Annotated in this window: 51 protein-coding genes, 1 other RNA gene and 1 riboswitch (1 of these 53 only partly in view); of the genes, 9 read left to right on the forward strand and 43 right to left on the reverse strand. The window is 37.0% G+C overall.

Annotated features, from left to right (window positions below; genetic code table 11):
* Positions 1-90: 90 nt before the first annotated feature.
* From JNUCC41_RS27005 to JNUCC41_RS00450, 23 genes are all read right to left on the reverse strand, one after another.
* Positions 91-222, reverse strand: coding sequence for a YwzD family small protein (locus tag JNUCC41_RS27005; RefSeq protein WP_260284782.1), 132 nt, complete (start codon positions 220-222; stop codon positions 91-93).
* Between the two features lie 231 nt (positions 223-453).
* Positions 454-591, reverse strand: coding sequence for a hypothetical protein (locus JNUCC41_RS00345; RefSeq protein ID WP_192205834.1), 138 nt, complete (start codon positions 589-591; stop codon positions 454-456).
* Positions 592-1079: 488 nt separating this feature from the next.
* The gene (locus JNUCC41_RS00350; RefSeq protein ID WP_192205836.1) at positions 1080-1184 is read right to left on the reverse strand and encodes an anti-repressor SinI family protein; all 105 of its coding nucleotides are present in this window, start codon (positions 1182-1184) and stop codon (positions 1080-1082) included.
* 18 nt (positions 1185-1202) lie between these two features.
* Positions 1203-1286: riboswitch (cyclic di-GMP riboswitch) on the reverse strand.
* Between the two features lie 412 nt (positions 1287-1698).
* Entirely contained in the window at positions 1699-3498 is a 1800-nt protein-coding gene (locus JNUCC41_RS00355; protein WP_192205838.1) for an ABC transporter ATP-binding protein, read from the reverse strand.
* A 203-nt stretch (positions 3499-3701) separates the two neighbouring features.
* Complete coding sequence (locus JNUCC41_RS00360) at positions 3702-4184, reverse strand: lasso peptide biosynthesis B2 protein (RefSeq protein ID WP_192205840.1); 483 nt, start codon at positions 4182-4184, stop codon at positions 3702-3704.
* Between the two features lie 33 nt (positions 4185-4217).
* Positions 4218-4508, reverse strand: a complete 291-nt coding sequence (locus JNUCC41_RS00365) for a lasso peptide biosynthesis PqqD family chaperone (protein WP_192205842.1) — start codon at positions 4506-4508, stop codon at positions 4218-4220.
* Positions 4498-5439 (reverse strand): HPr kinase/phosphorylase, encoded by a 942-nt coding sequence (locus JNUCC41_RS00370; protein WP_192205850.1) that lies wholly within the window; start codon positions 5437-5439, stop codon positions 4498-4500. The genes JNUCC41_RS00365 and JNUCC41_RS00370 overlap by 11 nt, the downstream gene beginning before the upstream one ends.
* A 141-nt stretch (positions 5440-5580) precedes the next feature.
* Entirely contained in the window at positions 5581-5712 is a 132-nt protein-coding gene (locus JNUCC41_RS00375) for a paeninodin family lasso peptide (RefSeq protein ID WP_134782321.1), read from the reverse strand.
* 15 nt (positions 5713-5727) lie between these two features.
* Positions 5728-7668 carry an asparagine synthase-related protein gene (locus tag JNUCC41_RS00380; protein WP_192205852.1) on the reverse strand — a complete coding sequence of 647 codons (1941 nt, stop codon included), beginning with the start codon at positions 7666-7668 and terminating at the stop codon, positions 5728-5730.
* 1360 nt (positions 7669-9028) lie between these two features.
* A complete protein-coding gene (locus JNUCC41_RS00385; protein WP_192205854.1) occupies positions 9029-10234 on the reverse strand; it encodes a nucleotidyltransferase domain-containing protein in 1206 nt (401 codons plus the stop codon).
* A gap of 216 nt (positions 10235-10450) precedes the next feature.
* Complete coding sequence (locus tag JNUCC41_RS00390; protein WP_192205861.1) at positions 10451-11614, reverse strand: DegT/DnrJ/EryC1/StrS family aminotransferase; 1164 nt, start codon at positions 11612-11614, stop codon at positions 10451-10453.
* Positions 11615-11631: 17 nt separating this feature from the next.
* Entirely contained in the window at positions 11632-12255 is a 624-nt protein-coding gene (locus tag JNUCC41_RS00395) for an acetyltransferase (RefSeq protein WP_192205863.1), read from the reverse strand.
* On the reverse strand, positions 12252-12872 hold the full coding sequence (locus JNUCC41_RS00400; RefSeq protein WP_286182274.1) for a sugar transferase: 621 nt from the start codon (positions 12870-12872) through the stop codon (positions 12252-12254). The genes JNUCC41_RS00395 and JNUCC41_RS00400 overlap by 4 nt, the downstream gene beginning before the upstream one ends.
* The gene (locus JNUCC41_RS00405; protein WP_192205865.1) at positions 12856-14049 is read right to left on the reverse strand and encodes a glycosyltransferase family 4 protein; all 1194 of its coding nucleotides are present in this window, start codon (positions 14047-14049) and stop codon (positions 12856-12858) included. Before JNUCC41_RS00405 ends, JNUCC41_RS00400 begins: the two co-directional genes overlap by 17 nt.
* Before the next feature lies 1 nt (position 14050).
* On the reverse strand, positions 14051-15331 hold the full coding sequence (locus JNUCC41_RS00410) for a nucleotide sugar dehydrogenase (RefSeq protein ID WP_192207985.1): 1281 nt from the start codon (positions 15329-15331) through the stop codon (positions 14051-14053).
* A 7-nt stretch (positions 15332-15338) separates the two neighbouring features.
* Positions 15339-16343 (reverse strand): NAD-dependent epimerase, encoded by a 1005-nt coding sequence (locus JNUCC41_RS00415; RefSeq protein WP_192205867.1) that lies wholly within the window; start codon positions 16341-16343, stop codon positions 15339-15341.
* Positions 16344-16360: 17 nt separating this feature from the next.
* Positions 16361-17479 (reverse strand): glycosyltransferase, encoded by a 1119-nt coding sequence (locus tag JNUCC41_RS00420; RefSeq protein WP_192205869.1) that lies wholly within the window; start codon positions 17477-17479, stop codon positions 16361-16363.
* 128 nt (positions 17480-17607) lie between these two features.
* Positions 17608-18573: an ATP-grasp fold amidoligase family protein gene (locus tag JNUCC41_RS00425; RefSeq protein WP_192205871.1), complete on the reverse strand. Its 966-nt coding sequence runs from the start codon at positions 18571-18573 to the stop codon at positions 17608-17610.
* 345 nt (positions 18574-18918) lie between these two features.
* The gene (locus JNUCC41_RS00430; RefSeq protein ID WP_192205879.1) at positions 18919-20163 is read right to left on the reverse strand and encodes a lipopolysaccharide biosynthesis protein; all 1245 of its coding nucleotides are present in this window, start codon (positions 20161-20163) and stop codon (positions 18919-18921) included.
* A 139-nt stretch (positions 20164-20302) separates the two neighbouring features.
* Positions 20303-22132, reverse strand: a complete 1830-nt coding sequence (locus JNUCC41_RS00435) for a polysaccharide biosynthesis protein (RefSeq protein ID WP_192205881.1) — start codon at positions 22130-22132, stop codon at positions 20303-20305.
* 262 nt (positions 22133-22394) lie between these two features.
* Entirely contained in the window at positions 22395-23159 is a 765-nt protein-coding gene (locus tag JNUCC41_RS00440; protein WP_192205883.1) for a tyrosine-protein phosphatase, read from the reverse strand.
* 137 nt (positions 23160-23296) lie between these two features.
* Positions 23297-23974 carry a CpsD/CapB family tyrosine-protein kinase gene (locus JNUCC41_RS00445; protein WP_192205885.1) on the reverse strand — a complete coding sequence of 226 codons (678 nt, stop codon included), beginning with the start codon at positions 23972-23974 and terminating at the stop codon, positions 23297-23299.
* Between the two features lie 35 nt (positions 23975-24009).
* Entirely contained in the window at positions 24010-24699 is a 690-nt protein-coding gene (locus JNUCC41_RS00450) for a YveK family protein (protein ID WP_192205887.1), read from the reverse strand.
* A 472-nt stretch (positions 24700-25171) separates the two neighbouring features.
* Between JNUCC41_RS00450 and JNUCC41_RS00455 the strand changes: the two genes are divergently transcribed.
* On the forward strand, positions 25172-25489 hold the full coding sequence (locus tag JNUCC41_RS00455) for a helix-turn-helix domain-containing protein (protein ID WP_192205889.1): 318 nt from the start codon (positions 25172-25174) through the stop codon (positions 25487-25489).
* A 949-nt stretch (positions 25490-26438) separates the two neighbouring features.
* Here JNUCC41_RS00455 and JNUCC41_RS00460 read toward each other — a convergent pair.
* Complete coding sequence (locus JNUCC41_RS00460; RefSeq protein ID WP_192205891.1) at positions 26439-27692, reverse strand: O-antigen ligase family protein; 1254 nt, start codon at positions 27690-27692, stop codon at positions 26439-26441.
* Positions 27693-27828: 136 nt separating this feature from the next.
* On the opposite strand from JNUCC41_RS00460, the gene JNUCC41_RS00465 reads away from it, so the two are divergent.
* From JNUCC41_RS00465 to JNUCC41_RS00480, 4 genes are all read left to right on the forward strand, one after another.
* Positions 27829-28782 carry a right-handed parallel beta-helix repeat-containing protein gene (locus JNUCC41_RS00465; protein ID WP_192205893.1) on the forward strand — a complete coding sequence of 318 codons (954 nt, stop codon included), beginning with the start codon at positions 27829-27831 and terminating at the stop codon, positions 28780-28782.
* 872 nt (positions 28783-29654) lie between these two features.
* Complete coding sequence (locus JNUCC41_RS00470; protein WP_192205895.1) at positions 29655-31679, forward strand: hypothetical protein; 2025 nt, start codon at positions 29655-29657, stop codon at positions 31677-31679.
* Positions 31680-32689: 1010 nt separating this feature from the next.
* The gene (locus JNUCC41_RS00475; RefSeq protein ID WP_192205897.1) at positions 32690-33868 is read left to right on the forward strand and encodes an MFS transporter; all 1179 of its coding nucleotides are present in this window, start codon (positions 32690-32692) and stop codon (positions 33866-33868) included.
* A gap of 419 nt (positions 33869-34287) precedes the next feature.
* Positions 34288-34479: a hypothetical protein gene (locus JNUCC41_RS00480; protein ID WP_192205899.1), complete on the forward strand. Its 192-nt coding sequence runs from the start codon at positions 34288-34290 to the stop codon at positions 34477-34479.
* A gap of 202 nt (positions 34480-34681) precedes the next feature.
* Here the strand turns inward: JNUCC41_RS00480 and JNUCC41_RS00485 are convergent, their stop codons facing one another.
* Positions 34682-36577, reverse strand: coding sequence for a CDP-glycerol glycerophosphotransferase family protein (locus JNUCC41_RS00485; protein WP_192205900.1), 1896 nt, complete (start codon positions 36575-36577; stop codon positions 34682-34684).
* A gap of 502 nt (positions 36578-37079) precedes the next feature.
* On the opposite strand from JNUCC41_RS00485, the gene JNUCC41_RS00490 reads away from it, so the two are divergent.
* On the forward strand, positions 37080-37802 hold the full coding sequence (locus JNUCC41_RS00490; RefSeq protein WP_192205902.1) for a phosphodiester glycosidase family protein: 723 nt from the start codon (positions 37080-37082) through the stop codon (positions 37800-37802).
* Positions 37803-38332: 530 nt separating this feature from the next.
* A complete protein-coding gene (locus JNUCC41_RS00495) occupies positions 38333-38806 on the forward strand; it encodes a VOC family protein (RefSeq protein ID WP_192205904.1) in 474 nt (157 codons plus the stop codon).
* A gap of 49 nt (positions 38807-38855) precedes the next feature.
* Here the strand turns inward: JNUCC41_RS00495 and JNUCC41_RS00500 are convergent, their stop codons facing one another.
* The 7 genes from JNUCC41_RS00500 to JNUCC41_RS00530 form a co-directional block, all read right to left on the reverse strand.
* Positions 38856-40739, reverse strand: coding sequence for a S8 family serine peptidase (locus JNUCC41_RS00500; protein ID WP_192205906.1), 1884 nt, complete (start codon positions 40737-40739; stop codon positions 38856-38858).
* 988 nt (positions 40740-41727) lie between these two features.
* Positions 41728-42195, reverse strand: a complete 468-nt coding sequence (locus JNUCC41_RS00505; protein ID WP_192205908.1) for a hypothetical protein — start codon at positions 42193-42195, stop codon at positions 41728-41730.
* A gap of 651 nt (positions 42196-42846) precedes the next feature.
* On the reverse strand, positions 42847-43554 hold the full coding sequence (locus tag JNUCC41_RS00510; protein ID WP_192205910.1) for an ABC transporter ATP-binding protein: 708 nt from the start codon (positions 43552-43554) through the stop codon (positions 42847-42849).
* The gene (locus tag JNUCC41_RS00515; protein ID WP_034308746.1) at positions 43554-44336 is read right to left on the reverse strand and encodes an ABC transporter ATP-binding protein; all 783 of its coding nucleotides are present in this window, start codon (positions 44334-44336) and stop codon (positions 43554-43556) included. The genes JNUCC41_RS00510 and JNUCC41_RS00515 overlap by 1 nt, the downstream gene beginning before the upstream one ends.
* Complete coding sequence (locus JNUCC41_RS00520; protein ID WP_192205912.1) at positions 44308-45273, reverse strand: branched-chain amino acid ABC transporter permease; 966 nt, start codon at positions 45271-45273, stop codon at positions 44308-44310. Before JNUCC41_RS00520 ends, JNUCC41_RS00515 begins: the two co-directional genes overlap by 29 nt.
* A gap of 13 nt (positions 45274-45286) precedes the next feature.
* A complete protein-coding gene (locus JNUCC41_RS00525) occupies positions 45287-46165 on the reverse strand; it encodes a branched-chain amino acid ABC transporter permease (RefSeq protein ID WP_192205914.1) in 879 nt (292 codons plus the stop codon).
* 162 nt (positions 46166-46327) lie between these two features.
* On the reverse strand, positions 46328-47506 hold the full coding sequence (locus tag JNUCC41_RS00530) for an ABC transporter substrate-binding protein (RefSeq protein ID WP_192205916.1): 1179 nt from the start codon (positions 47504-47506) through the stop codon (positions 46328-46330).
* 762 nt (positions 47507-48268) lie between these two features.
* On the opposite strand from JNUCC41_RS00530, the gene JNUCC41_RS00535 reads away from it, so the two are divergent.
* The gene (locus JNUCC41_RS00535; RefSeq protein WP_192205918.1) at positions 48269-48760 is read left to right on the forward strand and encodes a DinB family protein; all 492 of its coding nucleotides are present in this window, start codon (positions 48269-48271) and stop codon (positions 48758-48760) included.
* Between the two features lie 160 nt (positions 48761-48920).
* On the opposite strand, the gene JNUCC41_RS00540 is transcribed toward JNUCC41_RS00535, so the two are convergent.
* The 9 genes from JNUCC41_RS00540 to JNUCC41_RS00580 form a co-directional block, all read right to left on the reverse strand.
* Positions 48921-49628 carry an ABC transporter ATP-binding protein gene (locus JNUCC41_RS00540; RefSeq protein WP_192205919.1) on the reverse strand — a complete coding sequence of 236 codons (708 nt, stop codon included), beginning with the start codon at positions 49626-49628 and terminating at the stop codon, positions 48921-48923.
* The gene (locus JNUCC41_RS00545) at positions 49628-50407 is read right to left on the reverse strand and encodes an ABC transporter ATP-binding protein (protein WP_192205920.1); all 780 of its coding nucleotides are present in this window, start codon (positions 50405-50407) and stop codon (positions 49628-49630) included. The genes JNUCC41_RS00540 and JNUCC41_RS00545 overlap by 1 nt, the downstream gene beginning before the upstream one ends.
* Positions 50382-51353 carry a branched-chain amino acid ABC transporter permease gene (locus JNUCC41_RS00550; RefSeq protein ID WP_192205921.1) on the reverse strand — a complete coding sequence of 324 codons (972 nt, stop codon included), beginning with the start codon at positions 51351-51353 and terminating at the stop codon, positions 50382-50384. The genes JNUCC41_RS00545 and JNUCC41_RS00550 overlap by 26 nt, the downstream gene beginning before the upstream one ends.
* A 13-nt stretch (positions 51354-51366) precedes the next feature.
* Entirely contained in the window at positions 51367-52245 is an 879-nt protein-coding gene (locus JNUCC41_RS00555) for a branched-chain amino acid ABC transporter permease (protein ID WP_098369668.1), read from the reverse strand.
* Between the two features lie 76 nt (positions 52246-52321).
* Entirely contained in the window at positions 52322-53509 is a 1188-nt protein-coding gene (locus JNUCC41_RS00560; RefSeq protein WP_192205922.1) for an ABC transporter substrate-binding protein, read from the reverse strand.
* A 183-nt stretch (positions 53510-53692) separates the two neighbouring features.
* Positions 53693-54454: a tRNA threonylcarbamoyladenosine dehydratase gene (locus JNUCC41_RS00565; RefSeq protein WP_192205923.1), complete on the reverse strand. Its 762-nt coding sequence runs from the start codon at positions 54452-54454 to the stop codon at positions 53693-53695.
* A gap of 111 nt (positions 54455-54565) precedes the next feature.
* On the reverse strand, positions 54566-55714 hold the full coding sequence (locus JNUCC41_RS00570; protein ID WP_353618312.1) for a M20 family metallopeptidase: 1149 nt from the start codon (positions 55712-55714) through the stop codon (positions 54566-54568).
* 118 nt (positions 55715-55832) lie between these two features.
* On the reverse strand, positions 55833-56030 hold the full coding sequence (locus tag JNUCC41_RS27205) for an alanine-zipper protein (protein ID WP_192207987.1): 198 nt from the start codon (positions 56028-56030) through the stop codon (positions 55833-55835).
* Complete coding sequence (locus JNUCC41_RS00580; protein ID WP_192205924.1) at positions 56015-56986, reverse strand: NERD domain-containing protein; 972 nt, start codon at positions 56984-56986, stop codon at positions 56015-56017. The genes JNUCC41_RS27205 and JNUCC41_RS00580 overlap by 16 nt, the downstream gene beginning before the upstream one ends.
* Before the next feature lie 80 nt (positions 56987-57066).
* On the opposite strand from JNUCC41_RS00580, the gene JNUCC41_RS00585 reads away from it, so the two are divergent.
* Positions 57067-57336, forward strand: coding sequence for a hypothetical protein (locus JNUCC41_RS00585; RefSeq protein ID WP_192205925.1), 270 nt, complete (start codon positions 57067-57069; stop codon positions 57334-57336).
* 22 nt (positions 57337-57358) lie between these two features.
* On the opposite strand, the gene ssrS is transcribed toward JNUCC41_RS00585, so the two are convergent.
* Both ssrS and aspS read right to left on the reverse strand, forming a co-directional pair.
* Positions 57359-57544, reverse strand: a non-coding RNA gene (ssrS, locus tag JNUCC41_RS00590) — 6S RNA.
* An 86-nt stretch (positions 57545-57630) separates the two neighbouring features.
* Positions 57631-57671, reverse strand: partial view of an aspartate--tRNA ligase gene (gene aspS / locus JNUCC41_RS00595; RefSeq protein WP_192205926.1) — the final stretch only. The gene runs 1729 nt beyond the window's last position; 41 of the gene's 1770 nt are visible here — the last part of the coding sequence; the start codon falls outside the window, past its right edge; the stop codon is at positions 57631-57633.

Consider the following 57671-nt stretch of genomic DNA (forward strand, 5'->3'; position numbering starts at 1 on the left):
AAATTTATTGGTGCCATCTTACATCAATACAAGAAAAAACATGACCATCCCCCATGAAACGAGCAGAATAAGGATAAAGTATCTTATGGATCATATTCTTTCAGGTTCCTCAATGATCCCACTTAATTTCTCCTTGATCTCCTCCACCATTTCATTCACAGTAACATCTTGTCCAGACTCACCTTTTGCAAAAGTGTCTTTTAAAATATCAAAAAAATCCATTTCAAATTTCCACTCCACCATTTCATAAGTTGTCCCTAATCTTTTTTCAAAGAGAAGGAATATAACTCTTTTATTATAGTAGAGACTGGCAAGCTGAATCTACTATAATACAGAAAAATCACAGAAAATTAACATTTTCTAAATATTCAGTAGGGATGAATACCACTAGCCAATATGTGTAGATAAAAAAACAAAAAAGGACCGATTCCTCAGCCCCTTCGATACCACAAATTATGCTTGCCCCATAAAATAGGTCATTAATGAAATCAAAACTAAAATAATAGTAATATAAGTCCCAATAAAAATTTTCTTGCTTCTCTGTTTCTTTTCATATACTTCCTCGAACGTAATGAATTTGTTTTTTGTCATCAAATAATCTCCTTCTAGTTTGATGGCAGCTATCTGACATCGCCTTTTGCGAAGTCCCTTTGCTTGATCTCTATAGTGTAGTATCGGCACATCATCAAATACATTTAAGCATTATTAACTATTTTTTATAGGCTATATTTCTTAAATTTGCAGAAGGTTGCGACTAACGCATTATGTACAATAACTAAATTCCATGATTTTCATGTGAAATCCTGCCTGGGCATCATTTTAATTAAGCACTTACATAATAAAATTCATGATTATTTTTATCCAACCTAAGAATGATAACCATAACGGTACACTGAATAAAGTTCCCCATATTAATCCCTTCATAAAAGCATTAAGTCCATCCATAATAAAAATCCCTCTCAATTAGGTTTTATTTTTATTATTGTCCCCATACTCTTTATTCTAGATACCTTTACGGTAATTTCGTGTAATGAAAACAAAAAAGAAGACTGTATAACAGCCTTCCCTAAGATAATTTTTCATTTTCCTTTTATGAACTCCCGCACCTCTTCAATAGATAAACCTAAACTTTTAGCCTCTAACATTAGATAAACCCATTCTTCCCGTTCATTGTTAGCTTCCATGTCGAATCCCACCCTACTTGTGGTAACACAGCCGTCTTAGCATTTAGCCTTAGACCTGTAATTTTGCCTCCCTACTTTTCAATAGGTTTGCCTTTCTCAAGAATATTTCACCTTAATTACTCCCAAGATTGATAAATCTCTTGAATCCCTGTTTCCATGGTGCTAAATAAACTATCATTCACTAAAAAATTCCCTTTAATTAAAACTATATTAATGTTAATTATACTTAAAATCGTATTAATAGCTCTTAATACTATTCGTTTTTTTCTGCCATTTTTCAACACTATTCATCAAAAAGTGACATTACAATGTTAACACATTGGTATTATGTGCTTTCTTTACAACTCATTTATTAAAAATACATTTATAATAGCTATTAATACGCTCGAACTTGCTATTTTACAAAAATAGTATTTCGAAATATAAATTCAGTTTTAATTTTTTTCCCCTAAGAAAAAAAGCCAGCATTACAAACCATACTATGGCTGTAACCTGACTGTTCGTGAACAAATATTTACACACTTGATTCCATTTGGATACCTAATAAATTGCTAAACATCCCTCTTTTTTCATTAGCTAACTGGTTATATTCACCAACCTGAATAATTTCTCCCTGATCCATGACCAACACTTGATCGGCATTGCGAATCGTCGATAAACGGTGAGCTATGACGATGATGGTCATTTTCCCTTTTAATCTTTCAATAGCTGATTGAATCTTCGCTTCGTTCTCGGTATCCAATGCGCTTGTCGCTTCATCCAATACCAGTATGGCAGGTTTGCGTAAAATCGCTCTGGCTAACACTAGACGCTGCCTTTCCCCTCCTGACAGTCGGACACCTCGATCACCGATTAGTGTATCCAGACCTTGAGGAAGCTTACTGACAAAATCAGCAGCTGCAGCGAATTCCAAAGACTCCCATATGGATTTCTCACTTGCATCAGGGTCAATGATCAGCAGGTTTTCCCTTATTGTTGCATTAAAGAGAAACGGATCTTGCGGGATATAACTTATGGACCTCCGCAGCGATAATAAGCGGTCATTAGTAAGGGGAATATCATCTATTCTGACTTCCCCCCTATCAGGTTGATTTAATCCCATTAATATATCAATTAAGGTGCTTTTTCCGGCACCTGATCGTCCTACTATAGCGGTCATACGGTTAGATGGTATGTGTATGTTTATATTTTTCAGGGCATAAGTGCTTTCATTTTGATCATAACTAAAATAAACATTACGGCAATCCAACCCTTGTTCAATATCAATAGGCTTGATATTTTTATAATCAGATTCATATAACTCTCTTGCGGCTCTACATTCATTTTGTAAATCCGATAGTGCTTTAAAAGACGGAAGCGTAGATCCTATTTGCTCTAAATTCGATTGAATGCTAGTAAACCTTGGCCATAACCTTGAAAAAATAACCGTAATCAGCATTAATTGTGCTGGCTGGGCCATGAACATCTTTATCGAAAAAAATACAAAAATGGCAATTAAGACTGAAGATACAATTTTGAAGATCATTTGGGAAGTAGTATTTAAAGTCGTTAACTTGATTCTGTTTTTTTCCATTCTCTTACTTAAAGACAGAAACCAGTTCAGATGAGATTCCTCTAGGGAATTACTTTTGATATCTTTCATTCCGTTAAGGTGATCTGTCATGCCCGCTAAATAGGTTTGTGTGAGCTGATAGGTTTCCTTCCCAATGGACTGAGACTTTTTCACAAATTTCCGGGACGAAAAAATAAGAATGAACCCAAAGGCTATTATAAAACTCGTCATTGGAACAGATAAATAAAAAGCTATACCGATTTGAATGAAAGTAAATATAAGTGAGGATATAAACTGTAAAAATAAATTTATCCCTGCACTTACATTGAAGGTTTCATTAGTCATGATGTTGATAATATCGGATTTCCTCTTTTTTAAATAAAATCCCCAATTGACTTGCAGAAGACTTCCATACGCCTCATCCCTTAACTTTCTAACAAAACCTTGTTGGATTTTCACTCCCAAGATTGTTTGATTCCGCTTAAATACACTTTGTCCCACCATTAATATCACATAAACTCCAAGTATTAATAAAAGGCTTAGCGTTTCCGGAATTCCCAAGAATAACTCATTAATCCAGCTTATGAAAGGTACTTCATCCGTTTTTATATCCATTACACCGGTCAATCCAATCAATGGGATCAATAAGAAAATTCCTGCACTTTCTAAAAAACCTATTAAAATCATACAAACAAGATTGATATAGAGAATTTTTCCCGAATAATCATGTATTTGTTTCGTAAAAAGTAACAGATGCTTCATCACCATATCCTCCATTCGCAGCCATTATTTGATCGTTTTCCTCCATGTTACCGGTGGTAAAGCGCGAAAATGGAAGGAAAGGTATCGGGTATCCACTTTTTTAAGATTATTTATCACAATGAAGATAGTAAGGTAGGGTGTTGACGCGTGGACTCCTGGACCTTGGAGGGTTTATTTGGTTAAAATGGAATGTTTTAAGGTTGTTAACTAGATTCCTGTTCTTTCAGACCTCTACTTCTGTTCTTTTTAGAGAACTTAGAAACAACAGTGAACCTATCCATCACTTCAGCTCCGGTTATATAAAAAGGTCCACTGCGCAGCCAAGCATGTGCAATGAGCCCTCCATTCTCATCTTTGGCTGTACCTAAATAAAGAGTGCTATCAATCTTTCGTTTTTCCAACATCTTCATAGCCGCTATGGCCTTTACAAGACACTGGCTTTCCCATATGGTGTAGCGGCTCATAATATTTATAGCCCGCGATACATTTGCTAAAGTCTCTTTATCCACTGCATTCAATTCATATGATGACTCTTTCATCAGTTCACCAAGTGTTGGGGCAACTTTTGAAAAGGAAATGCTTTTAAGATAGCGGGCCCGGCCTAAATGTAAAAAGGCTTCGATATACAGCAGCTTTGTCTTGAAATCTAATCGAAGAAAAGTCTGAGCTTTCTTTACGATATTCATTGTTTTAGCCTCCTAGACTAAAGATTCATTATACTAGGAATGTATGCTAACTAAACCTTGTTCCAGCAATTGACTTAAAAAGTCCGTGACATGCTCTTTACAATCGGTCGGATCGACATTGTATTGTGACTGTAATGTTGTAACTAACTCTTGAATTGTAATGGGTTCCTTCATTAACTCCCAAATTTGCCCGCCTAGTTCACCTAAATTATAATATTTTCCGTTAGAAACGCTTAACATGACTTTTTCCCCATCCATGTCACTTACTATGTTTCCTGGATTTTGGCTATATAGACTTTTTGTTTCAAGTTGATTAATATTCATGAACACTTTCCTCCCTTTTTAATGCATGTAAAATTGTTTCGGATAAGTTCGGAGCCGTGAAACGGTCCGTTGGTCTACGTAGTTGGAAAAACTCGATTTTCTTAATCATTTTGGCTGAAGTGTTGAAATGCCAGTCCATCAATCCAGATCTTTGGATAAAAAAATTGCGATATGTATGATGATATAATTTATAAAATCTTTGAAGAGATGGTATTGGCTTGATATCTATCTCGGTATCTTCACTCTTGATCAATTCAAAAACACCAGCAAGCGGGAGTTGTTCGGTAATAAACTGATCTTGAACAGGAACAGCGAATTTATCTTCTCTAACAATGAGTGGCTGATAGTTATTTGAATCCATTTCAAAATGATTTAAGCTCTCCAGCCATAATTTTTGTTGTGGATATGAAGGGGTTACAATGGGTATATTTTCATTATTTAGAGTTACTGGTATGACATCATCACTCATGAGCTTATAGCCCCTTTTTAAAAAAGCTGAAGCAAGAGTGGATTTCCCAGCACCAGAATCACCAACAATCGCATATGCCTTTCCATCTATGGCCACCGCACTTCCATGTATAGGAAGGATTTTTCTTTGCATCAAAATGGCACCCATGCATGTTCCGAGGATATAAAGCCGTATCTCATCTTCTTGCGCCTCATCAATTGGACAAAATTCTATTCTATTACCACTTTGGATCAAGAAAATGGCAGTATTGGAAACATGGAACATAATCCAGTCTTTCTTAATTACAAAATCATCTTCTGGAACTGAATGCTCAGACCATAATGCATGGAGATCCGCTTTTTCGATAACAATATCCGTTTTATCATCCACTATATTAATAGGAAGCAATTCAGGCAATGCTATATCACTTGAAACGGTTAAACCATACGCTTCATAAACTGTTCTTATTTTGATACCGATCATATAAATACCCCCGTACATAAATAACGTCTCTTAATTAGACAGTTCGAATGTTTAATACTTTGTTATTCTTGAAGTCATACCCCTATTAACTGGATAAATAGGGGCTTAGGGGAACCTAACAGACTTTGTAGCGTAAAAAGTTTAACTAAAAGTTATATCTCCTTTTGGAGTGTTTGATGGGAAAGCTGCATCTGTATATTCCCCTTCAGTTCCAAGCATTGTTTGATTAACATCAAGAACTTCTAATTCTGGTTTTTTCCATTCCTTTTTCATAGTATTCACCTCCTTTTAATTGAATCGTTTTAAAAATCGATACACAATTAAACTCCTCATTAGGAATTTATGGTCAGGATTCGTAGCAAGTTCGGGTTCAGTTCCTTTTATAACCGTTACTAAGGCATTCTTTATAGCTTGTCCATCCAGGAATTCCAGGGCTTTATCATCTGTGCTCAGCTGCTCAATCTCCTCTATGAATTCACCCCATTTAGGAAGCATACGGTGAATCCAATCAGCACCTTGCACACCTCTGTACCGTTGGTTTAGCCTTACTTTATCGGGTAAGACATTCACTGTAGCATTTCGAATCAGGGCACGATCCATCCCATTCTGTACATATTGACTTTCCGGTAGTGATAAACAAAAGCGAATAACACGGATATCATTAGTCGGGTCTCGCTTCCACAACTTATATCGTAAGGAGAGTTTTGTGGAAAGCGTATTTCCTGCATTCCATTGAAAGATATCTTCAAAATGCTTTTTTCTTTCATTAAAAATATCAGAATTCGAATACCAGCCTGTTTCATCTATGCCAAATTCTTTAAACCTGTCATATACCCCTGTTCCTTCTGCAAATCTTGGATTGATTAATGAAGGAATTTTATATGGCACACCTTCCGGAAAGATTCGATCAATGATTGGAAAGCCGATTCTTGCAATGGTTTTCACCTTTCGCAATCTAGATCCGCCAACATTATTCCTATATTGTTCCAACTCTTGATATAGTCGAACCCACTTTAGCCTTTTTAATAGAAGGGAGTAATACTCCAAGGGGAATCCCCAGGAAATTGAAAAGTTCCCTCTATCTCCATTAAGCAAAACACCCATCCCATCCTCATTCGCTTTTTCAAACATCCCTTTCAACCAGAAAGAATTTTCAAAAAACTTATATGGCATCTCCATGATGTCAAGAAAGTCTTCCATTTCGGAATAGGAGTCTTTCCCCTTAAAGTCACAATAATGATCAATAATGCCGCCAACGTGATCTACCGTCGATTTGATGAAAGGCCGCTCATCAGCCAAAAAGTATTTAGGAGTAAAATCTTTAAAATCTTCGGGAGGAATATAACTATATGTATGTAGTGCAGTGCTTTCGCGCTGCAATTTATTCACAGCAAAGCCGACAACCGCCCCGGAATCCAATCCACCACTCAACTGGGCGCCAACTTTCCGATGTGTCCTTAATCTTGATGTAACAGCTTCCTGGAAGACACTTTGAAATGCTTCTATGTAATCTTCATTAGATTTAAGTTTTAACTTATCCCCTTGAGTTAAATAGGAATATCGTTTTAAAGTTACTCTATTATTCTCAATTGTTAAGCTATGAGATGGTGGTATCTGTCTTATGGTTATATACGGCGTTAATGAAGAATCTACTGCATCAATCATTCCCGATACGGCCAAATACTCAGCAAGCCACTGCTCATTCAACTTTTTTTCAATGAAAGGTAATGACAAAAGCGGTTCCATAGTCGTGCAAAAGGCAAATTTCTGATAGTTTTGGTGATAATAAAGGGTTCTGCTTCCCGAAAAATCCCTTGCTCCAAACAGCTTCTGTTTCTTTTCGTCCCAAATGATAAAAGCAAAATCTCCTATTAAGAACTTGGGGGCCTCTTCCCCCCACTTATAATAGGATAGTAGAATCAGTTCACTATCCGTCATGCCCTTTTGATCGGATGGCTTAACCTGTAACCTCTGGAATAACTCATCACGATTATCAATAATCGCATCAGCAGTAATCGTACAGCGCCTTTCAAAATCATATAACGGGAGCTGCTCACCAACAGATTCCGGAGTAATCCATTGAGCATGACAGCCGAGAAAAACCTTTTCTGAATTCCACATTTGGACTGAATCAGCAGGGTACTTTTGTAAAGCCGTCATCAAATTATGGCAATGTTGAAGATTCATAGGCTCTTCATTAAAATGATAAATACCGGCTATAGCACTCATGTTTTCCTCCTGATTTGTTTGATTGTTGATTTATCCACTTATATCCATAATTTAAATTCGTTTAAGTTAGCATCTAGTATGCTTATTTTAACTTCCTTCTACGTTGGTTCATTACCTTGATGAAAATACTTCTATCATCTGACTTAAAAAATTTCACCCCAACTAATTTTAAGGGTGTCCATATTTCTTTCATTTGTAATAGAGGCATTTATATTCATCCTTTCCTCCATATATGAATATATTTCTCTTTCGTACTCCACTAAGAATTTTTCGTTCTTTATAACGAATTAATTAAGTTAAAAATAACATTTATTTTTCTCTGTGTCAATTTAAAATACTATCTCTTCACAATGATTGTGATTTAGAGAATAAACTGCATAAAATAGCTATTTTAGCTACACGCATTACACTTTCTTTAGTATATAGAAATGCCAGTTAGTGGGAAAGAAGCTATCAAGATGATGAAGAAGGAAATTCTCTCAATCTAACATTTGAAAGCATTATTTCCAACAATGATTTAACACCTTTGTGAATAAATAAACGAATTAACTTTTGCTAATTATATTTTTGTTTTAGGGGGGTAAAAACGTAAAGAAATAATTTATACAATACGAAGATACATTAACTGGAAGGAAAAATGTTTTTTATTCCAGAGACTGCAAATAATTAAAAAATATCACAACTATTATAAAAAAATAATTTGGAGATGACGTTGAAGAGGCCAAAGAGACGGCCTATTTTTTGCTCTAATATCTCTTTTCACAAAAGATATATTGCCTAATGATGAAGTAAAATTAAGTGTAGAAAGGAAGAGGTGTTCCGTTCAAAATTACCTGATTGACTGATATGAAAGGAAATTTTTATTCCGGGAAAATAGGAAAAGGAAAAACCTGTTTTACAGTAAGCTAAATATCTTTTCAATTATTTAATCATAAAAAACAATCAAAATTTTTTTACTCCCAACACATTCATGAAAATTAAGGATTTGCTTACCATTTATAAAAGATTAAGAAATACCAAGGGCTGGATTACTTTTTTGATGGGATAGAATTCCATTTGAATTTAAGGAGGCAGAGATAAGTGGTTATAACTACTGTATTTCTAAGGTGTGTAAAATGTACAAAGTTAATGAACAAACAGTGTTTAAAATGGTCAGAAAGTTATTTTTTTTACTTCAGTTTAGGTTTGATTTTCGTATATAAAGTTAAGGAATAGGGTGTTTTCCCCTACTCCACATATTAATTGTCACACCCAAAGAATATATAAATGTTGGAAATAAAAATAGATATCTATGCAACAGAAAGATAACACAAAATACTATACTATTTAAATTAGCTCCCTTTTGTTTTAGATATTTTTTCTATTTAAAAACTTTGTACCTTGTCTTTCTCCAGAACCACAAAAAAGGACGTAATGGAAAATATAAAAAATGAAGGAGTTTAGGCAACTTCAAAGTATTTACATCCATAGAACTTGGGAAAAATAATTTAATAATAAATATAAACTTATGCACATTCGACTTTTGTGAAAATAAATAACGATTAAGGAAGAAATATTTCTTCATATTTGTCAATAACGTATGATGCTTTTGATAATTAGCCAAGTTATCTTTATGCTGTAGTTCATTTAAATTACCCATTTCTATTATGAAAAAGTACGCCATTTGTGCTTGCTTTCTTGAAAGTTTCTCAGTTGATAATAAATGCATCTCTTGATTGATTGGACTGTTTAGTAGCTGAGAAGCTAAAATAATTGCTTGTCCTCCTGAATGATTGTTTTGTAATATATTATTGTTAGTTATTCTTTTTCTTAGAATTTGATCAATATCTACCAACCAACGTAGACGAAACCAAGCATGTCTAGCACCATGTTCAACTAGGAATAAAAACAAATCATCTACTCCGAGATAGTAGACAGGATAGCTTGTAATTTCACTAATCCTTTTACGTTCCCATAATTCATTAAAATTCGGCACCTTCGTAGGATAAGGGTGGATTCTCCAATGGACTTCAATCTCGATCCTCTTTTGAGGGTGAAAATAGCTTACGTGATGATTCATCCATTTCCACTTGGCAAAGGGGATTTCCTCTCTTTCATAACCCAAATTCAATAAAAACTCGTCTGCTCTTTTTAAATCGGCTATTTGAATTAGAATATCTAAATCCTTGGAAGTTCTCAAGGAAATATCTCCATATAAGTCAGCTGCAATTACAGGACCTTTCAAGAAAAGAAGTCGAACCTGATTTTCTGTAAACACTTTGCTTACTTGTTCCATCTCTCCGCTTAAGTGTAGCATTTGAAACGTATTTTTTTTATAATCATTGTACAAGGTTTGAATAACATGTGAAGGAACAATTTTTTCATCAATTTTAATTAACTTTGAATAAATTAATGGATAAACCCGATGATGTCTTGTTAAACTTAGGAATTTCTCCCAATCAATATCTTTAGGTAATTCAATACTTAATTTCTTTATATTATTTTCATCTTCTATTTTCAGGATTTCAAGTAACAAACTTAATTCCTTAGATAATAAATCAAAATCGAGATTGAAATTGTTATCCATTGACTCCTCCTTAGGCATTTTAACTAATTTTGATATTTCCCCTCATCTGAACTCTGCTTGATATTAGTACCTCTACTCCAGGATAAACTTTTGGCTAAAAATCGCCATTCAAAAAAGGCTGTAATCATAACGAGATACTAATAGTATCAGTTATTTCAAAACAGCCATATGATTTTTAACTTGTTACTCGTTTATAATAATGATATTAAAAAGATTTTATTTTTTAGAAAGTGTAACTAAAATAGTGTTAATTACTCTTTCCTGTTCTTCAATCGTCATATTTGAACCTGATGGCAAGCAGATACCGTTTCCAAAGAGATGATCTGAGATACTTAACTGTTCATCATGGGGAAAGTATTTGCACCCTTCAAAAATTGGCTGGAGATGAAGTGGTTTCCATACAGGCCTTGCTTCAATATTTACATCCGCTAGTGAATTAATTATATCCACTGAAGAAAATCCGAGTTTTTCATTATTTACTGTTAATGTAGTTAACCAACGATTAGAAAACGTATCCTCTAGTTCAGGCATAAATTGTAAGCCCTCAATTTGTTCTAGAGCTTGTTCATAACGTTGAAAAACTAACCGTCTAGCATTTATACGGTCTTCCAATACCTCTAACTGTGCCCGTCCTATACCTGCAAGAATATTACTCATACGATAATTAAAACCTATCTGACTATGCTGGTAATGCATAGCAGAATCACGTGCTTGCGTGGCTAAAAATCTAGCTTTCCGTAACGATTCTTCATCATCTGACACGAGCATCCCACCACCAGATGTAGTAATAATTTTATTTCCATTAAATGAATAAACCCCAAATTTACCGAAAGTTCCGCTTTTCTTTCCTTTATATGTTGAACCAATCGATTCAGCTGCATCTTCAATAATAGGCACTCTATATTGATTACAAAGTGATACAATTTCATCCATCTTAGCACTCTGGCCATATAAATTCACCACAATAACTGCTTTAGGAAGATTGCCTTGTTGCTTTGCTCCAACAAGGGCCCTTTCTAATGCTTTTGGGGACATATTCCAAGTGTCTGGCTCAGAATCAATAAAGACTGGTTCTGCCTTCTGATAAACAATCGGGTTAGCGCTAGCAATAAATGTAAGGGATGAACAGAACACTTTATCGTTCTGTTTTACATCTAACAATTGTAACGCTAAATGGATTGCTGCTGTACCGGAGCTGAGTGCCGCTGCACCTTTTGTGCCTGCATACTCAGCCAATTCTTTTTCAAAGGCGTCAACATTAGGACCAAGCGGCGCAATCCAGTTGGATTCAAACGCTTCATTAATATATTTTTGTTCGTTTCCACTCATATGTGGTGATGACAAAAATATTCTTTTCTGCTGTATAGTTGATTGTGTCATAATATCACGACCTTTTATTATTCTATTGATTTAGCAGGTGTCCCTGCTACTTTTTTGAATTCTCCTACATCTCGTATAACAGTTGCTCCTGCACCAACAATACACCAATTACCTATACTTATATTTGGAATAATTGTTACACCTGCGCCGATATGACTTCCTTCATCTACTTGAACATTTCCAGTTAATGTAGCATTTGGAGAGAGATGAACAAAGTTCCCAATTCTGTTCTCATGTTCTACAATCACACCTGTGTTTATTATAGCATGCTGCCCAACCTGAGTATCTGCATTAATAATGGCACCTGGCATTACAACCGTTCCTAATCCTATTGAAGCAGTTGGACTTATAATTGCACTACGATGTATAAGAAGTGCGTACCGGTCGTACGGAATTTTTAATGTTTCTACAATTTTCTTACGAATTTCATTATTACCTATTGCAACAATAAAACTAAAATGGGAGTTACTTATCAATTGATTAACTAAGGAAATAGGACCGTATAAAGTCCCATTCTGATGTTTAGTATCTATAAATCTATCATCTAAATATGCCCCTATTTCGTATTCCTTTAAAGAAAGTAAGATATCCTCAATTACTTTACTATGGCCACCCTGCCCAATAATACAGATTTTTTTCATAAATGCTTCTCTTGCATTGATTCTTTTTGATATGTACCCCTAAATTTTTCAATGGTAACATGGCCATTCTGACTAATACCTTCAGACTTAAACACCTTTTGCACTGTCATAAATAGGATTTTCATATCCAACCAAAAAGAGCGATTATCAACATACCAAACATCCAATTTGAATTTTTCCTCCCATAAAATAGCATTTCGACCATTTACCTGTGCCCAGCCAGTAATACCAGGACGAACTTCATGCCGTCTAGCTTGCTCAGGTGTATATAACTCCAAATACTCTATTAATAACGGACGAGGACCGACTAGACTAATATCACCTTTTAATACATTATACAGTTGGGGCAATTCATCCAAACTAAGCTTTCGGAGTAACTGTCCAAACTTTGTTAAACGCACATGGTCAGGCAGCAATTCACCTTTTTCATCCCGCTCGTCTGTCATAGAGCGAAATTTGTAAACATTAAACGACTTTCCATACATTCCAGGACGTTGTTGTTTAAATATTATAGGTGATCCTAATTTACACTTTATAAGCAAACCAGTTATCAAAAAAACGGGTGACAAAAAGATAAGCCCTAAAAAAGAGAAAATAAGATCAAATAGTCTTTTCAATATAATCACTCTTTTTCTTTTTAGAAATTAAATAGTTAAATAAATTTATTTGTTTATTTATCACTTTTTCTTCATCAAATAGTTCTTCTACAATTTTCCGGCTCTCGTTTCCAAATTTCACTCTTTTATCTTTATTTAAGAAAAGCTGAATCATCTTTTCAGACAATTCTTTTGATGATCCTTTATTTACCAAATACCCGTTTCTTTCGTTAAACACTTCTTCCCGACATCCCCTAATATTTGTTGCAATAACCGGTAACTTCATTGACATTGCTTCAATAATAGATCTTGGTAAGCCTTCACGATAAGATGGAAGAACAAATACATCAGTTATAGCCATTAGATCTGGAATATCTTTTCTAAATCCTAATTGGATAATCCCTGGGTTATTTAATAACTCTTTCATCTTATGATAACTACTTTGGTCACGTTCACTTTCCAGCAGACTTCCTATTAAAACCAGTTTAATATTATTATGCATTTTAGAAATACCATTAAAAGCTTCTAATAGTTCAAAAATTCCTTTTTCTTTTACTAACCGTCCTACAAACATAAACACAACATCCTCCTGATCAACATCAAGATTAGATCTAAGTTCACCTACCTTAGATACTGACTTCAGGTTAGGATTAAATTTATTATGGATATCAACACCGTTACTCAAATGGAGTATGCGATTTTCTTTATGACAGAATTTATCTTTTAAAGCAAGCTCATAATCTTCACTGCTTTGTAAGAGGAGCCAATCTGTCAAAAAGCGGGCAGCATATTTCTCGATATAATAGAAAAGTTTATATTCTCTAGGTGACATATCTTCATGAAAATAAAAACCGTGAGCTGTATAAATGATATTTTCTATACCCGCCAATTTGGCTGCAACCCTACCTATTAAGGCGGCAATTGGTGTATGTACATGGACAATATCATATTTTTCTCTTTTCATTAACTTGAACAGTTCAAAAACTGATTTGAGATTAGAAACAGGGTTAATTTGGCGATCGATTTTTATATCCACCATCGTCAACCCTTCTGTTCTTAACCTTTCAAATCGTCCGGTGTCTGTACATGCGTTATGTACCTCATACCCTTCCTCCATTGACTTGAGTATCAATGGCTTTAGTAGAGCGTCAACACTCAAATCAATTGCACAAATTTGTAGTATTTTTTTATTTTGCATCCTATAATCTCCAAAGAGTAATATTATCAGGGCAGGTTTCTCTTTCTAACACACTCTTAATATCAACAACTATTCCTTTACCATGCTTAAGTAATTGACTAAATTGTTCCCATCCTTTTTGAATATAATCATCGTGGGCTACAGCAAAAACAACTACATCTGCTGGCTTAAGTTGATTATGAGGAATTAATTCAACCCCGTATTCTTTTACTGCTTCACCAAAGTCAGCCATTGCATCTGTGACTTGGACCTCAATTCCAAACTCCTCTAGTTCTCGAATAACATCTATTACTTTAGAATTACGAAGATCTGGTACATTTTCCTTAAAGGTAAGACCCAGTACAGTTACTCTCGCCCCTTGTATAGGCATATTTTTATGAATCATTTGTTTAACCAAAGAAGTTGCAATGAATTTACCCATTCCATCATTAATACGGCGGCCCGCTAAAATAACTTCGGGGTGATAACCTACGCTTTCTGCTTTATGAGTTAAATAATATGGGTCAACACCAATACAATGTCCTCCAACTAAACCAGGGGAAAATTTCAGGAAGTTCCATTTCGTTCCGGCAGCCTTTAATACTTCATTCGTATCAATATTTAGACGGTCAAATATAATGGATAACTCGTTCATTAGTGAAATGTTAAGATCACGTTGGGTATTTTCAATAACTTTTGCAGCTTCTGCTACCTTAATAGAACTAGCACGGTAAACACCTGCTTCTACTACAGATCCATACACACTAGCTACAGTTTCTAATACATCTTCATTTTGTCCTGATACAACCTTGGTGATAGTTGTGAATTTATGCTCCTTGTCTCCTGGATTAATACGTTCAGGTGAATAACCTACAAAGAAATCCTTCCCTGCTTTTAGGCCCGATGCTTTCTCCAGTACTGGAACACATTCCTCCTCTGTTGCCCCAGGGTAAACAGTTGACTCATATACAACAATTGTACCTTTTGATAGATTTGCACCTACTGTTTCTGAAGCCTTTAGTAATGGCGTTAAATCTGGTTGCTTATTTTCATTAATTGGGGTTGGAACAGCGACAATAATAAAATCACTATCATGCAATCTAGAACCATCATTGGTAAACTCAATTTCAGCTGCTAAGAGATCATTAGTCTCTACTTCATTTGTATAATCTATTCCATCTATTAAGGTATTAATACGGTGTTCATTAATATCAAAACCAACAATTCGATGTGTTTTACCAAAAGCTACTGCTACCGGTAATCCTACGTATCCAAGTCCAACTACTGCTATTTTTCTATTCATTTCTATATCACACTCCATAATATTCTCTGTACCAATCAATAAAGTTACTAATTCCATCTTTAATATCCGTTTGAGGTTTAAAATTAATATCACGATATAAATCTTCAACATCCGCATATGTTTCCGGAACATCACCGGCTTGAAGTGGTAAAAACTCTTTCTTAGCTTCAATTCCTAATTTTTCTTCGATAGCATTGATAAACTCCATCAATGTTACTGGATTGTTATTTCCGATATTATAAACTTTGTATGGAGCGTAACTTGTTCCTGGATCAGGCTTCTTTCCACTCCATTCTAAATTTGGTTCTGGCTTTCGTTGAATCAAACGAAAAATACTTTCAACAATATCATCAACATACGTAAAGTCGCGCATCATATTTCCGTTATTAAATACCTTTATAGGTTCACCGTTGATAATTGCCTTTGTAAACAAGAACAATGCCATATCTGGTCTACCCCATGGACCATAAACAGTAAAGAACCGAAGTCCAGTAGTAGGCAAGCCGTATAAGTGACTATATGTATGTGCCATTAATTCATTTGCTTTCTTCGTTGCAGCATACAAACTAATTGGATGATCCACATTATCATGAACTGAAAATGGAAGGTTCGTATTTGCACCATACACTGAACTTGAGGAGGCATAAATTAGCTGTCCAACTTTGTTGTGGCGACATGCTTCTAAAATGTTAGTAAAACCAACTATGTTTGATTCAATGTATGCATGTGGATTCTCTAAGCTATAGCGTACGCCTGCTTGAGCAGCTAAATTCACAACTGCGTCTGGCATATGTTTTTCAAAAATAGCAGTAATATTCTCGCGATCTTCGAGATTCGTTTTCTCAAAATAAAAATTTTTATTCTCTATCAACGAAAGTCTTGATTTTTTTAAATTCACATCATAGTAGTCATTTAAATTATCAATTCCAATAACCGTAATACCGTTTGTTAATAACTTTTTTGATAAATGCGAGCCTATGAAACCAGCTGCACCCGTAACTAATACTTTCATTATAATTACCCCTTTATTTAAATTTTATATTGACCTTGGAATTTACTTACGATTTTCTTCACTTCGAATTCCTCAATAACCCTTTTTCTTGCTTGCTTACCTAATAATTTTTTTTCTTCTTCGGTTTTATTTAAAAATTCATTTGTTGCATGCGCAAGTATTTCAGCATTACGAGGAGGAACCACTACGCCATAAGGACCGACAATAAATGCCGAATCGCCAACGTCGGTTACAATACACGGAGTTTCACAAGACATAGCTTCACCAATAACATTTGAAAAACCTTCTCCAGAGGACGATGAAATCAATATATCAGCAGCAGATAGAATTTTCGGTATATCTTCTCTTCTACCAAGTAAAAACACATTTTCTTCAACCTTATTTTGCTTTAATAATCCTATTAGTTCCTTATTATTTTCATCAATATTTACTCCACATAATAAGAAATTAACATCTGACCTCTTTAACTGAATTAAATGAATTGCCTTTATTAAATTCGGGTAATCCTTTTGGACATTCCATCTTCCTACATGTACTATAAGCGGTTTATTTTTAGGTAATTTTATTTCTTCCTCAATTAAACTCTTTGCATTAGGTAGTTTATAAAATGTATCTAATTCAAAACCATTTGGTATTGTTATCATATTAAAAGTACTGTAACCAAATTTGGCATGAATTTCTGCTGCATTTATTGAGCAACTGATTACAGAATCTACCTTTTTGGAAAGTAATGCATTTAATTTAGCAATCTTTAATACCAAACTTTTATTCATATTTTTCTCAAGATTCGAGTGCCTTATACCCCATATAAGTTTTTGTTTAGTGGAACGATTTTTAATTAAAAAACCAAATAAATCTGCATGATACATCCATGTTTGAATAATCTGTGCATCTTTCACAAGAGACCTAGCCCTTTTTATAAAAAAAGGATTAATTATACCTCTTTTCATCCCTAGAGTATGTACTGGTATTCCCATCTCTCTTATTTTAGGACCGAAAACCCCTTCATCCATCATAGAGATAACTTCGAAATCATACTTAGTATGGTCAGCATTTTTTAATAGCTTGAAAAGCATAGTTTCTGCGCCACCAACATTTAATCCAACTATAATGTGGATAATTTTCAGCTTAGACATATATTTATCACATCACCTAATGTATTTCTAATTTTAATAAAACATTTCATTTTTACCCTTTAGTTTAAAAGTAATGAATTTAGCTAACTATTAATTAATAAGCAAAAACATAAACTATATTTCTAATATTATTTTTTCACTACTGTTTCACTTTCTATATCTATCCAGCTACCCATTTTCTTGTCCCACTCTAGCGGAGTTATATTTTGTGAACCACCACCGTGATAAAAAGTTATTTCTCCAAAATAAATTTCCCCTTTAATATTGTACAAATCTACCCTACAGTGAGGAAACGGTTTAGATAGTATCTCTGCATATTCAATCATTTTATCTAAGTTTTGAGGTTTGGATATCAAGGATTGATCAAAGTGTTCCCTTCCTACTTTCACATCTAAATAATTAAAGTTTGTATCATATACATTTCTTCGAGCATCTGCACTATGAGACCCATCAGGATTAGTTGTATCTATATCTACAAATATTAACTTTACTTTTCCTTCAAAGCATAAAAATCGATAATCTATTAGTGAACTATTATCTTCACTTTCTAATACTTCTTCAACCATTAATTTAGGTATAATATTTTTATAATTCCACTCTCTTGACTGTAAATAATAGTTCTGTTTCAAAGCATAATTAAAATTCCTTTTAAATTTCTCTTCATCAAAAAAGGTATTCCTATCATATATTATATTTGTACCTGAACCATGATTGCATTTGATGAAAACTTTATCAGGCAGGTCTTCAAATTTAATTTCATCAGCATTATTGTATACCCCATAAATATTGGTCAATATTTGACCTAATCCACACTTTTTTATATACTCTCTAACTCTATATTTATCGGAACAAATAGTTAATAATGGATCTCTATTATTAATTTTCAACCACCATAATTTTTCATTAAATAATACAGGATTTTCTAAATTCAATTTTTTACCTGTATTTTCTTTATATTTCATCTTAGCAAATTTTTCATCACTAATTTTAGATACTGCCCTAACTTTAATTTTATTAGCTGATAAGTATAGTTTTTTTATTGATTTATTTCTATTAGAAATTCTTCTTAACGTATTTTTGATTTGAAAAATCATTTTATAAGACCTCCCTTAAGATAGAAATATCACATGCAACGTCACTTAGCTACTCGGGATAACTTCTCTCGGATAATGGCTCAGGCACATTTTCTAATAATGAGACCATATCCATGACAGGCTTTATAGAGTGTCAACTAAAGAATATCGCAATCGGAGACATAACTCTTTGCTTGTTCATCATTAATTCTGCTTAATCTAACATGATTAAATACGATTGTATTGCCCACTACCCTAGTAAATAAACTCACATCAGTTTTGTGCACTCATATCATTTATCACCGAAAATTTCAAGGTAAAATATTGGTATTTATCACAAAAAAATTATTATCACATTTGCGATAATCATTTAACGTGATATAATTTATTTTTTTTATATATAATATAAAACAATAAACTGCCACTAAGTAAAGCTTGAAACATACGAGAGATTAATAGGGTATATGATGCTCCATTAATACCATCTGTACTAATGAAATAGTAACTACTAATTATGGTAACAATAGTTACTATTAAATTCATTATGGGTTGTATTTGAATAGCTCTTGCAGCAACAATGGACACTGTAAAAAAGGTTGTAAGAAAACCAAATATCAAGGAAGATGAAATTATTATAAAAGAATCATTATAGGGAGTATACTTACTACCATATAAAATATTCAGTATTAATTCTCCTTGTAGAACAATTAAAGTGATTATTAACAAAGAAACAGTTATTGAGACTATAGATAATTGCAAGTTAACCTTCAAAAACTTTTTGATTTTATTTTGTTGGTATGCATTAGCAATTCCTGGGGCAACCAGTAACGATATTGGTGTAATGAGCATATTGCTAGCAATCAATATATAATATAATGCTGAAAATATTCCTACCTCTTCTGTCCCTGAAAAATATTCAAGAAAGTATTTTGGGATATTAGTGTTCAAGGAACTAATCAACGAAACTACCCCTAATGGAAATGCCATCTTCATTAATTGTATCGAGCTGCGATCAAATACAGGAGTAAATCCTCCCAAAGGTTTTAAATGTTTCAAATCATAATTCACTAATCTTACTATCATTACAATTAGCAACCCCAAAAGAGAGAAAATAAGGCTTCGAGTATAAAAATAAAGGATACCTACTGCAACTATACTAGAAATCCCTCTATACATTTGGGATTTTCCTATTATATCAATCTTATTTTTCTTTTGATAAAGCCCCATACAAATATCACTTAAACCTTCAAAATACTTTATAATCCCCAATAATATGATTACTAAAATAGTTTCAATATTGTTACTATAAAAAAATGCTATAGGAATTATCAATATGAAAGAAATAGTTAAGTGTATAATTCTCCCACCAAAATATTGAGCGAAATTATATTCATTATTACTGTCAGTCGCTAAAAAGGTTCTTAATTGAAAGCTAAAAAAAAGTACAATGGGAGCAGTAATAGCTAATCCAAGAGAGTAGACTCCAAGGTCAGCAGTAGAGCCAAATCTGGCAATTATAGTAATAATAATCCATTGGGACAATGCATAAATTATATTCCCAAACAATGACCATGATAATTTAGAAAATATATTGTTTAATTTTTTCCACATTTTCGTTTTCCTTATATAATAATCCTGTAAATTTTATTTTTAATGACTTATTTAAACAATTTATTTCATCTTTTTTTTATTAATTAAAAAAGAGGAAAATCAAACCCGTCCTTTACAAGCAATTTTTTTCATTCTCCTCTTAATAGATTGCTTCTTTCATAGCTTGTTGTATTCCTTCTTTAGCATTGGCAATCTCGATTAACTGTTCTTTTAATAGAGCTGTTTGTTTCTCTGGGAGACTATTAATAAACTGCCAAAGAACGTCTCCTTCAACAATAGCTGCTTTTCCAATATGAATCTTCGGAAAAACTTGCTTTGCATGGACTTCATTTTCATTTAGTAGTTCTTCATACATTTTTTCTCCAGGTCGTATCCCAGAATATTCAATTCCGATTTCCTCAATTGAGTAACCCGATAATTGAATAAGATTAGTAGCTAAATCTACAATTTTCACAGGTTCCCCCATATCCAAAACAAAGATTTCTCCTCCTCTTGCAAGAGAACCAGCTTGAATAACTAAACGGGATGCTTCAGGGATTGTCATAAAATAACGTGTCATTTCAGGGTGCGTAACAGTAACAGGACCTCCAGCTAGAATTTGCTTTTTGAATAGAGGGATTACACTTCCTCTGCTTCCAAGAACATTTCCAAATCGGACGGCAACAAATTTTGTTGTACTATGTTTATCTAACTGTTGTATGACCATTTCTGCAATCCGCTTTGTTGACCCCATTACATTCGTTGGGTTAACAGCTTTATCGGATGAGATCATAACAAAAGTGGATACCCCATAAATATCTGCTGCTTCTGCTACGTTTTTAGTTCCCAAAACATTATTTTTTACGGCTTCATGAGGATTATACTCCATAAGTGGCACATGTTTATGGGCTGCCGCATGATAGATAACATCGGGTCTTTGGATGTCCATTACTTCAAATATTCTTTCTTGGTCCTGTATATCTGCAATAACCGGTATGATTTCTATTTGTTCAGAATACAATCTTTTCAATTCCATATCAATTTGATAAATACTATTTTCACCATGACCGAGCAATACAATTTTTTTTGGAGAAAATCTGCATATTTGACGACAAATTTCCGAACCAATAGAGCCGCCCGCACCCGTTACTAGAATTGTCATACCAGTAACGTATCCCGAGATACTATTCATATCTAATTCAACGGGTTCTCTTCCTAATAAATCTTCCACTTCTACTTCTTTAAATTGATTAACCGCTACTTTGCCCAACATAATATCTTCAAGCATCGGCATGATTTGCGTTTTTGCATTCGTTTTCACACATTCATCAAAAATGACCTTCAATTCCTTTTTACTTAATGAAGGTATCGCAATGACGATATTATCTATATGATATTTCCCCACCATTTCGGGGATATGTTTTGAGTTACCCACAACGGGAATTCCTAATATGTCTAGCTTATCTTTTTTCGGATCATCATCAATGAATGCTACTGGTTTAAGTTCCGTATCATGATTGTTAAGAAGTTGACGAACAACCATGGTTCCAGCGGATCCAGCTCCGATGACCAATGTATTCCTCGTTTCCTTTCGATTATTTATCAAACGGTCACGCAGCATTCTCCAAGAAAATCGCGACCCGCCAATAAGGAGGACATGCATCATCCAGGTCAGTGCCATGACCCTTACATAAACATCTTGAAAAACCATTAACTGAATGGCGATAACAGTGATAACCGATAAGCTTACGGCTTTAACAATGGACAGTAACTCTCTTATACTTGCATACTCCCAGGCCTTCTTATACAGTTTATAAATAGAAGCAAAAAAATGATGGCTGATTAATAGGGAGACTGATGTGACTAACAGTGTTGGTAATTTAAATATTTCCAAATAGGGATACAAGAATAAATAACTTACATAAATGGCCGATAATACTATTAATGAGTCTAATAGGGCCAGAAGTGTTAATCGTTTTCGGTAGGCCAACCACATTTCCCCCTTTAATATTGTTTGATTTACTCTCTATTAAAAACAGTTCATTTATGAATGTATTCTATTTCACATGCTTTTCATTGTTTATTTAAGAATGAATGATACTGTTTATGTTTCTGTATCTTTTGACTATTTTAAAAATACCTTTATGATTTAAGGCGTTAAATTATTGGTCGTTCAGAAACAATAAACCCTAAAACTTTATAAGAAGGCAAAATTTTTTTAATATTAAATCGCTTCCTAATTATCGATCATTTTAAAAGATTCCAAAAATTTTTCTTTTAAATGGCACTGGTTTTTCAACTGCAGGACTTTGGTTCTTTAATAGCTGTTCGGCATTTTCTTTAAAATAAAATGTACGTTGTATTCCATATGACTTAGTGATTGTTTCATAGGCATGTTGTAACGTGAACCCTCTAGAGCCAATATTATGGGCATCTGTTGCAATAAAATGGGCTAAATTATGTTCGATTATCTTTTTTGAAAATGATTGGATACTTTTACCGAAGTTCCCGATTATACTGCCAGAGGTAAGTTGAGTTAGCGCGCCCTCCTGAACCAATTCAAATAATAGTTTATGATTTTCTATCAATTCCTTATTTCTCTCCGGATGTACGATAATCGGTGTTATTCCTTTAAGCAGCAGTTCGTAAATCACTTCTTGTGTATATATAGGAACCCTTCCCGACGGGAGCTCTAACAGTAAATATGTACCGTTATCATCTAAGGTTAGGATTTCTTTTTTTTCAAGTGAATTAAATATGTCCCGATGAATTCTTACTTCTTGTCCGAGATGAATGGTAAGAGAAATATTGTTTCGTTGTAAACTCTCATTAAACCGCACTGCACGGTCAATGATGCTACTCTTAACATTTACATATTTCTCATTTAAGTGATGTGGCGTGGCGTATATATGAGTGATTCCTGCTTCTACCGCTTTTCTTACCATATTCATACTTTCATTCATGTCCACGGAACCATCATCAACTCCTGGGAGAATGTGACAATGTATGTCGATCAAATTCCATACACTTCCTTTTAAAATAAATAGGTAAAAAAGTCCCGATGTATAAAATAGGAATTATTACCCTGATTAATAGTAGCATATAAAACTGCCATCAAACAGGGTGTTATTTTGTCGAAAATTGTTTTATTTCGTTAAGATTGATAATAATAATAATTGCTGTTATCCGTTTCAACGCCATTCAAAACGACTCCAAGCAAGGATGTATTAGCTTTCACTAAAAGCTCCTTTGCTTTTACGGCACTTTGTTTGTTTGTCTTGCCGCTCGCCACTACCATGATCACGCCATCACATTTATTGGCTACAATTTGGGAATCCGGTACTACTAGAACGGGCGGTGTATCAAAAATGATATAATCATACATTTCTTTTAATTCATCAATCGCTATTTCTATCGCTTTGGAATTTAATAATTCCGAAGGGTTAGGCGGTATTGGTCCACTCGTCAGAATTTCAAGATGAGGCACATTCGTCTTCATGAGTGCTTTTTCTATGCTCATTTTCTTCGTTAGCACACTCGTAAGCCCCTCTATATTACTAAGACTAAAGGCATAATGAACCGATGGTTTCCTTAAGTCTGCATCCACAAGCAAAACCTTTTTCTCCTCCTGTGCCAAAACAATCGCGAGGTTAGCAGCTGTCGTCGATTTCCCATCATTTGGCTCCGATGAGGTTACCACAATGGTTTGTATGTCTTTATCCACTGAGGAAAATTGAATATTCGTTCTAATTAATCGATATTGTTCAGTGATAGGTGATTTGGGGTTAGTCTGTGCAATCAAATTCACCTGTTTTTTATCTTTACTCCTCAAAAATCCCGCTTCCTTTCATACTGCTTTTATACGGATTATCCTTTATTATGTACTTGTGTAATCTTTTGAATCGATCCAAGGATGGGTAATTCTAGGAGTCTCTCAATATCATCCTCGTCCTTAATCGTATTGTCCATATACTCCAGTAGGAATGCCAAGCCTATTCCAGCCATCAATCCAACTACGACCGCAATTGCAATATTCAAGACAGGATTAGGTTTTACAGGTGTAGGATTCTCCTTAATTTCTGCCTTAGCCAGTACGCTAACATTGTCGACGTTCATGATATCCTTGATTTCCTTTTGGAACGTTTCAGAAATCGTGTTTGCAATTTCTACAGCCTGTGACGGATTACTGTCTTGAACCGTTAATGAGAAGACTTGTGAATTTTCTTGGCTGTTAATCGTGATTTTTTCACTTATTTGTTCAACGCTTTGGTCTAATTCAAGCTTATCAATGACCTTCTCCAAAATGGCAGGGCTTTTTATGATAACGCTGTATGTATTGATCATGTCGATATTAGATCGTATTTGAGTCGAGTCCAATTGGTTCTCCGATTGCTTCTGGTTAACCAGGATCTGTGTCGAAGATTGATAAACGGGTGTTAATAAGAAATAAGAAATCGTTCCACTAATCAAAGCGGCAATTAATGTCAGCAGCATGATTAGCTTCCAACGTTTCTTTAATGTTTTAAAAATATCTGTAATACTAATAGTTTCTTCCATTTCATCCTCCTGATATGTTAAAAATGACCTATTGCATTATACCATAATATTACCTATATATATGTATTTCCAAGGAAATTTACTTGAATTTTACAACGAAAGAATTATTTTCTAATGCAAGAGTAATTTTACAAAAAATAGAATGGCAATACAAAGGAAATAATTACTAAATTTGAAATATAGCATTAAACATATATATTTAACCCTTTTTCCAGAATATTCGGGACTTAAATTTCAATAAACTTAATTATACACCAAATCCCAATCTTTCTTATAAGAATTATCTATTTTAAATTTTTTTCTTAAAAATAGCCTAACTAAATGCCTACCCATATAGGAAAATTCGTTTATATATATAATTGTGTCAAGTATTTTAGTGCCTAGTTATCATTAAAAATGAAAGGAAAATGTGTAAACTGAAAGTGATAGTTTAAATCAGTATTTTTCATATTAATGGTTAGGTGTGGTCAAAATGATAGGTAACCGAGTTAAGTCGCTTAGGGAAGAAAGGAAAATGTCAATTAGTGAACTCTCCGCAAAATCCGGTGTTGCCAAATCCTATATAAGCTCACTGGAAAGAAACCTTCAAACAAACCCTACCATTTTAGTTTTGGAAAAGATCGCTAGAATCCTTTGTATTAAAGTGGATGCTCTGTTGAATGATCAAGCAGACAAGAGCATGGATGAAGAGTGGATGGAAATTATGCAGGATGTTATGGGGTCTGGCATATCGAAAGAGGAAATGCGCGAATTTATCGAGGTTAGGAAATGTAATGTTCGTGAAATATAAATGTTTATGAATCGCTCTCTTTTTGGTTCTATAACATCGAAAATCATACTTAACATTCACTATTTAAACTATTTCAAGAGAGGGAATATTAGGTATAACCAATTTTTCCCTCAGTACATCTTTTTTTGACTTTTAATAATATCATATACCTCATTCGCATAGGCTATTTGATGATAAGACCTTGATTTCGATGTTATCATCTATTAAAATACCAAGCAATCTCATAGCCTCTTCATTTAGTCAGTCTCTTCGACACTTTTAAACAAAAGTGAATTTATTCCTTTTAATAAAATTCTCAGAAGCCTTTTATATTATCCAAATAATTTAAATATAAATTATTCTCCGTTTTACCATTAGCCACCGGATTTGGAGGAGTGATTCTTACAGTCAACATTAGAATAGGGTAACGAAAACTTAACCTTTTTATTTTTCACTATTTCTATTTGTTTTTCTCCTTTTTAATCACCCTTTCATGCAGCAATAAAGTTGATTATTTCAATTTACCACACGTCATTAACTTCCTAATATTTTCGAAAAAATTCCAGCATTTCTGCTGGATACTTAAAAGGTGTTGAATTATTGTTAAAAGTACCGTCTATCTCATGAATATGTTAGGTTAAACAAAAAAACTATCAAGTATATAGAAATCCTTAAATTAAATCATCAAGCTGAATTTAGTTTAACACCTCTCGGTTTAGTTCTATTGTTGGAGAATCGTTTTTTTCTTTTCTAATCATTTCCACTCCATTACGATCATTGGGTAATAACAAAAATTGTTTTGTTTTTATAAGGATTAACAGGTTAGTATGTTCGGAGGTTTGACTTCAAGTCCTCTCCCCGAACCCTCTCGAATAAGTTACCTTCTACTTTGTACTCAGTTCTTTCAGCCATTATCCTGTCCCGCTGGAGAGCAAATAAAATACGAAGCGAATTATTTAATATTACTTCCTTAAATATTAAAATTCTTTTTCTGGATATGTTTTGAGTAACATAAAAGGAGAATCACTAACAACCAAGTGCTTCGGGAATATGTATGCGGTGTAGTTATAACCGAAACTAATAAGCCGAATAGTGAACTGTTCATACCAATAAGAATGTATTTGGTTGTGTTACCTACATGTTTGATAAGTCTAAGGCTAATACTAAATGTATATATCAATAACCCGATTAAACCAACAAAGCCGAACACCCCGGATTCTGCAAAAACAAGAAGATATAAGTTGTGTACATTTGTATGATATTGGCTTTCAAATGGATAGCTACCAAGTCCCATACCTATAATACCGTACTTAGTAACTATAAGTTCTAATGCTTCTTTCATTAGTGATACTTTAAGACTAAAACTACCTGCCCCCTCTAAATCATCTGTAGCTAAAACTCTTTTTGAAAAAATTTCAGGTGGATTGACAAAAATGTATATAACTATAGCAACAGAAAAAAACATAATAAAAATATTTCTTATACTTAATATTTTTTTCACAATAAATATTTCCCCATTTTTAAATCGTATAGGTTTAGTAATGAATAATGATTTTATCATAAAATAATATATAAAAGTTGCTAATGCGTATGCCATACCTCCAAATGAAGCTGTTAAAAATAAATTAATAATAAGCATAGCTAATAAAAAAAAGGACAAAAAAGTTTTTCTTTTTATGTCAATATAAAAAAGCAAGATTGGTAGACAGCACACGAGGTATTTTGCTAATGAGTTTGCATTACCTTGGACTGAAATAAGTCTTCCATTGCCTGCGAAAAACTCAGAGCTATTCGGTAAAAGACCTAATTGGGCAAGAACTCCAATGCTCAAAATAGCCATCAATGCATAAATGAAAATGTCTAAAATTTGAAACAAATTTTTATCTGTATTTTTTGAATATATAAGAATGTGTGAGATTACTATTATTTGAATTATAATTGCAAACAAATACTGAATCATTATTAATGTACTACCAAAGAATGATGTTGCATTAAAGGCAGATATTGAACCACCTAAAACAAATAAAATTAGTAGAAAGTATTCTTTCGAACTTAAAATTTTATTGTAACCCTCAAATTGAATTGCTGTAGCAACGATTATAAGTCCAAAACAACTAATTAATATTATGTCATACATTGAAACGTTAATTCCAAGAGGCAAAAAAGTTGTAAATGGGGAAAAAAACACCCCTAATAGAAATATTAAATAAATTAGCTTATTCATGAAGCACCACCTTTTAGTAATCAGCTATTATTCTATATGAACACTATTGGAAGTACAATCTAAATTCCAAAAATATATACTTAAAAGAGAGGGACTACATGGTATTATCAAAAGAGATATACATAATAGTAGGAGGATGATCATTATAATAAAAAACCGTAAATTAATTAATATTTTCATTACCCTAGTTTTAATAGGAGGCGTGTTAGTAGTATTAACAAATCACCAATCCAAACAAGTTCAGACGGGTCGAGACAACAATATAACTGTGAATGTTAAATCCTTTAATGCAACTGCTGATGATAGAATTGATGATACCCATCAAATACAAAAGGCTATTGATCATGTAGACACAAAAGGTGGGGGGACTGTTTCATTTTCTCAAGGAGTTTATTTAATTGATTCATTAAAGTCTATAAATTTACGAGATAAAATTACATTGAAATTTGAAGAAGGAACTACATTAAAGACTCTTCCAAACAATGCTGAAAGTTATGAAATATTAAGGATTCATAATGTGAAAAATGTGTCTATTTTAGGGGACGTGACCCTTTTAGGAGAAAGGGAGGAACACAAAGGAAAAACTGGAGAATGGGGAATTGGGATAAGTATCAGGGGATCGGAGAATGTTTATATTAAAAATAATACAATTCAAAATTTTTGGGGAGATGGTATATATATTGGAAGTACAGAACAACAAAATTACAGCAAAAATATTACCATAGAGAAACCTATCATAAAAAATAACAGAAGACAGGGTATTTCAGTTATTTCGGCGATAAATTTAAAAATAATTGATCCTGTAATAACGAATACGAATGGAACTCCGCCAGCAAGTGGGATTGATTTTGAACCCAACCATCCTTCAGAGTTTCTGCAAGGTATAAAAATTATTAATCCTACTACCGAAAAAAACGAAGGTTATGGAATATTATTTGCTCTAAGTGGTTTTGCAGGTAGTAACCATCCTGTAAGCATAGAGATTCACAAAACAAAACAAATAAGAGATAATATCGGTACTTTCATACCTGGACACTTAAAAGGACATATAAAAATGAATGAAGAATATGTTCTAAAAAACCCAAAGTAGTAAGAAACTGTAATGTAAAATGAATACGATGAAAAGCCTTGTCCAAGCAGTTAATATTACAATATCCACTTATAAAACTTTAAGGGGAGCCCCATTAAGTAACGAAAATATGTTAACTAGTCAATAAGTTAATTGCTTAAATTAGTAAACACTGAACAGTGCAATATAAAACTGACAATCTGAAAAACAAACCTTTATAGTTTAAGTAATTAATGAATTGACTTCGGCATTGTGCTGGAGTCATTTTATTTATGCTCACTCAAGATGCGTATTATGAACACCTTGATCTACTTCCCTTTCCCCGTCATTCTGTGTAGAAAACCTTCCCCTAATGATCAAACAAATTCCCCTAACATTTTTAAGCTACCTTTCGATTTTCCTGTCAATCATTCTTCAAAAAATTCATGTTTTATAAAGATTTGTTTAAGGTTCTTGTCCTGCTTTCAGCATGAAGTCTGGAGGATAAGAAACCAATAATGGAAACATGTTGTCATGTGAATTATTCTCTTTTAATTTTTAAAATTCATTTAAAAATATTCACTGTGGCTTTTCATCCGTTCATATATTGAAATTTGATAAACGAAGTTCCTTTTAGAATATCCCGAATAAGCGACTCTTTTTACAGTGTCATTATAATTTAATTCTTTTTAAAAATAGGAGCTATTATTAAATAATAGAGATTGTTATTGGCTTAAATAGAAGGCATACAATTGCTAGTAAATCACGGAGAAAGTTTGATGAAAATCGGTATTGAAATATTGAGCATTTAATTAACAATAACTGTGTTACTTGTTGAGACAAGATAAGAACAACAACATATATTGTTATATAAGGAGTTGTATATATGAATAAAAAAAAGGTTGAAAAGAAAAATGAATAACATCGACTGGGTAAGCATTAAAGATTTTCCGATAATTTCCCCTGAAATAGACGATAGCTCAAGGATACAACGAGCTACCGATACAGGGTATACAGTATTTTTTCCAGATGGTGAATATATTTGTAGAAACGTAATTCCTAGAAATAATATGCATTGGTTCGGTTTAGGAAACGCTGTTTTAAAATTACCAAGAGGAACAACAGAAGGAAGCATTTTGTATTATGGAAATTTAAATCATCAAACAATAGACATTGATGATTCTCTCCCTGCTTTAAAAGGTATTAGAATCGAAGGCATACAATTTGATGCTAATAGAAATGATAGTGCTTCAACTCGACTGATTACATTAGTCAACGTATATGATGTAAATATTAAGTACTGTAAATTTTATATAGCTAATACTGGTATTCTATTATCATCTACAACTAGTCATGCTTCCTATGAGAGAAACCACAATATAAATATTGATACTTGTGAGTTTACACAAAGTGATATTACTGTTCCGTTAGGCTTTGCAATTAATATGCAAGCTGCTATTCATGGGGGAAATATACACATGTGTAAATTTATAAATTTAAAGGTTCGTAGTGCGATTAGGATGTATGAAAGCACTATTGTAAATGACCATATATATAGTTCTTCTAGTTGGAACTTTGATAAAAATAGATTTATTAATATAATAGATCCCATACCAGGAAAGACAGGGACTAGCAATGACGCCAATGGAATGTATTTACGCGGTATTTTCTTGAACGTTACAAATAATGAGTTTTGGGGTGTTGAAGGAAATAATATTGAAATGCAAAATACACAACTTTCAACATTTACACGTAATCCTTTTAACGATGAGAGGTTTAATACTGTCTCAGGAAATAAATTCGTCATCCTTGATGAACATTTATTCCAAGGTGAAGCCGTTGTGCATTTTAGAAATTCTCATACAATTGCAAGTAATAATCAATTCTTTATCGATTGTACAAGTGGTCAAAAAGGGTATTTTCCATGTATAACTGCTAAATGGGGTCAGCGTGTTCAAATAATGGGAAATAACTTTAAAACCATAAACACACGCGAGGTTGTCGAAATCTATGGAGCAGTAGGAACCTATGGTCTTGATTATGAAGACGTTATTATTTCTAACAATATATTTGATCCGAACATTGTTAAATCGTATGGTTCTGTAAAAATAACATCAGTCGGATCATCAGTTATAAAAAGTGTTTTAATAGAAGGAAATTCATTTAAAGGGTTTAATGCGGTTGAATTCTGTAATGCATTTTTGAATTCAAGTTATGGTCAAATCGAAAAAATAGTTTTTAAAGGAAACTCTGTAGAAGGAAAACCATTCACGTTCAAAAATGGATCACCTAAAAAAATTGAATCAGATATGTTTGGAACATATACTTTTTATGTCAATGCATCCACTGGAGATGACAATAATGCCCGACTAACCGAAATCGGATATCCCGCAAAAACGCTATCTCGTGTATTGACAATGCTGCCTAAAAACTGTGAAAGTGCATCTATAATAATCAAGATTGCCGATGGGATATATAATAACGTTACTTCCGTCGGTTTGTCAGAGTTTCAAATGAATGGAACGTTGACGATAACAGGGAATGTAACCACTCCAAATAATGTTATCATTCCCCGTATATACTTTTGGAATTCGTTTATCCAACAATTAATAATAGAAGGCGTAAAAACAAACCATGGAACAACGGATGGTTTATCTTTCAAATATTTTACCGGATTTGCCAATGTTCGCGACTCCTTACTACATGCTAAAGATGCATTGACAGCTTTAGCATCTGATAGAATCATTGTTGAAAATTGCGATCTTAACAATATAAGGTACGGAATATCAGCTCAAAGATTAACTACAATCTATAGTTCTTCAAACACTGGGTTAAGTAGAATAAATAATTTAAGAGCTCAATCAGGAGGTACAATAATTATGAACGGTACACAACCGTCAGGAACAGAATTAATGGATACTGGTGGACAGATACGCTAAATAACATATGAGAAACCCAAAAATTTATTTAAGTAACACAATTCAGAATTGCCATTAAGAAACTGTTCACAACTCTCCCCTTTACTTACATCAAATTTCACTACACAAGAATCAATCTCAGTAGAATTTTTTTTACCCCATGTAAAGTATGTAATGTTTTTATTTGTTTTAAATAATTTTATTGTATTCCCGTTTCCTTCTCTCTTTTTCATTGTATGATAAAAAACAAGGAGTTTTAGGAATGATTATTCTGCAGTATATTGGAAAAGTTTTATCAATCATACAAAAGGATATGCAGGAAACTCATATTAAAATACCATGTTTGTGCAGGTTCAGGTGCTTACTATATTTAGACAGATAGTCTTACCGTAAAGCAAAGAGATTAATAAGTAAAGTTGTGTATAATAGGAGGCTTGAAGAGAATGAAATTTAAAGTATTTCGTGTAGGACGATATATGTAATCAAAGAAGCAGTATTGGCTATTGCTTCTTTTTTTTGTTCTAAAACGGTGCCGTTTGCCCCTCACCTTAATTTGATAGTTTATTATCAAGGGGGATAAACTAATATTTGCCCACATTGGATTAGCTGTACCTGATTATGATGCAGCAATATTTCATGAGCAAACCGACCGATTCAACTTGTCTGCTTAATCTATGGATTAAATTGTAAAGTAATTGTTTCAATTGACTCATACACGAAGAAAGTGCTTTTATTTATAATGATCAAAAAAAACAAGCCGAGAGGTGTGTTCAATATGGTAGGTGAAAATGAAGGGAATTTGTTTAAAGGACTTTTGTTTGGTACACCTTTGAGCATACCCGTTATGGATTTCTTTTTGGGGATGGGTAAAATTGATCATTAATAGTTTATTTTGGAGCCCTAGGGCTCTTTTATTTTGTTGTAGTCAATATTACTTAGATTTAAGTGATCACTTAATTTTTATAGATTGTTCTTTATAACTTTAGTAAAATGAGAATGATAATTACTATCAATTAAGGAGAATAACTATTATGGGTGTACCTTTGTTAAAAGAAGAGCTTCCGGTTGTTAATAAAATCTGGTCGCGTGATTTTATTATGATTTTCTTGGCTAACTTTTTTGTTTTTTTATCCTTTCAGATGACTTCCCCGACCCTTCCGCTTTTTGTAAAAGAGCTTGGCAGAAATGAACGGTATATTGGGTTAGTTGCTGGCATGTTTTTATTTTCTGCCCTGATTGTCCGCCCTTTTGCTGGACAGGCCTTGGAAACAAAAGGAAGACGTTTTGTTTTCTTGTTCGGTCTAGCCCTTTTGGCTGTAGCGATTGGTTCATTTGGGTTTATGGTGAGTATTTTCCTTGTATGCGCCATAAGGATTGTACAAGGGATTGGCTGGGGATATGCGACCACCGCATCAGGTACGATTGCCTCCGATCTCATCCCAGCAAGGCGTCGGGGTGAGGGTATGGGATACTTCACTTTATCGGGGAATTTGGCGATGGCTTTTGGTCCTTCATTCGGCCTTTTCTTAGCGGATGTTTTAACCTTTCAACATTTGTTTTTATTTTGCGGGGTATTAAGCCTGGCAGCTTGGATCATGGCTTCAACAATTACGTATAAAAAAGTAGATCATGCTACTGCTCCAGCTAAAACTAATAGGTTTGACATTTATGAAAAAAGCGCTGTTGCTCCGTCCGTTCTTGTTTTTTTCATTACGGTGACTTTTGGCGGGACTGCTACCTTCTTACCGCTTTATACAATCGAAAAAGATCTGACAGGTATTCAAGGATACTTTTTTCTTTACGCTTTAGCTCTTATTTTCACACGTATGTTTGCTGGAAAGATCTATGATCAAAAAGGACATCAAGCTGTCTTCATTCCGTCCACTCTTTTTATCGTAGTGGCGATGCTATTGCTAGCCTGGATGCCAAGTAACATGATTCTGTACATGGCAGCTATTTTTTATGGCATTGGATTCGGTGCTGTCCAACCGGCTCTTCAAGCGTGGTCTCTTGAACACGCTGCACTAAATAGAAAAGGCATGGCCAATGCCACTTTCTATTCCTTTTTTGATCTTGGAATCGGTTTCGGTGCCATCCTCTTCGGACAAATTGGCTATCTTTTCGGATACATAAGCATTTACATAATGGCAGCAGTCTCTGTGGGGATTTCAATATTGGCTTACTTATGGATTTTTAGAAAAATGAAGTAATTATAAATTAAAGAACATCGTTGTGGATGTTCTTTTTTTTGAAAGGCTCTTTTATATTAAAACGAAACGATTTAAGGTTGATTGGAGCGGAAGTGCGGGACTCCTGCGGGAGCAGTGGGACAGGTGAGACCCAACAGGCGTTTACGCCATGGAGGCTCACCGCCCGCCCCGCGGAAAGCGAGCATCTGGAGGGGAAATCAACCACACCACATTACTTGGTAAATGGCAACAAAGCATTCGAAAAAAGCCTATTGAAAACAGAAGTGATTTTGTATAACAGTTTATCGCATTTGCATCAGCACATTTTTTAACCCCATGTAAAGTATGTAATGGTTTTATTAGTTTTAAGTAATGTTATTGTATTCCCTGTTTCCTTCTCTCTTTTTCGTTGTATGATAGAAAAAAAAGGAGTTTTGGGAATGATTATTCTGCAGTATTTTGGAAAAGTTTTTTCATTCATGCATAAGGATATACCGGAAACTCATGTTAAGTGCCATGTTTGTGCAGGTACAGGTGCTTACGATATTTATACAGATTGTCTTACCTGTAATGCAAAGGGATTGATTAGTAAAGTTGAGTATAATAGGAGGCTTGAAGAGGGTGAGATTTAAAGAATTTCATGAGGTCGATATATGTAAACCAGAAGCAATATTGGCTATTGCTTCTTTTTTTTGTCCAAAAACGTGGTTTGCCCCTAACAAAGGAATTTTTCTCTAATTAGAATGCATGATTTAAATCATCACACATTCAAAAGACCACCAATTGGTGGCCTTATACCCTTTTTGTCTCAGGTTGACGTTCCATTCAGAACAATCAAGAAGCAGAAGATTGCTTTTCAGAAATAGTAAATTCACTCTCTTCCTCTAAAGGGTTATGTTCATTTTGGAAAATTATGTTTTGAATGTAGTCATAGGTATTTTTAGTATTGTGACCACTTGTGCACTCCATTAGTTTTGAAAACTTTGCAGTATAGAAAGGAGATTGTGGGTTATTGTAACTGTAAACAATTTCGGAGTGCAAATCCTTGAATTTCTCCACTATGCCGCCAAAAGCAATCTCTTTCTGGAGAATGTTAGGCGCGCCATATTCCACTTCTGCTAAAGCCTTGTCTTCCCAATAGAAGATTATATTACTTCCACCTGCAAACGCATAAAAAGTAATGGAAGAATAATCGGATATGACAACCTTACTGCTCAATAGAGCATCCTTTATGTCCCCTATATAAAACGATTCTTCGTATTTTTCATATATATCCGGGAACTGTTCTTGAAGTATGATTCTTGATTTAGGATGGAGAATGACATTAATTTTTTTATCCTTGTAGAACTTCTCTTTGCGAATCAATTCCAAGAATGAGAAATACCGGTCTAAATAGCTTCCAACTTCAATGCTTCCTGTGAGATCCCATGGTCGCCATGTAAGCATAAATGTAATTTGATTTTTTTCACTTTGTTGTTCCTTAACATATAAATCAATATTAGGAAGTCCTGTTACCATCAGTTCTTTTTCCGTATAACCTGTATTTTTAAGGAACAAGTTTTTCTCAAAATTTGAATTTACGAGCATGTAATCTGGTGCAATCGGCACTTTACGGTTAAAGTAACCACGTTCGAAAATATTGGTCGCCATACATGGTCCATGCTGCAACATTATTTTTTTATCAGTTGAAAGAACCTTTTTCTTAATTAAGTAATCGTTATCGTACAATCGGCGTTGTATATGTCCCACAAGATCGGAAGATTGAAAACTTCTAGCTAAAAAGATGTGATAGAAAGCAAGAAAGCTATTTTTCTCAACAAGGGCTCTGCCGTATTGTTGCTTAAGATTTTGGTATTCGGGATGGCCTTTTTCCAATATATAAACGCAGGAATCCCCCATCTTGAATGCATATTTAAACAGTTCAAAGGCAGATTCCGAAGCCCCTGCACTGAACTTTTCAAAATAGATATCGTATTTTTTTTTGTTTAGTGAAAAAAGGCTAATCAAATAAGCAAATCTTTCTTTTATTATAATGTTTTTGGCCATTATACTTGTCAATACAATAACGTATTGACCCGTTATAGACTTTCGGATAAAAAGTTCACTATTCATCTGCCCCAAACGATAGGAACGGGTGTTATACAGATAATGATTTTTATCGTATATGTGCTTAGAGTCTGATTTAAAATTATACCAATAATTATGATCAGCGTGACTGAGTTTGATAAAAATAGGCGTATTAATCTCGCTAGTGTTTACATAATGTTGATAAATTTCCTTCATTGGCACGAAAGACCAGTAAGTATGAATGAGTATGGATATCTTCCCTGTCTTCATTGCAAATTTCTCTCTTATTTTAACTGGAAAGAGAAAATGCACTTTAAAATTTATGCTTTTATCGTAACCGAACGATAAATAGGCTTCTTTGAACGAATAATTTCTGAAACGCATGACCCCAACAAATAGGAAGCGAAAGAATAAAAGGAATACTAAACCTTTGAAAAACGGGGCTTTCTCTATTTTATCCAGCGTTTTGTCTATCTGCAGATTTTTTTGACGTGTTTTCACGAAGGAAAGTTTGCAGTTTGTGTCTACGAAGAAAATGATTCTTTCATCCTCTAATTTCCCCTCTTTATTAACAGATCCTTTCGTTAAAGTGATTGTTTGTAAGACTGTCATTGGTTCATATTCTGAGAGAGTAACCGTATTGTTCGTTTCTTGACTATACACGAAATACTTCATATTGTATTTCCTTTTTTTACTAATACTCTTTGTGCCATTGAAAAGGCAATAGCCATTCGATAAAATAGGATTTCCATTTTCAAGATGACCATAAATTGTTTCTTGTTTCAATTCTTTCCCCCCATGTTTTCCGGACCTTGTAATCCTGCAACATTTTTAACAGTACCTTAGTCACACCCTATATTTTAAAAAAAAGACAATATACCTATGATATTATAAATAGTTAAACACTTCAATGTAATTATTATTTTAAAAAACTTTTACCCTTGAGAAAAAGTGCTAGTTCGTCTAAAGTATCCGTAGGGTAACTTTCCCTTATTTAGCCGAATTGTTCGGCACACTAAAGAAACAAAGCAGCGAGGGGATTATGGCGACTATGAGGAAGATTATTGTAATCTTATTTTTTTCATTTTTATTATATGGATGTGAAACAACGGACAAGGACATTCAGCCTGATACTGAAAGAAACGTCAAACAGGAAAACTCTGATTTGGCCAATGAGTTACATTTAAATTCGAATGGATTTTATGAATATCATTCAAATACTTTAAACATACAAATCCAACCTGTTATTAAATCAGAACTGAAATATTGGGTTTCAACCATAAAAGTAAAGAATGTATCACAAGTTAAATCTGAATTTGCAGGCGGTAGTTTTAGTAGTAAAAAAGAGGAAACATCCGAAATAGCAAAAAAAAGCAAAGCTGTGTTTGCAGTTAATGGCGGAGGTATTCAGTTTAAATCCAGGAGCGCTGTCATTCGAGATGGAAAAGTATTCAGAACGGGTTTTGCACCACTAGAAATCAGAAAAAATGGCACACTCTTTATTGGTGATGGAAGAAGAACGACAGAAGACATGCTTGAACAAGGAGCATTACATATCTTTGATTTTGGGCCGGAGTTATTGATTAATGGAAAGGTTCCTTCTTTTAAGAACCAAGATTGGTTTACAACAGTCCGTGCGCCAAGAACTGCGATAGGACAAAGGAAACCATATGAATATATCATTATAACGGTGGATGGTCGTTCGCCTGAATCCAATGGCATGACGTTTGCAGAGCTTGTAAAGGTATTTCAATCCAAAGGGGTAACGTGGGCTTACAATCTAGATGGAGGTGGCAGCACTACCTTATATTACTTGGATAACATTTTAAATCACCCTTCAGATGGAGAAGAAAGACAAATTTCAGACATATTATATTTTACTGAGTAGCATTTGCTACAAAAGAATTTTTAATTTATACAATCAATAATAAAGCCCCTCTCCATTTAGAGAAGGGCTTTTGCTATGGATGAGATATCACAACTATATTAACTGTAAAGAATTTGGCAAATTATTTAAATGTTCGTGAAAAAACTGCTGAAGAAGAATACATGGGACGTCCCAATTTTCCTTTAATTCGTTTAAAACGGGCCAAGAGGGTTTTGAAGGCTGACTTTTTAGACTGGTTACAATCAATAATACAAGCATAAGTCGTTTGGAAATTGTATGCTAATAAAAAGTTTAAAAAAAGCTGGGGTGATACGTAATCACAGCACCTTATTTGTATTTTTTTGTTAAATCTGTTGGTCTGCAAAGCCAAACTTCCCGATCTATGACTATTACCATCCGCTTGTTCCTGCAACATCACCCTCATTAAAATCATTTATTTATACCATTGGCTATTGCTTCTTTTTTTTGTCAAAAAACATGCTGTTTGCCCCACAACTTAAAATGGTATTTTATTATCAGGGGGGATACATATGACGGCAATTACTCATATTGGACTGGCTGTACCTGATTTGGATGCTGCGATTAAGTGGTATGAGCAGGTGTTGGGTTTTAGATTATTGGCTGGTCCCTATTCGTTTGATGCAAGTGCGGAGGACGAACATAATATGACGAATGACCTTCTTGGTGATGATGTTAAAAAGATGCGTAATGCACATTTGATGGCGGATAATGGAGTGGGGATTGAGCTTTTTGAGTTTGAGGAGCCGAGGATGCCTAAAGGTGAGAGTCGCGGTCATGAGGGCTTTTTTCATATTTGCTTGATAGCGGATGATATTGAAAGGCTGGCTGATGTTATTGCTGCTTCTGGCGGAAGAAGGCGAAGCGATATATGGAATACTTGGGAGAATAAGCCCTATTATTTAATATATTGTGAAGATCTTTTCGGCAATATCATTGAACTTTACAGCCGAAGCACGGAATTGATGTACGGAAATAGAGATTGAAATAAGAGCAGCCCCCAATTTGAGTATTGGGGGCTTTTCCTGTTTTTTATCACTTTTTAACGGTTACTTTTCTTGATTCGCTTACGTTTTTCGCTTTGTCTTTGGCATAGGTATAAAGGTTCTGCCCGGCTTTTTGTTTGGGGATTTTAACCGAGAATGTGCCTTTGGAAGTTGCTGTGGCAGAGCCAATCACTTTTCTTGATGCTTTGATGGATACCGTGGAGTTGGCTTCTGCTTTACCTGTTACTTTTGTCGTTTTTGTCGTTACTGTGTTGACCGTCGGTTTACTTGGTGCTGTTTTGTCTGCGACGGTCACGGTTTTGATCGAGCTAACATTTCCTGCTTTATCGGTTGCTGTTACGGATAGGACTTTTCCGGCTTTTTGTTTTTTTGACATCGTAACGGTGAAATTCCCTGCGCTGTTGGAATTTGCTTTGCCTAGAACCGTTTTGCCGGTTTTGACGGTGACGGAAGAGCCCGCCTCCGCTTTACCGGTTACTTTGACGGTATTGTCACCTACCGTATTTACGGACGGTCTTGCAGGAGCCGTTTTATCTGTCACTTTAAATGAAACGGGTATACTTTTATTTCCCGATTGATCGATTAGCCTCGTAGAGATGGTCGTGCCGGCTGTTTGTTTTGCAATAGTCGCCGTAAAGGTTTTTTCGCCATTGATTTTCACTGTGGCGAGTTGTTTGTTAGCGGTATAAATGGAGACGGTCCCCGTTTTAAAATCAGTCGGGATTTTCCCGTTGATCTTCGTGTCCTTATCGGATATCGCGGTCACGGCCGGTTTGGTCAGCGTCTTCATCTCGAGTGCTTTTTTGGCATTGACCCGCCCGTTTCCATAGTATATGTCTTTCCCTTTTGCACCTAGGTCAACAGCTGAATCATAGAGGCGGTATTCGACCTCCGTTTTGTTAAGTTTAGGATCATTGGACCAAATCAGTGCCGCTACACCTGCCACCATCGGCGTGGCCATCGATGTTCCGCTCATCCAGCCGTATCTACCATAAGGCAAGGTTGAAAGGATATCATCTCCAGGGGCCGCGATATCGACTGTTGAATGGTAGTTGGAATAACTGGGACGCCTGTCCCTTGAGTCAGTGGCAGCGACGGAAATGACGTGGCTGAATGCGGCTGGGTACACACGCTGCACATTTTTCCCCATATCCCCTTCATTCCCGGCAGCCGCGACGATCAGTACGCCTTTTTTATAGGCTTCCTGGACGGCCTTATTAAAGGCCTCCGAATAACTGGTGTCTCCTAAACTCATATTGATGATGTTAGCCTTTTGCTGAACGGCATAATGTATCGCCTCAATGATATCAGCTGTATTGGCATACTCTCCATCAAAAACGTTGATCGGCATTAGTTTAACATTCGGAGCAACACCCGTTCCGCCTATGCCGTTGTACGCAGAACCGGCAATGATACCTGCGATATGCGTTCCATGCGCCCCTTTTGGTACGATATGCTTCCGATTTTTTATCGTATCATAGGCATTGACGATCTTCCCTTTTAAATCTTCGTGATTGCGATCCATGCCGTCGTCAATGATGGCCACGATCAATTCCTTCGACCCCATGGTTTTGGTCCACGCTGCACTCGTACCAAGCTTTTTATGATGCCATTGGTCTATGTAAGCTGGATCGTTCGGACTTTCCATTTTCTTGAAAATGTAGTTTGGTTCTGCATATTCCACATTCTTCTGTTCTTCAAGTTCCTCGATCACGTTGTCTGTCGTTTCCCCTTTAGGAACCTCCACCTTTTCGATCAACTCGTTGATCGGCTCATCGTTCGTCTCTTTATATTTGACGATGACACCATCAGATTGCGGGATCTCTTCTGCAGAAGCAGAATCTGGCTGGTAGATTGGCAGAATCATAAACAGTAATAATGCCGACAGTAAAACCTGAATAAGTTTGCGCATACAATCACTCCAAAAATATGATTAAGAATAGCTATCGATGAGGTTATATCATGAACCAATTCTACTATTTATTCCTAACTAGATTGTATACCGTCTGATTTGGATTTACTAACCTTTTTATCTAGTTAAAATAGCTTATTTAAAAAACAAAAAACCGCTATAAAGCGGTTTCAGTTTGTCGACAAAATGGGGTTCTATCTAATTTTAAAACAAAGGGGTTGACTGTAGACAAACTTGATAATAATTGATTACTTTAAAATTTGCACTTTGATTTCCACTCCAGGCACTCACTTTCCGCGGGCGTCCGGGAGCCCCTCGGCGCTTCCTGTGGGGTTCCCCTGGAATCACTTTTCCCGCAGGAGTCTCGTCCCTTCCGTTCCCAACAACTTCGTTTGAAAAATTCAGATAAAAAAATAAAGGTAGTTCGGAATATTCTAATTCTAAACCATGATTTTCAAACAAGACTACATTATTCTTCATGTTTTTTTCCGTATTCCTTATTGGATGGAAGAAATTTGCGACACTCCTGCCGAATTACTGGCTAGCCGAGACCCCGGAGGCGCTTGCGCCGAGGAGGCTTGGCAGACAGTCGGCGGAAAGGGAGCGGATTTCTGAAATCTACTGGAACCTTTTTTTTAAAAAAACTGCAAGCAAACTCGTTTTTCCTCGAATATATCTCCAGTAAGTCTGGGAGTTTAGAATAGTCCAATCCTAAACAATGATTTTAAACAAGACTAGATTATTCTTCATGTTTTCTTACTGTAATCCTTGTTGGATGAAAGAAATTTGCGACACTCCTGCCGAATTACTGGCTAGCCGAAACCTCGGAGGCGCTTGCGCCGAGGAGGCTTGGCAGGAGGTAGGCGGAAAGGGAGCGATTTCTGAAATCTACTGGAACCTTTTTTTAAAGGCTTTGTAAAAGAATGGTGTTGATTTTTGAACAAATAAAAAAGACCACCCAAAAGTGGCCTTCTAAAGTTCAACTAAATTACTTATCCTTATTGTGCAGTTCAAATGACTCTTCAGAATCATCCCATTTTACATTTACCTTTATAACTTCGCCTTCACCTATTATTGTTCCACCTTCTGAACCTCCACCCGTTCTAAATACCTTTTCGCGAGGTGGTTCAGGGAATTGTTCTTTTGTACTTGCGCTTTGACTGGTTGTTTCAAAACTGTATTCGAGGTTTTTCATGGAAGATAACTCTTCTAAAGATCCTTTGTATTTTAATACAAGTTCATAGCTATCTTTACTAGAATGACCTGTTTGTTTGCGTTCATTTTCCCTCCATATTTCGGTTGCTTCATAAGAATATTCAGCTTCCCAATGTTCGCTATTTCCTATAAATTGATAATTATGTTCGGTCCTCGTTTCTGATTGTGTTTCCTTACTGTTGGTAAATGAACAAGCTGTTAAAACCATCATTATAAATAATACAGTGAAAACTTTCTTCAACCTAACTCCTCCTCAATGGATAAATGAATTTCAATTTTACCATTTATAGGTTTATTTTTGGTGTAATTTGGAAAAGTTTTTTTAAGTAACTTGCCCTTTAGTTCGAAAATCAACAAGATCCTTTAACAGAGCGTTTTAAAAAAAACTTGCAAGCAAACTCGTTTTTCCTCGAATATATCTCCAGTCTGTCTAGGAGTTCCGATGATTAGTCTAATCCTAAACCATGATTTTGAAACTAGACTAAATTATTCTTCATGTTTTTTTACTGTAATCCTTATTGGATGGAAGAAATTTGCGACACTCCTGCCGAATTACTGGCTAGCCGAGACCCCGGAGGCGCTTGCGCCAGGAGGCATGGCAGACAGTCGGGTGAAACGGAGATTTCTAGAAATAGCTGGAACATTTTCCGTAAAAATAGGTTCTATCTATTCTTAAACAAAGTTGATTGGAACGGAAGGCACGAGACTCCTGCGGGAAATGCGAGTCCAGGGGAGACCCCGCAGGCGCGAAGCGTTGAGGAGGCTCCCGGACCGCCCGCGGAAAGCGAGTGCCTGGAGTGGAAATCAACGGTCGCTTTCTCCAAACAAAAAACTGCAGGCAAACTCGCTTTTCATCGAGTTTGTCTGCAGTTCGGAACCGCTATAACACGGTTTAATGTCCGCCTAAATAGGCATTCTTGATTTCTTCGCTTGCGGTCAGTTCCTCTGATTTGCCTGATAGGACGATTCGGCCGGTTTCTACTACATAGGCTCTGTCCGCGATGGATAGTGCTAAGTTGGCATTTTGTTCGACCAGCAGGATCGTTGTACCTGTTTTGTTGATTTCTTCGATGATGTTAAAGATTTGCTTCACCAATAATGGTGCAAGTCCCATCGATGGCTCGTCCAATAACAGGAGCCGGGGCTTGGCCATGAGGGCCCTGCCCATTGCGAGCATTTGCTGTTCCCCGCCGGAAAGGGTTCCGGATTGCTGTTTCAGGCGCTCTAGCAAACGCGGGAATAATTCATAGACTTTCTCCATATCCTGCTTGATGCCTGCCTTATCTTTACGTAAATACGCACCAAGCTGAAGGTTTTCTTCAACCGACATGTTAGCGAAGACTCGCCTGCCTTCAGGGACATGGGAGATGCCCATTTTCACGATGGATTGTGCTGCCTTTCCGCCGATGGATTGCCCTTCGTAAATGATCTTCCCTTGTTTTGGTTTTAATAGGCCGGAAATGCTTTTCAGCATCGTGCTTTTCCCGGCTCCGTTCGCCCCGATAAGAGTCACGATTTCACCTTCGTTAATAGAAAGCGAGACTCCTTTCAAGGCTTGAATGTTTCCGTAATAGACGTTGATGTCCTCGATTTTTAACATTATGAAACCTCCTCGCCCAGATAGGCCTCGATGACTTTTGGATTGTTACGGATTTCCTCTGGCTTTCCTTGAGCGATCAGTTGTCCGTGATCGAGTACGTATATGCGTTCGCAAACACCCATGACGAGCGGCATATCATGTTCTATCAATAATACGGTCAAATCAAATTTCTCACGAATGAGGGCAATCAGGTTCATGAGTTCGTGCGTTTCCTGGGGATTCATCCCCGCAGCCGGTTCATCCAGTAAAAGCAGTTTCGGGTTGGCTGCAAGTGCGCGGGCGATTTCCAAACGTCTTTGTTTACCATATGGCAGGTTCTTCGCCTTTTCATCCTTATATTGATCAAGGTTGAATATCTTCAGGAACTCAATCGCCTTTTCATCCATTTCTTTTTCGCCTTTAAAATGGATCGGCATGCGGAAAATCGAACTTAAAATGCCATGCTTCGAAAGCGAATGATAGGCCACTTTAACATTATCGATCACGGATAGTTCACTGAATAAGCGAATGTTCTGGAATGTCCGGCTGATCCCTTTTTGCGTGATTTTATATGGAGGCAGTTTTCTTAAGTTCTCACCTTCCAAAGAAATGGTGCCCTCTGTAGGGACATAAACTCCTGTCAGCAAATTAAAGAAAGTTGTTTTTCCAGCGCCGTTCGGCCCGATCAAGCCAATTAATTCTCCTGGATATAACTCGACGTTAACATCAGAAACGGCTTTAAGCCCGCCGAACTGGATGCCAACTGAATCGACTTTAAGCAGCGGTGTTTTTATTTTTTTCATGGCTGCTTCCTCCTTTACGTTTGAACATGGATGTTATTTCTTTTGTCCCCATTAAACCTTGTGGACGATAGAGCATCATCACGATAAGCACAAGGCTGTAAATGATCATTCGCGTTTCCGGATAATCCTGCAGGAAAGTCGTGACTACCGTCAGTAATATCGCGGCCAATACGGCACCGGAAAGGCTTCCAAGACCGCCAAGTACCACTAGGATCAAAATATCGAATGATTTCAGGAATCCAAAGTTCGATGGCTGAATGATATAGAAGTTATGAGCGTAAAGCCCTCCAGCAATACCGGCAAAAAAAGCTCCGATTGCAAACGCGACAACTTTGTAATACGTCGTGTTGATTCCCATCGAATCGGCAGCCGTCTCGTCCTCGCGGATCGATATGCAGGCCCTGCCGTGGGTCGAGCTAGTAAAGTTTCGGATGACGATGATCGTAATGATGACGGAAGCGAATACCCACGGCCAAGTGGTCAAATGGGAAACCTGCATGCCGCTCGCCCCGCCGACATAATCGATATTCAAAAGCATGATCCGGACGATTTCCCCAAAACCGAGGGTCGCAATCGCCAGGTAGTCACCTTTTAAGCGTAAGCTTGGAATTCCGATGATCAAGCCGGCCAACGCTGACGCCAAACCTCCGACTATCAATGCCGCATAAAACGGCATTTCCAGCTTCATCGTCATAACGGCTGAAGCATAGGCACCGACTGCCAGGAATCCGGCATGTCCGATGGAGAACTGCCCGGTTATCCCGATGATCAAGTGCAGGCTAGCTGCCAGAATGATATTGATCCCGATGAACATGAGCGTATTTTGATAAAAAGGATTTAGCGATCCGCCGCCGATTAACACTTGAACTACGGCGAAAAAGATCAATGATAGTGAAATCGAGAGCCAAAAACCTTTTGCTCGCTTAATTGTAGTCATTGCTTTGTCTCCCCTATACTTTTTCTTTTTTGTTTTTACCGAATAAGCCTTGTGGCATGAAAATCAAGATAAGAATCAGTACGACGAAGGCTACAGCATCACGCCATAATGAGTAACCGGCGGCACTGACCAAAGCTTCGATGACACCTAGCAATAAGCCACCGACCATCGCGCCCGGTATAATCCCGATCCCTCCAAGTACGGCGGCAACGAAAGCTTTCAATCCCGGAAGCACACCCATGAGCGGCTCAATCTTAATATAGTAAATACCGAAAATGACGCCTGCTGCCCCCGCTAATGCGGAACCGATTGCAAAGGTGGCAGAAATCGTATTATTTACATTTATCCCCATCAGCTTAGCTGCATCCGCGTCGAAGGAAACGGCACGCATCGCTTTTCCAATTTTTGATTTATGAACGATGATTTGAAGGATGATCATTAGAACTACGGCCACTCCAAAAATCAAAACCGATTGACTATTGATGGAAACTCCCAAAATATCGAACTTTTCTGTCGGCAATACATCATTCGGGTAAGCTTCCGGCTGTGCACCGCGGACGTAGATGAATCCGTATTCGATCAAAAGGGAAACACCGATGGCCGTGATAAGTGCCGCAATCCGTGTTGCGTTACGCAATGGCTTGTACGCGATACGCTCGATCAAAACCCCAAACAGCGCACAGACCGTCATCGAGATTAATAAGGCGGGAATGAATGACAGATCCAGAACCGTTATCGAGTAAAACCCAACGAATGAGCCGACCATGAATACATCGCCATGTGCGAAGTTTATCAATTTAACAATCCCGTAAACCATCGTATATCCGAGAGCGATAAGGGCATAAATACTTCCTAGTGAAACCCCGTTTATTAACTGTTGTATCAATTCCATGTTCGACTCTCCTTGAAAATCTAATTTTATGAATGATTAGTCCAGACTCTTTTCATTCCGTAATGGGGAAGTTCAGCGACCTGGTTTGCTTTGAAAATGAGAATTCGCCAGCACCTTCTTATTGACGAAGGGCCGGCGAAATGATGGAGTTTTCCTCCGAAATTAAGGATTGATTTTTGTGTTGAATATTTGTTTTCCCTCTTTAAATTCAAGGATCGTAGCAGATTTGATTGGATTATGTTTTTCATCCAATGTGAATGTACCTGTTACAAGCTCAAGGTCCGCCGTTTTTTCCAGCGCTTCTTTGATTTTTTCTGAATCCGCTGAACCAGCACGTTTAATCGCGTCTGCAAGGAAGTATCCTGTGTCATATCCTAGAGCGTTAAATGCATCCGGGGATTTATCTTTGTACTTCGCTTTGAACGCTGACACAAAATTCTGAATTTTCTCATCAGGGTCACCTGAAGAATAATGGTTCGTGATGAATGTGTTATTTAGAGCTTTTGCACCGGCAATTTCAACTAGCTTAGGAGAATCCCAGCCGTCGCCGCCCATGAATGGAACGTCAAGTCCAGTTTCGCGTGCCTGCTTCACGATCAGGCCAGCTTCCTCATAGTAACCAGGAAGGAAAATGAAGTCAGGTTTTGCCGATTTCAAACGAGTCAATGTAGAACGGAAATCAGTATCCTTCGCAATGTAAGCTTCCTCAGCCACGATCTTTCCGCCATTTTTTTCGAATTGTTCTTTAAAAGCTGCTGCTAACCCTTTTGAATAATCACTTGCGCTGTCAATATAGATGGCTGCACTTTTCGCTTTGATTTCTTTAGTTGCGAAATTCGCAGCTACCGTCCCTTGGAACGGATCGATGAAGCTTGTCCGGAAAATGTAATCGTTCAATTTATCCTTGCTGAAAGTGATTTCAGGGCTTGTACCAGATGGTGAGATGACCGGCACTTTATTATCTTGGGCAATCTGCACTTGGGCAATCGAGTTCGTGCTTGTCGCTGCACCGACGATCGCTGCAACCTTATCTTGTGATGTCAGCTTGATCGCTCCGCTTGTCGCTTCAGACGCTTCAGATTTATTATCGACTTTTATAAGTTTGATTTTTTTACCGTCAATGCCTTCTTTATTGATTTCTGCAGTCGCAAGCTCCAGGCCTTCTGCAATCGATTGTCCATATGAGGCTACGCCGCCAGATAATTCAAGGTTGACACCGATCTTGATCGTATCTCCATCCCCGCTTGTTTTTTCTGATGAACCAGAGCCGGAACAACCAGCCAGCACTCCTGCAGCAAGTGTAAGTGAAAGGAATGCACCTGCTAACTTTTTCTTTTTCATAAATAATCCCCCCATTTTGTAATCAAGCTCTGATGCATGAATATTTATTCAAGATGCCTCAGAAAAAATTGATTAGATGAAATGTTTCAAATTAAATTAATATTTCGAAAAATAGTTTACCGCATAATTTTCATTCCGTCTATACAATAATTGTGAGAAGATTTCGCTAAATAGGATATTTTTCACAGGTAGAACTATATCATTTTTATCTTTATATATTTTAAATATTGCGAAATATGCAATATAATCAGAAAAGACTGATAATTTAATTATAGTGGTATTGTAAACTCTTTAATTATTGCTCAAAAAAATTTATTCATTTTCTTATTTTCTTCATCCTATTAATTACATTTTTACCAAAATACAAGTATATTGGTAGGGAATTAAACCCAGTTTTTTCGTTGTTTTTTAGTCTTAATTCCTATATCAAAATTGAATAATACTATTCTGGATGTATAAAATCATGCATGAATATCCCCTGCTTTCATTCCCATGCATATTATGCATATCAATCAAAAAAACCGCCAAATGGCGTTTACGATAACAAAAATGGTTTTAGAGAGTTGTTCTTTCTCAGTTAACACAGTCTATAATAAACTAAGGTTGTCAGAATTTTTAAAATAACGGAACATTCATTGTTCCGTTAAAGGTCCAGTTTAATTGACCAAGGGATTGGCATGACACCTTAATTAATTAGTTAGCTATCTACAACACGACGCAAATGAATTTTGACCAAAGGGATTGAATTGGAGGGAATAGAAAATGGATGTAAAGACACTTTTGTTGCAGCAATGGGCAAGCTGCTTAGATGAAGAAGACTGGTTTCCACCACTTGAAAAAGTGCTAGAAGACATCACTTTTGAACAGGCGATTTGGAAACCAGCTGATGGGGCAATGAATTCCATTTGGGAATTAGTTTGTCATTTACTTTTCTTTGAAAAGAGATATCTAATGCGATTTCTTGGTGAAACAGCGAATGAACCACAGGCAGAAAATAATGACTCTACATTTCGATTACCAACTGAGACGTTAGAAAATTGGAAGGAAACAAAACAAGAATACTTTTATGTTCATCGTGAACTTGGAAAAATACTAGAAAAATCAGAACATGAAGATTTGTATAGACAGATTCCAGGAGATAATCCATTAGTGCTTGAACTGAAGAGTCTAGCAATGCACGACGCATATCATATTGGGCAAATTGTATTCCTTAGTAAAATGCAAGGAGCTTGGCCAGAGAAACGCAGCTTTTAAAAAAGCTTTCATTATAGTAGGCTTTAATGGAATAAGAACGGGAACGTCCAAATCGGACGTTCCCGGTATTTTACCTAAAAAACGACAATTACTGCTTAACAAAGCCTAAAATTTAAATACAACTCCTTTGGTCTACAATCTCAAACGGCCAAACGGCGGTTCAATGTCCTCCTAAATAGGCTATTTTTATTTCTTCACTTGAAGTGAGTTCATCGGCATTGCCCGAGAGGACGATCCGCCCCGTTTCAACGACATAAGCCCGATCTGCAATGGATAGAGCAAGGTTGGCGTTTTGCTCGACCAAAAGGATCGTTGTGCCGGACTCACTGATTTCCTGGATGATGTTGAATATTTGCTTCACCAGAAGCGGTGCAAGGCCCATCGAAGGTTCATCGAGCAATAATAAACGTGGTTTCGCCATTAAAGCCCGGCCCATTGCAAGCATCTGCTGTTCTCCGCCTGAAAGCGTGCCAGCCTGCTGTTTGATTCTCTCCAGCAGTCTCGGAAATAACTCATAGACCTTTTTCATGTCTTTAAGAATGTTCTCTTTGTCTTTCCGCAAATAGGCCCCAAGCTCCAGGTTTTCGGCAACCGTCATGTTAGCAAAGACACGGCGCCCTTCAGGTACATGGGATATGCCCATTTTCACGATGGACTGGGCAGCTTTTCCTCCAATCGGACTGCCTTCGAACAGAACTCTTCCTTGCTTTGGTTTTAACAGGCCGGATATCGTTTTGAGCAGCGTGCTTTTTCCCGCCCCGTTCGCCCCGATCAAAGTCACGATCTCCCCCTCGTTTATCTCCATGGAAACCCCTTTCAACGCTTGGATATTGCCATAATAAACATTGATGTCCTCTATTTTCAGCATCAGGAAACCTCCTCCCCTAAATATGCCTCGATAACCTTTGGATCGTTGCGGATTTCTTCCGGCTTTCCGTGAGCGATAAGCTGTCCATGATCAAGGACATAAATCCGTTCGCATACCCCCATGACCAATGACATATCATGTTCGATGAGCAAAACGGTAAGATTGAATTCCTTCCGGATAAAAGCAATGAGGTTCATCAATTCTTTCGTTTCATGCGGATTCATCCCGGCTGCGGGTTCATCCAGTAAAAGAAGTTTCGGATTGGCGGCAAGAGCACGGGCAATTTCCAGCCGCCTTTGCTGTCCGTATGGAAGATTCTTCGCTTTTTCATCCTTAAAATGGTCAAGGTTGAATATCCTCAAGAATTCCAGCGCCTTTTCATTCATTTCCTTTTCCCCGGAAAAATGTCCAGGCACCCGGAATATGGAGCCTGCAATTCCATGCTTGGCAAGCGAGTGGTAAGCAACCTTCACGTTATCGATCACGGATAACTCACTGAAGAGGCGAATATTTTGAAAGGTCCTCGAAATCCCTTTCCGGGTAATTTTATATGGCGGCTGCTTATTTAGATTTTCCCCGTTCAAGGCAATCGTCCCTTCTGTAGGGACATACACACCTGTCAATAAATTGAAGAAGGTCGTTTTCCCAGCTCCATTCGGTCCGATCAAGCCTACTAGTTCCCCTGGAAATAATTCGACGTTCACATCGGACACCGCTTTCAATCCGCCAAAACGGATACCCACAGAATCTACTTTAAGCAACGGTATTGTGGCTTCCATCCTTTTTGCCCCCTTTCGTTTTTTTATGTTTGAACAATGATGTGATTTCTCTTGTTCCCATTAAACCCTGCGGGCGGAAAATCATCATCAGGATCAGGACAAGACTGTAGATGATCATCCTCGTTTCCGGATAATCCTGAAGGAATGTCGTCACGATCGTCAATAGAATTGCGGCCAACACAGAGCCTGAAAGACTTCCAAGACCCCCAAGTACGACGAAAATCAGTATATCGAAGGATTTCAGGAAACCGAAATTCGATGGCTGGATAATATAAAAATTATGGGCATACAGCGACCCGGCAATTCCGGCAAAAAAAGCTCCGATGACGAAAGCCGCCACTTTATAATAGGTCGTATTGATTCCCATCGCATCAGCTGCCGTTTCGTCTTCCCTTACGGATATGCATGCACGCCCGTGAGTCGAATTGGTGAAATTCCTGATCACTAAGACGGTGATCATGACACAAGCAAAAACCCATGGCCAAGTGGTCAGGTGGGATACCTGCATCCCGCTTGCCCCGCCTACATAGTCAATATTCAAAAGGACGATCCTGACAATTTCCCCAAATCCAAGCGTAGCTATCGCCAGGTAATCCCCCTTCAGACGCAAGCTGGGTATCCCGATCACCATACCCGCAACAGCAGCGATGACGCCCCCAGCCAATACGGCTATTATGAAAGGAAGTTCCAGCTTCATTGTCATGACTGCGGAGGCGTAGGCCCCAACCGCTAAAAAACCTGCATGCCCGATCGAAAACTGCCCGGTTATTCCAATGATTAAATGAAGGCTTGTCGCCAGCATGATATTGATGCCGATGAACATGAGCGTGTTGATATAAAATGGATTGAGGATACCGTTTGAAATGGTGTACTGCATGATGCCGAAAAAAATAAGTGCGAGCACGATCGAGAGCCAAAAACCCTTTGAATTCTTTAAAGTAGTCATCGCCATGTCTCCCCTATACTTTTTCTCTTTTATTTTTACCGAACAGTCCCTGCGGCAAGAAAATCAAAATCAAGATAAGTACGACGAAAGCCACACCATCGCGCCATAATGAGTAACCGGCTGCACTGACCAAAGCTTCGATCACTCCAAGCAGCAGACCGCCGACCATCGCTCCCGGAATGATGCCGATGCCGCCCAAGACGGCTGCAACAAATGCTTTAAGGCCAGGAAGGACACCCATCAACGGTTCGATTTTAATATAGTAGATTCCAAAAATGACACCGGCCGCCCCTGCAAGGGCCGAACCTATGGCGAACGTAGCTGAAATCGTATTATTCACATTGATTCCCATCAGCTTTGCCGCTTCGGAATCGAATGAAACGGCCCGCATCGCTTTGCCGATTTTGGTTTTATGGACAACGAATTGTAGGATGATCATTAATATGATGGAAACAGATAAGATCAATATCGATTGACTGCTGATGGAAACTCCCAATATATCGAGTTTATCCATCGGAAGGACATTATTTGGATAGGCTTCCGGCTGGGCGCCCCGGATGTAAATCAGCCCATTTTCAATAAGAAGGGAAACACCGATGGCCGTTATCAAGGCCGCAATCCGTGTTGCATTACGAAGGGGTTTATAAGCAATGCGTTCAATTAAAACGCCAAAGATGGCACATGTGACCATCGAAATCAATAAAGCCGGGATGAAGGATAAGTCCATTACGGTAATGGCGTAAAACCCTACAAATGAACCGACCATGAATACGTCTCCATGGGCGAAGTTTATGAGCTTGACGATTCCATATACCATCGTATAACCAAGCGCGATCAAAGCATAAATGCTTCCGAGTGAAATGCCATTTACCAATTGCTGAATCAGTTCCATATTGCACTCTCCCCGTTAAGGCGTTTTTTAAGTGAATATAGAATAGGGGGAACTTGCCCCCTATCCACGTAAGGTATTATGGATTGATTTTTGTCTTGAACGTTTGTTTGCCATCTACATATTCCAGGATGGTCGCCGATTTGATTGGATCATGATTTTCATCAAGGTTCAGTGTTCCGGAAACTAGTTGAAGATCTTTGACATCTTCCAATGCCTGTCTGATTTTTTCGGGAGAAGCATCTCCAGATCTCTTGATGGCATCGGCCAGGTAGTACCCAGTGTCATAGCCAAGTGCGGCAAAGGCATCCGGTGTTTTATCGTATTCCTTTTGGAAGGCTGCAACGAAATCCTGGATTTTGGCATCTTCATCTTCCGGGGAATAGTGATTCGTGATATAGGTATTTTTTAAAGCATCCGCTCCGGCAATTTCAACGACCTTCGGGGAATCCCAGCCGTCCCCGCCCATGAATGGAAGGTCTATGCCGTCTTCACGTGCCTGTTTTAAAATCAATCCGACTTCTTCATAATAACCAGGAAGGAAAACGAACTCCGGTTTTGCGGATTTGATACGTGTCAATGTAGAGCGGAAATCAGTATCTTTCGTTACATAAGCTTCTTCCGCCACGATTTTACCGCCCTTGGCAGTGAACGCTTCTTTAAAAGCCGCGGCCAGTCCTTTAGAATAATCACTTGCGCTATCCACATAGATCGCGGCCGTCTTTGCCCCTATTTCGTCAGATGCGAAATTGGCTGCCACCGTACCTTGGAATGGATCGATAAAGCAAGTTCTGAACACATAATCATTTAATTTTCCAGCTTTGTTGGTAATGTCGGGATTTGTTGCAGTTGGTGTGAGTAGAGGAACTTTATTATCTTGTGCGACTTGAACCTGTGCCAATGTATTCGTGCTTGTCGCAGATCCGACTACAGCCACAACCTTGTCCTGGCTGACTAATTTGATTGAACCGCTTGTAGCTTCTGCTGCATCTGATTTATTATCAACCTTAACGATTTCCAGTTTCTTACCATTTATGCCCTCTTTATTAATCTCTTCGATGGCCAGTTTCAAACCATCTGCAGCCGATTGGCCGAATGATGCCGTACCTCCAGACAATTCAAGGTTGGCCCCAATTTTAATTGTGTCACCGGATTTTGATGACCCCCCGCCTGAACTGCTAGTTTTCGAGTCGCCACTACAACCTGCCAGCGCCCCTGCAACCAATGAAAGTGATAGAAACACTCCTGCTAGCTTTTTCTTCTTCATTTGAAACCCCCTTGTTTTGTGTGTTCTTTTAAATAAAAAGAATATCTGAATAAAAACAATATTCTGAAAATAGTGTATCTCATTCTTTCGACCCCGTCTATAAGATATGGATAAAAAAGTTATTAAAAGAAATATCTACTATTCGACAAAAAAACTGACCCTTTATAGAGTCAGTTTTTTTTGTCAATCATTTACACGGCGAACTTCAATGTCTTTCAATATATCATTGATCACCCAGCTTGCTGCAATTAAACCCGCAACGGATGGTACGAAAGCATTCGAAGACGGTGGCATTTGGGCTTTACGGATTTTTGCCTCATCATTGCCGACTTCTTTTCGGATATCCTCACGAATGACAATAGGGCTCTCGTCGGAGAAAACAACGGAAATTCCCTTTGTTATGCCCTCTTTACGCAATCTAGTACGAATGACCTTGGCAAGCGGATCGGTATGCGTTTTGGAGATATCGGCAATTTGAAAACGCGTCGGGTCCATCTTATTAGCGGCCCCCATGCTTGAAATCACCTTGATATTCCGTTTCAGGCATTCCTTCATCACATGGATCTTATAAATGACCGTATCCGATGCATCAATGACATAGTCCAGGCCATAACTGAAGAATTCTTCAAACGTCTCTTCTGTATAGAACATTTTAAGAGCGATCACTTCGCAGTCGGGATTGATATCTTGAATGCGATTTTTCATCAATTCCGCTTTCGGTTGACCGACTGTTGATAATAGAGCATGGATCTGCCTGTTTACATTCGTGATGTCGACATCGTCTTTATCCACAAGAATAATACGGCCTACCCCGGTACGTGCTAATGCTTCGGCTGAAAATGAACCAACGCCTCCAACACCCAGGACAGCAACGGTCGTGTTTTTCAGAATATCGATTCCTTCCTTGCCAATTGCCAATTCATTTCGTGAAAACTGATGCAGCATATATATTCAACTCCAATAAATTCTGTTCTTATTTAGCTTCCCAATTAACAATATATCATAAACATCATTAATGACAAGCGAAATATGAGCAGTCTAATCGGAATTGGTGCACTAGGTCATTTTTGATAATTTTTGAATGACGGTTGCCAATAGGAGAGTCCTTTCCGTCAGGCTTGGAATTTCCAAATACTCCTCTTCACTATGTGCATTACCTCCAATTGGCCCGAGCCCATCCACTGTCGCAATTCCCAAATCAGACGTGATGGAAGCATCCGAACCTCCACCCGTGGCCGTATCCGTGATCTCGATGCCGATTTCCTTCCCAGCCTGACGAATCGTCTCTAAAAGCAAGTTCGTTTTCTCATTCTTTTCCATGGGAGACCGGTCCATTTTCCCGCTTAATGTCGTTTTCGTTCCTGGAATATAGGTTTCAGCACAGATTTTTTTCAGTTGCTGTAGAATGATGCCTTCCTGTTTTTTTTCTGAAATCCGCACATCCACAAAAGCAGCCGCATGGGAAGCGATCGTATTGACAGCGGAACCTCCTTCAATCATGCCAACATTGACGCTGATTCCTTTCTGTTGATCATTCAATCGGTGTAAGGCGATGATCTTATGGGCCAATTCTTCGATCGCACTTCGTCCCTTTTCCGGTTCGATTCCTGAATGGGCAGCCACCCCGACGATATCCACTTTAAACTGACCGCAGCCCCTTCTTGCCGTGACAAGAGAACCATCCGTCCTAGCCGGTTCAAGAATTAACGCGAACTTCTTATTGGCCGCTTTTTCGGATATGAGTGAAGCGGACGACGGAGATCCGATCTCCTCATCACTATTAAGAATGATTTGGATATGCTTATAGCCTGTCTGCCCCGTCTTTTTCAAGCAAAGGATCGCATAAAAAAGCTCAACCAAACTGGACTTCATATCCGCTACACCGGGACCGTATGCCCGACTTCCTTTCACTTTAAAAGGACGTTTTTGCACTGTGCCTTCCGGAAAAACCGTATCCATATGGGCGACGACCAGAATATGCGGTTGATGCGCATCACGATGCTGGATGACCAGCTGATTGCCATGATTCTGTTGCTCAACGATATTCACAATAAAATCCAGACTTTCAAATTTCGCTTTTAAAATCGAACCAATTTCATCAATACCCTTTTTCGTATGAGAACCACTATCTATATTCACTAGCCGCTCCACGAATTGAAGCATTTCCATCCTCTTTGCATACAATAAATCTTTCAAAGCCCTCACTACTTTCTATCCTTGGCTGACTATCGCTCAACCTTACTATAATTTACGAATCTATATTGTGGAATGTTACTTAAATGGGGGAATTTAAGTTTATTCGATGGTTTTTGGGATTTTTTCTTTAGTTTGGGGTTTTTACTCGTGAGTTCGCGTCATTTACTCGTGAGTTTACGCTGTTTACTCGTGAATTTGCTTCATTTACTCGTGAATTTACGCTGTTTACTCGCGAATTCGCGTCATTTACTCGTGAGTTTGCACTATTTACTCGTGAATTTACGCTGTTTACTCGTGAATTTCCGCCATTTACTCGTGAATTAATCCATCAAGTTTATACACTCTATTTTTAAATTGCCCCGAATAAGGCAATTCCAGTGCAGATAGTATCCGTTGCATGATATCAATTGAATCGATTTGTAAAAAGAGCCGTGCTTGTTTATTTGTAATATTGGGTTTTATGAGGAGAGCAAAATCACGAAGAGTTTGAATGTGAGCATCTTTCGCGGCGTAAGAACATTGACTGCATGACCATTTGCCCCAGTGATATTGCATATGGGGAGCAGAGCATTCAGGACATTGAACGCTTTTGAGCAGATCTTGCTCATCAATTTGATACAATTCGAGTATATCAGGATTATGCGGAGTGTTTTTATGCAGAATCGTGTTCGAAAGTCTATTCCTCTGCCTTTGGGTTAATAGCTCAGAAGGATACTTTTCTTCAAGAGTGTGAATTTTGGTTAACAGAGTTTCTTTTCCCGTGATTTTTTTGAAAATGGGGGTAAAACCTGGGGTAGTCCTGATGATGGTATTCGAGTTTGCATTGGCAATGAGCGTTTCAATCGGCAACGAGGGGAAATTGTTAGAAGTAAGCCAATCATTTAATCGGGATTTTTGCACGTCAACCTGGATTAGCGGATCAAGATATGCCTGTTCCTGTCCATCTTTTGTCCGAATCAATTGGGGATAGGTGCGGTCAAAATAGAGCGTACCCGCAAAATTTTTCACTTCGATGATGATACAGTAATTCCGGGTGAATATTAGGAAATCCATTTGAAAATAACGGCTCCCATCGCAGCTTAATCTCAAATCATGAAATACACAATATTCTTTCGGAAGATTCTTCAGCTCTTTTCCGATACTCCGCTCCCCGTTATATCCTGTACGGATTTTCTGGAAATCGTTCCTGATTCTTTCCTGTTTTGGATGATTGGCTGAGAGCCTCCTGCTTAATGCCTCCAGTTTGAGCATTTTCATAGGCATTTCACACGGTTTTAGCATCCATACATCAACTCCTTCTCCTTTAGCTTCTTTGTAAATGCCCTTTTTTCCTGCTAGGAAATGAAATCAGTCGTTTTACCGTGAGTTTGCACTATTTACTCGTGAGTTTACGCTGTTTACTCGTGAGTTTGCACCATTTACTCGTGAATTGCTGTTTACTCAGTGAGTTTGCGCCTTTTACTCGTGAGTTTACGCTGTTTACTCGTGAATTTGCACCATTTACTCGTGAATTGCTGTTTACTCGTGAGTTTACGCCATTTACTCGTGAGTTTGCACCATTTACTCGTGAATTCTCGCCTTTTACTCGTGAGTTAACTATTTTGGCGCACAAAAAAACCCATGTTGTTTAACATGAGTTGCTTTGTAAGGTGTAAGAGTCCCAATTGTGCCGTTTACGCCTTTGTTTTGAACCCGCTCTCCGCAGGTGGGTGCTCGGTTCCTCGCGTTTGTAAGTCCTCTTCGAGGGAGGCTTTTACGCGGCCAGGAAACTAGTGCTCCCGGTAACTATAAGTGTTCGGTCAAAACTTATAGGTTAAAGAACGAACACATCAGGACTCTTACTTATTGAAGATATCATATCATAATGCTTAACAATGTTTCAAGAAAAAACACCTAGGTATTTTTTCATATTTTTTCCAAATGAATTATTTTTTAAGTGCAGCAAGTCTTAGGTTAAGTTCGGCCA

The organism is Brevibacillus sp. JNUCC-41 (assembly GCF_014844095.1).
Lineage (GTDB): Bacteria > Bacillota > Bacilli > Bacillales > DSM-1321 > Peribacillus > Peribacillus aracenensis.

Bases quoted from the DNA above. Each gene is read 5' to 3' on its own strand.
- JNUCC41_RS00365 (WP_192205842.1), bottom strand. From the start codon at position 4,508: ATGAATATTAATCAACTTGAAACAAAAAGTCTATATAGCCAAAATCCA.
- JNUCC41_RS00385 (WP_192205854.1), bottom strand. From the start codon at position 10,234: ATGGATAACAATTTCAATCTCGATTTTGATTTATTATCTAAGGAATTA.
- JNUCC41_RS00450 (WP_192205887.1), bottom strand. From the start codon at position 24,699: ATGGAAGAAACTATTAGTATTACAGATATTTTTAAAACATTAAAGAAA.
- JNUCC41_RS00540 (WP_192205919.1), bottom strand. From the start codon at position 49,628: ATGCTGAAAATAGAGGACATCAATGTTTATTATGGCAATATCCAAGCG.
- JNUCC41_RS00525 (WP_192205914.1), bottom strand. From the start codon at position 46,165: ATGGAATTGATACAACAGTTAATAAACGGGGTTTCACTAGGAAGTATT.
- JNUCC41_RS00460 (WP_192205891.1), bottom strand. From the start codon at position 27,692: ATGAATAAGCTAATTTATTTAATATTTCTATTAGGGGTGTTTTTTTCC.
- JNUCC41_RS00375 (WP_134782321.1), bottom strand. From the start codon at position 5,712: ATGAAAAAGGAATGGAAAAAACCAGAATTAGAAGTTCTTGATGTTAAT.
- JNUCC41_RS00355 (WP_192205838.1), bottom strand. From the start codon at position 3,498: ATGAAGCATCTGTTACTTTTTACGAAACAAATACATGATTATTCGGGA.
- JNUCC41_RS00465 (WP_192205893.1), top strand. From the start codon at position 27,829: ATGATCATTATAATAAAAAACCGTAAATTAATTAATATTTTCATTACC.
- JNUCC41_RS00390 (WP_192205861.1), bottom strand. From the start codon at position 11,614: ATGACACAATCAACTATACAGCAGAAAAGAATATTTTTGTCATCACCA.
- JNUCC41_RS00560 (WP_192205922.1), bottom strand. From the start codon at position 53,509: ATGAAGAAGAAAAAGCTAGCAGGAGTGTTTCTATCACTTTCATTGGTT.
- JNUCC41_RS00425 (WP_192205871.1), bottom strand. From the start codon at position 18,573: ATGATTTTTCAAATCAAAAATACGTTAAGAAGAATTTCTAATAGAAAT.
- JNUCC41_RS00510 (WP_192205910.1), bottom strand. From the start codon at position 43,554: ATGTTAAAAATCGAGGACATCAACGTCTATTACGGAAACATTCAAGCC.
- JNUCC41_RS00530 (WP_192205916.1), bottom strand. From the start codon at position 47,506: ATGAAAAAGAAAAAGTTAGCAGGTGCATTCCTTTCACTTACACTTGCT.
- JNUCC41_RS00580 (WP_192205924.1), bottom strand. From the start codon at position 56,986: ATGCTAAAACCGTGTGAAATGCCTATGAAAATGCTCAAACTGGAGGCA.
- JNUCC41_RS00545 (WP_192205920.1), bottom strand. From the start codon at position 50,407: ATGGAAGCCACAATACCGTTGCTTAAAGTAGATTCTGTGGGTATCCGT.
- JNUCC41_RS00535 (WP_192205918.1), top strand. From the start codon at position 48,269: ATGGATGTAAAGACACTTTTGTTGCAGCAATGGGCAAGCTGCTTAGAT.
- JNUCC41_RS00500 (WP_192205906.1), bottom strand. From the start codon at position 40,739: ATGCGCAAACTTATTCAGGTTTTACTGTCGGCATTATTACTGTTTATG.
- JNUCC41_RS00410 (WP_192207985.1), bottom strand. From the start codon at position 15,331: ATGAATAGAAAAATAGCAGTAGTTGGACTTGGATACGTAGGATTACCG.
- JNUCC41_RS00565 (WP_192205923.1), bottom strand. From the start codon at position 54,454: ATGCTGCATCAGTTTTCACGAAATGAATTGGCAATTGGCAAGGAAGGA.
- JNUCC41_RS00360 (WP_192205840.1), bottom strand. From the start codon at position 4,184: ATGAATATCGTAAAGAAAGCTCAGACTTTTCTTCGATTAGATTTCAAG.
- JNUCC41_RS00515 (WP_034308746.1), bottom strand. From the start codon at position 44,336: ATGAAAAAAATAAAAACACCGCTGCTTAAAGTCGATTCAGTTGGCATC.
- JNUCC41_RS00370 (WP_192205850.1), bottom strand. From the start codon at position 5,439: ATGATCGGTATCAAAATAAGAACAGTTTATGAAGCGTATGGTTTAACC.
- JNUCC41_RS00520 (WP_192205912.1), bottom strand. From the start codon at position 45,273: ATGACTACAATTAAGCGAGCAAAAGGTTTTTGGCTCTCGATTTCACTA.
- JNUCC41_RS00380 (WP_192205852.1), bottom strand. From the start codon at position 7,668: ATGAGTGCTATAGCCGGTATTTATCATTTTAATGAAGAGCCTATGAAT.
- JNUCC41_RS00430 (WP_192205879.1), bottom strand. From the start codon at position 20,163: ATGTGGAAAAAATTAAACAATATATTTTCTAAATTATCATGGTCATTG.
- JNUCC41_RS00495 (WP_192205904.1), top strand. From the start codon at position 38,333: ATGACGGCAATTACTCATATTGGACTGGCTGTACCTGATTTGGATGCT.
- JNUCC41_RS00420 (WP_192205869.1), bottom strand. From the start codon at position 17,479: ATGTCTAAGCTGAAAATTATCCACATTATAGTTGGATTAAATGTTGGT.
- JNUCC41_RS27005 (WP_260284782.1), bottom strand. From the start codon at position 222: ATGGATTTTTTTGATATTTTAAAAGACACTTTTGCAAAAGGTGAGTCT.
- JNUCC41_RS00480 (WP_192205899.1), top strand. From the start codon at position 34,288: ATGATTATTCTGCAGTATTTTGGAAAAGTTTTTTCATTCATGCATAAG.
- JNUCC41_RS00395 (WP_192205863.1), bottom strand. From the start codon at position 12,255: ATGAAAAAAATCTGTATTATTGGGCAGGGTGGCCATAGTAAAGTAATT.
- JNUCC41_RS00405 (WP_192205865.1), bottom strand. From the start codon at position 14,049: ATGCAAAATAAAAAAATACTACAAATTTGTGCAATTGATTTGAGTGTT.
- JNUCC41_RS00475 (WP_192205897.1), top strand. From the start codon at position 32,690: ATGGGTGTACCTTTGTTAAAAGAAGAGCTTCCGGTTGTTAATAAAATC.
- JNUCC41_RS00550 (WP_192205921.1), bottom strand. From the start codon at position 51,353: ATGACTACTTTAAAGAATTCAAAGGGTTTTTGGCTCTCGATCGTGCTC.
- JNUCC41_RS00455 (WP_192205889.1), top strand. From the start codon at position 25,172: ATGATAGGTAACCGAGTTAAGTCGCTTAGGGAAGAAAGGAAAATGTCA.
- JNUCC41_RS00555 (WP_098369668.1), bottom strand. From the start codon at position 52,245: ATGGAACTGATTCAGCAATTGGTAAATGGCATTTCACTCGGAAGCATT.
- JNUCC41_RS00345 (WP_192205834.1), bottom strand. From the start codon at position 591: ATGACAAAAAACAAATTCATTACGTTCGAGGAAGTATATGAAAAGAAA.
- JNUCC41_RS00415 (WP_192205867.1), bottom strand. From the start codon at position 16,343: ATGAAAGTATTAGTTACGGGTGCAGCTGGTTTCATAGGCTCGCATTTA.
- JNUCC41_RS00470 (WP_192205895.1), top strand. From the start codon at position 29,655: ATGAATAACATCGACTGGGTAAGCATTAAAGATTTTCCGATAATTTCC.
- JNUCC41_RS00350 (WP_192205836.1), bottom strand. From the start codon at position 1,184: ATGGAAGCTAACAATGAACGGGAAGAATGGGTTTATCTAATGTTAGAG.